This window comes from Kitasatospora sp. NPDC094015 (assembly GCF_040304075.1).
Taxonomy (GTDB): Bacteria; Actinomycetota; Actinomycetes; order Streptomycetales; family Streptomycetaceae; genus Kitasatospora.
Genome location: NZ_JBEOUL010000024.1, coordinates 1 through 55,530, shown reverse-complemented (window position 1 = coordinate 55,530; position 55,530 = coordinate 1). Strand labels below are relative to the sequence as shown.

Here is a 55,530-nt window from a genome sequence, read left to right as displayed (position 1 = left end):
AAGGCCGCCCCGCGGGGCGGCCGGAAGACCGCCACGGCCAAGCGGGCCGGGGCCGGTCGCCGCAGTACCAACTGATCCGGCCGTCCGGGCCCGGGGCGCGTCACGCTCCGGGCCCGGACGCGTGCCCGCCGCCTGCCGAACCGCCGTGGTGCCGAGCGGAGTCGGGTGTCAGCCGGCGGCGCCGTCCACGATCCTGGCCAGGTCCTGCGCGGACCCGGGCGTCAGGCGGTAGAAACCCTGGAGGCTGATCGACCGCTCCAGCCGGCCGTCCACCACGAACTTCAGCCCGCGGGTGCGTCCGCGCTGGTTGCGCCAGGTGAGCTCGGCCAGCAGCTCACCGGGGATCGGCTGGTCGAACCGGACGGGCGTGGACTCGACGTGCACCGGCGAGGCGCCGCAGCCGCCGAGCATCGACCAGTCGTGGTGTCCGGGGAACGGAGACTCGCTCCAGCGGGTCGCGGCGGGGCCGCAGCAGGCGCCGCGCTCCCGGTCGACCACTCGCATCCGGCTCACCACGTGCACCACGCAGCGGTTGACGTGCAGCGCGTACACCTCGTCCCCGGCCCGGGCGGTGGACCAGGCGGGCAGCGAGGTGTGCACGCCGCTGAACGCGACCGGCGGGCACTCGCCGGTCCGGCCCGCTCGGCGCAGGTCACGGCACACGTGTTGGGACCACAGGACTGTGAAGGCATCTGGCATACCGGTGAGCCTAGGAACGGCCACCGACACCCCACCGCGGCGGGGTCGCCGGCGGACGGACTGTCAGTGCCCCTCCGTAGTCTTGGGTCAACGTCGAGGGGGGCGCCGCACAGGCGTCGGACCCGGGGCGACGGGACACCAGCCAACCATCAGGGGGACAGCCATGCCTGCCATCAGCCACAAGGTCAACCACGTGTCGCTCGTGGTCGACAAGTCGGGTTCGATGCGCCAGCACGAGGCGCAACTCGTCCGCGTGGTGGACGAGTTCGTGAAGGGGCTCCAGGAGGAGTCGGACCGGCTCGGTCACGAGACCCGGATCAGCCTGTACGCCTTCGACCACGAGGTGCACAACCTGGTCTGGGACATGGACGTCAAGCACCTGCCGTCGCTGAAGGGCCTCTACAAGGTCGACAACGGGGCGACGGCGCTGATCGAGGCGGCCGTGAAGTCGGTCGACGACCTGAAGAACATCTGGGAGGGGTACGGCGAGCACGCCTTCCTCCAGGTCGTGGTCACCGACGGCGCGGAGAACGCCTCCGGCTGCTCGGAGACCGGCCAGATGCACGTCCGGATGGGCGGCGGCCGGGGCACCGCCGTGCTGCGCTCGTGGATGGACCGGATCAAGAGCGCGATGGACCACCTCCCCGGGCACTGGACGTCGGCGATCCTGGTCCCGAACTCGCTGGCCAAGCGAACCGCCCAGGAGTACGGCTTCCCGGCCGGCAACATCGCGATCTGGGACGCGGACTCCAGCCAGGGCGTCGAGGAGGCCATCGGCACCGTCAAGTCGGCCGCCACGAGCTTCCTGCGCGGCCGGGAGCAGGGCGTGCGCGGCACCAGGAACCTGTTCACCATGGGCCAGGACCTGAGCGCCGACGACGTGCGGGCCAACCTGGACGCGCTCGGCACCGGCAGCTACCTCCTGGTCCCGGTCGACCAGCCGCTGGCCATCCGGGAGTTCGTCACCGGCGCGGGGCACGCGTACCGGACCGGTTGCGCGTTCTACGAGCTGTCCAAGCGGGAGAAGATCCAGGGCAACAAGCAGCTCGCCGTGGCGGAGAAGGACCCGGCCACCGGCCGGATGACGGGCAAGGTGTTCACCGGCCCGGCCGCCCGCCAACTCCTCGGCCTGCCCGCCGCGGAGGCCACGGTGAAGCCGGGCGACAATCCGGCGTACACCGTGTTCGTGCAGTCGACCTCCGTCAACCGGAAGCTGGTGCCCGGCACCAAGCTGCTCGTCCTGCTGTAGGCGGGAGCAGCCGGGCGCCGGGTGGGCACGGTGGTTCAGCGGGCGCTGCCGAGGTCACGGTCGGCGGCGGTGCCTTCGAGCATGAGGGTGGTCTCCTCGATGCGGCGGAAGCGGCCGTCGGGGGCGAACTCGCCGAACAGGTAGACCTCCATGCGGACGGTTGCGCCGTCGGTCTTGGTGACGGTCATGGTGTGGCGATCGGCGTAGAGGCTGCCGGCGGTGAGCTCCTCGTGGACCTCGACGCTGCCGCCGGTGACGACGGTGCGCAGGTGCGCGATGTGCGCGAGGAACTCGGTGCGGTCGGCCCACTCGCCGTCGGTGCGCTGGCGGTAGTCGGGGGCGAAGTGCCGCTCGGCGGCCTCCTCCAGGGCCAGGCCCGGGGTGAGGAGCAGGTCGGTGAGGGCGGTGCGGACGTCGGTGCGGTTCATGGGGATGCCTCCGGTCGGATCGCTATGTTGCGTGCGTCGAGCACGGATATGACTGTAGCAGCAAAAGCGTGCGGCGCGCACGTATCGGGTATCGGAGTCCGACCGGGCAGCGTGCTTCCCGCTCCCGGCGGCGCACCTCTCGTAGGGTGGCCGGGTCCGGACCGGAGCCAGCCGGGAGTGTCGAGCGTGGTGGATGCAGGACGTTCCGGCGCAGCCGGCGGGCGGGCCGGCCGGGCGCCGCTGCTGGCGGTCTGCACCGGCTACTTCATGGTCATCCTGGACGTGACGATCATCAATGTGGCCGTGCCGGAGGTCGGCCGCGACCTCGGCGCCTCGCTCACCGGCATCCAGTGGATCACCGACGGCTACACCCTGGTCTTCGCGGGGCTGCTGCTGACCGGCGGCGCGCTCGGCGACCGGTTCGGGCACCGCCGGGTGTTCTGCGCCGGCGTGGCGGTCTTCACCGCGGCCTCGGCCGGCTGCGCACTCGCCCCCGGCACCGTCGTCCTGGTCGGCGCCCGGCTGGTGGAGGGCCTCGGCGCGGCGCTGATCGTGCCCGGGTCGCTGGCGCTGCTCCAGCAGGCCTACCCCGACCCGGATGCCCGGTCCCGGGCCTTCGGCCTCTGGGGCGCCATGGCGGGAGTGGCGGCCTCGGCCGGGCCGCTGCTGGGCGGACTGCTGGTCTCCACCCTCGGCTGGCGGTGGGTCTTCCTGATCAACCTGCCGGTCGGCGCCGCCTGCCTGGCGCTGACGCTGCGCCACGTCGCGCCCTCGCCCCGCAGCACCGCCCGCCCGCTGGACCTGCCCGCGCAGGCCGCCGTCGTGGCCGCCGTCGGGTTGGTGACCGCGACCCTCAACGAGGCCGGCCGGCGCGGCTGGACCGACCCCCTGGTGCTCACCGCGGCGGGCCTCGCGGCGGTCGCGGCCGCCGCCTTCGTGCTGCGCGAGCGCACCGCCCGCGCCCCCGCCGTCCCGCTCGGGCTGCTGGCCTCGCGCCCGACCGGCGGCGGCGCCACGATCGGCCTGCTGTTCAACTTCGGCTTCTACGGCATGGTGTTCACCGCCAGCCTGTACTTCCAGCACCAGCGCGGGTACAGCGCCCTGGGCACCGGACTGGCGCTGTTCCCGGCCGTGGCGATGACCATGTTCGCCTCGGCCCTGGCCGGACGGCTGGCCCGTCGCACCGGACACCGCCCGCTGGTGGTCACCGGCATGCTGGTGGCGTCCGCCGGGCTCGCGGGCTGGGCCGCGGCCGGGCCCGACCCCGCCTACCCGGTGCTGGTGGTCCCGATGATGGCGGCCGGGTTCGGCACCTCCTTCGCCCTCACCGGCACCACCAGCACCGTGATGACGGCGGCCCCGGCCGGGTACGCGGGCACCTCCTCCGCCGTCCTCAACACCGCCCGCCAGCTCGGCAGCGCGACCGGCGTGGCCCTCGGCGGCACCCTGCTCGCCACCGCGGCCGACTACGGCGCGGGACTGCGCACCAGCATGGCCGTCGGCGCGGCCGCCTACCTCACCGCCGCCGGCCTCGCCCGGCTGTGCGTCCCGGCCGGCCGGGGGTAGCCGTCCCGCCGTCAAGGGCAGGACGAGGCACCGGCCGTCCCGGCAGCCGGGGCACCGGCCGTCCCCGGCGGCTGTCGGTGACACGCCCTACCCTCTCCACCATGACCACGGAGTTCGAGCTCGACCTCGGCGACGGACACACCCTCCACCTGTACGACACCGGACCCGGCGCGGGCGGCCGGCTGCCCGTGCTGTGGCACCACGGCACGCCGAACGTCGGCGCCCCGCCCGAGCCGCTGTTCGCCGCCGCCGACCGGCTCGGCCTGCGCTGGGTCTCCTACGACCGGCCCGGCTACGGCGGGTCCACACCCGACCCCGACCGCGACATCGCGTCAGGGGCGCGCTGCGCCGCGGCCGTCGCCGACGCGCTCGGCCTCGACCGGTTCGCCGTGGTCGGCCACTCCGGCGGCGCCCCGCACGCGCTGGCCTGCGCCGCGCTGCTGCCCGAGCGGGTGGTCGGCACGGTCGCGGTCGCCTCGCTGGCGCCGTACGACGCGCAGGGGCTGGACTGGTACGACGGGATGACCGCGTCCGGGGGCGCCTCGCTGCGGGCGGCGGCCGCGGGGCGGGCGGCCAAGGAGCGGCACGAGGCGTCGGGGGAGGAGTACGACCCGGAGTTCACCCCGGCCGATCTGGCGGCGCTGGCCGGCCCGTGGTCCTGGTTCGGCAAGGTCGTCGGGCCGGCGCTTGCGGCCGGTCCGGGCGGTCTGATCGACGACGACCTGGCCTACGTCCGCCCGTGGGGCTTCGACCCGGCCGGGGTGAGCGCCCCGATCCTGCTGCACGGCGGCCGGGACCGGGTGGTGCCCGCCTCGCACAGCGCCTGGCTGGCCCGCCGCTGCCCGGGCGCCGAGCTGCGGCTGTCACCCGAACAGGGGCACATCTCGATCCTCGAGGAGGCCGCCGACGCGCTCGCCGAGCTGCGCGAGCGGGCGGGCTGACGCCCCCGGCGCGGGGCGGCGGCCGGGGCTGCGGTTGCCGATGCCCGCGCCCGCGTCCACCGTGAGGAGGTGAAGTCCCGCCGAGGCCGGCGGCCCGCCCGAGGCCCGGGGTGATCCCGAGGCGAGGGTGTTCCCGCGGCCCGAGCGCAAGGGAGCAGCACATGACGGACGCCCCGACCGGCACCGACCGGCACCGGTCCGACCAGCCGGCGGGGTACCCGCCGCAGCCGGTGACCGGCCACCGCGAGCACACCGCCGACCTGCGGCGGATCGGGATCGACCGGGACCACTGGTACCCGGTCGCGCTGTCCCGGAACGTGCGCCGCGAGCGCACCTTCGCCGCCGTCTTCGCCGGCGAGCGGATCGCGCTGTACCGCGGCCGCAGCGGCACGGTCCACGCCCTGGAGGACCGCTGCGCGCACCGTCAGGTGCCGCTGAGCATGGGCGTGGTGGAGGGCGACGTGCTGCGCTGCTGCTACCACGCCTGGGCGTACCGCGGGGACGGCCGGATCTCGCAGATCCCGTACCTGCCCAAGGGGTGCGAGCGGCCGCCGCGCGGGGTGCGGCCGTACCCGGTCCGCGAGGCGTACGGCCTGGTGTTCGTCTTCCCCGGTGAACCGGAGAAGGCCGAGGCGGCGCCGTTCCCGGTGCTGCCCGAGTTCGCCGCCCCCAGCCACCGGACCATGACGTTCTCGCGGACCGTGCGGTGCCACTACTCGTTCATGCACGAGAACCTGCTCGACATGAACCACCAGTTCCTGCACCGGGGCGTGCTGGGGCGGATCCGCCCCGAACTGCTGGGCTACGAGAGCGGTCCGCGGTTCGTCGAGGCGCGCTACCTGTTCGTCCCCGCCGGCGGGCGCAAGGACCGCGGTGCGGGCCTGCTCTCGGCGGAGGGGTTCGGCGGCAAGGAGCGCCCCGACGTGGTGACCATCCGCACCGAGTACCCGTACCAGACCCTGCGGGACGTGCCCGAGGGCGCGGAGCTCCCGGCGTTCTCGCTCTGGGCGGCGTACGTGCCCAAGGACGCGCAGCAGCGCACCTGCCACGCCTTCGGCCTGCTGATGATCGCGAAGCCGCCGGTGCCCGGGGTGCTGAACCTGGCCTGGCCGCTCATCCGGCGCTTCACGGAGCGGGTGTTCGCCCAGGACCGGATGGCGGTCGAGGCCGAGCAGCGGGCCTGGGACGAGCAGGGCGAGGACCGCAACCACGAGGTGTTCCCGCTGATCCTGGACGTGCGGGAGGTCCTGCGCAGCAACGGCGTCCCGATGGACCCGGTCGCCCCGCAGACCCGTCCCCGCCCCGGTCCTCGCCCCGGCCCCTGACTCAGGAGGAGACGGCGAGGACCGTACGGCCCCGGGCGCGGCCGCGCTCGACCTCGGTGAGGGCGTCCACGGCCCGCTCCAGCGGGAGCACCGTGCGGACCACGGGCCGCAGCTCGCCGGAGGCCACCAGATCGGCGATCCTGGCCAGCTGGGCGCCGTCCGGGCGCATGAAGAAGGCCTTGGCCTCGACGCCCCAACGGGCCTGCTTGGCCTCCGCGTCGGGGACGAAGACGATCGACACCAGCGTGCCGCCCGGCTTGAGCAGCGGGAAGGACCGGTCCTGGGTGTCCCCGCCGACGGTGTCGAGGACCACGTCGACCGGCGCCACCAGCTCGTCGAACTTCTCGTTGCGGTAGTCGACCACCTGGTCGGCGCCGAGCGAGCGGACCAGGTCGACGCTGTCCGTGCTGACGGTGGTGACGACCTCGGCGCCGAGGTGCTTGGCGATCTGGATGGCCGCGGCCCCCACGCCGCCCGCCCCGCCGTGGATCAGCACCCGCTGGCCGGCCTTCAGCCGGCTCTGCTCGGTCAGCGCCTGCCAGGCGGTGAGCGCGACCAGCGGCAGCGAGGCGGCCTCCTCGAAGGACATCGCGGCGGGCTTGGCGGCGACCAGGGACGCGTCGACGGCCACGAACTCGGCGAAGGCCGCACCCACCCGGGGGTCGACCCGGGCGAAGACCTCGTCGCCGACGGCGAAGGCGGTGACCTCGGCGCCGACCGCGGCCACGACCCCGGCGACCTCGTTGCCGAGCACGCGGGTGCGGTCGAGGCCCTCGGGCTGCATGAAGCCCTTGACGATCAGGTGGTCGATCGGGTTGACGCCGGCGGCCCGGGCCTCGATCAGGACGTCGCGCGGGCCCACCGCGGGGGCGGGGACGTCCGCGAGCGTCACGACGTCGGCGACGGGGCCGTAGGTGGTGATGGTCACTGCCTTCATGGTGCATTCCTTGCGGGTGGTGATCGGTGACGATCGGTGGTCATCGGTGGAGGGAAGGGTGGTGCGACGGGCCCGGTGGGCCGGTCCCGTCAGGCGTCGGCGGGCTCCGCCGCGGTGCCTGCAGCGATCTTCGTCATGACCTCCAGCAGCAGTTCGGGGCTCTGCGCCCCCTGCACCGCGTAGTGGCCGTCGAAGACGAAGGTGGGCACCGAGCCGATGCCGAGTTCGGCGGCCTCGGCGAGTTCGGCGCGCACCTCGGCGACACCGTCCTGGGAGTCCAGGAAGGCGGTGACCTCGGCCCGGTCCAGGCCCGCCGCCACGGCGATCCCGGTGAGGGCCGCGTGGTCGCCGAGGTGGCCGCCGTCGGTGAAGTAGTGCGCGAGCAGGCCCTCCTTCACCGCGCTCTGCCGGTCCTGCCCGTGGCGGGCGGCGAAGTGGATCAGGCGGTGCGCGGTGAAGGTGTTGGTGGCCACCGCGTCGTCCATCCGGAAGGTGATCCCCTCGGCGGCGGCCGCCTCGGTCAGCGGGGCGAAGATGCTCTGCGCCGGGCGTCCGAACTTCCGCTCGTAGACCTCGGCGGACGGCTCGCCGGCGGTGGAGGCCGCCGGGTTGAGCTGGAACGGGCGGTAGACCACCTCGACGTCGGCCGCGCCGGGGAAGGCCGCCAGAGCCTTCTCGAAACGGCGCTTGCCGATGTAGCACCACGGGCACACGACATCCGAGTAGATCTCTACCTTCACGACTGCTCCTGACGGATCCGGCGGGCGAGTATTGGACCTTGCGTTCCAGAACTTAGCAATTCTGGACCGATGGGTCAAATACTTGCCGGTTCCGCCCGCCGCGTTGGTAGCGTGGGTGCCATGGGACGACCGCGCACGTTCGACGAAGAGGCGATCCTGGACCGGGCGATGCTCCTGTTCTGGCGCAAGGGCTACGAGGCCACCACCATGAACGACCTGGTGGAGGAGCTCGGCCTGGGCAAGGGCTCGATCTACGCGGCGTTCGGCGACAAGCACCGGCTGTTCCTGCTCGCACTCGGCCGCTACCTCGGCCGCCAGGACGAGCTGCTGGCCTCGTCCTTCGACGACCGCAGCCCCGCCCTCCCGCAGCTGCGCCGGCTGTTCGAACGGCTGCTCCAGGCGGACTCGGTCTGCAGCGGCTCGGGATGCTTCAGCGTCAACAGCATCGCGGAGCTGCTGCCCAACGACCGGGAGGTCGCCGAGCTGGCGCAGCGCAGCCTGCGCAAGGCCGAGCAGACCTTCGCCGCCCAGCTCGACCGGGCCCGGTCCAGCGGCGAACTCTCGCCCGCGGTCGGCTCCGCCGAGGCGGCCCACCTGCTGGTCACCCTGGTCCAGGGCCTGCAGATCATGCGCAAGGCCGACCCGGACCCGGCCCGCACCGAGGCCTGCCTGGACTCCGCCTTCGCCCTGCTCACCCCCGGGCCCGGGCCGGGCCGGGCCGTGACGCCCGAGCCGGCCGCCGCCGGGAGCCTCGCCCGGTCCTGAGCGCCGCCCCCGGGAGTGCCCGGCCGCCGGGGACGGCCGGGGGCGGGCGTGCGGACGTTACCGGCGCTCTCCGGCGCCGCCGAGGCCGTCGGCCCAGCCCGCGAGGAGGGCGAAGTCGGCCGGTCGCAGGCCGATCCGGTGGTCGATCGCCAGCGTCAGCGCGGGGGCCGGGTGGTGGGCGGTGATCCAGTCCGTGTCCCGTGCGGTCAGCTCGTCGTCGACCCAGGCGAACGGCCGGCCCGCCGCCCAGGCCACCAGGTGGCGGGTCTTCCAGTGCAGGTCGTCCGGGTCGCCGTGGTGCATCGACGGCCAGTCCACCCAAGGGAGTTGCGGCAGGCCGAGGAGCGGGGCGAGGTGCTCGTTCGCCTCGTCCTTCCAGGTGGTCGCCCAGACCAGCTCGAACGGCAGGGCGAGCAGCGCGGGCCCGTGGTCCGGGTGCAGCCACAGCCGCAGCGGCTTGGCACGGTGGGGCGGACGGTCGTGCTGCCGGGCGATCCAGGAGGCGGGCCGGACCCGGTGGGTGAGGTAGCCCGCGGGGCGGCGGTGCGGTTTGGCGACGTACGGGTTGAGCGGTCCGTCGACGTCGAGCATCAGCAGCGGCCGGGCTTGCGTCCCCGGTCGTGGTGCGGGTGGCATCCGGGACCTACCCCCTTCGTGGTGTGTCCGGATTCTCCGACACGCACAGCGGGTGGCGCCAACGTATTGCCGCCGGGTGACGCGGGGCGGCCCGCCGGGTCCGCATCGGGCCGGAGGCTCTGGGAGGCCCGCGAGAACGGCAGGCCGGACCCACCGCCCACGGCCGGGCCGCGCCCCGCCACACCGTCCCGGTGGTCGGTCGCTCCCGGCGGCGCCCGAGGGGTGGCGTCGCGGTCGACGGCAAGCTACCAGCCCGGTGATCATCCCTCAATCTCCCCGACCCGAACGCACGGTGTGCCCCGGCGGTCGGGCCGGGCCAGGCGCGGACGGCACCTGCGCAGGTGGGCGGGGACCTCCGTTGACGCTCCGCGAGGGGACGGATAAGGTCACGCCCCATCGACCCCGACGGGTGATGTTCTTCGCACCGCCGGGGCCCAGCGCCACCCGGTCCGGTGCCGGCCCGTCCCCTCGATCCGGCACTCGCTGCTCGCCCCACCCGCGGACAACTGCTCAGCCCGTCGCCCCTGTTCACCACGGGTCGCCGGTTCCTCCGTGCGTCGTCGGCCGAGGTCAGGTGCGGTCCGACGGGCGCATACACCCTCCGCAAGGAATGTGCCGTTGACCAGATCCTCATCGCCCACGCCGGATCCCGCATCCTCGGATGCGATACCGCCGCAGGCCGGACACCCCGCTGCCGCCACCCCGGGGGCGAGCGCCGTCCAAGGCCCGCCGCGTCCGGCCCGGCGCGGCCCGCGCAGAGCTCCGTACCTGGGCATGGCGTGCGCCCTGCTGCTGTCGGGATGTTCACTCGTCGGTGCGGACGGGGAACCCACGACCACGCTCACCATCGGGCTGGACGCCCCGCTCACCGGCAACCTCGCCGAACTGGGGCTGGGCATCAAGTTCTCGGCCGAACTGGCCATCGCCAAGGCCAACGCCAAGCACATCGTGCCGGGTGTGCGGTTCGTCCTGGACGCCAAGGACGACCAGGGGAACGAACAGCTGGCCCGCACCAACGGCGAGGCGTTCGTGGCCGACCCCGGGGTGGTGGGTGTGGTCGGCCCGCTCACCTCCTCCGGCGCCCTGACCATGGCCCCGGTCCTGGCCCAGGCGGACCTCGCCGAGATCTCACCCTCCAACACGGCGCCCGCGCTCACCTGGGGCGCGGACTACCACACCAAGGGGAAGGTGCGGCCGTACCCGACCTACTTCCGCACCGTCACCACCGACGCCGTGCAGGGGCCGCTGCTCGCCCGGTACGCGCGCAGCCAGCTGAAGGCCGAGCGGGCCGTCGTGGTGAGCGACACCAAGGCCTACGGCAGCAACCTGGCCGCGGAGTTCGCGTCCGCCTTCGAGGAGGACGGCGGCACGGTGCAGCTGCGCACGACCATCGCGCCGGGCACCACGGACTTCTCCAAGCTGGTGCGGCAGATCGCCGCCGCGCACCCCGACATCGTCTACTACGGCGGGGAGCACCCCGAGGGCGGCCCGCTGTCGGCCCAGCTGAAGGCCGCGGGCGTGAAGGCGCCGGTGGCGGGCGGCGACGGGCTGCACACCGACGGGTACCTCAAGGCCGCCGGGCCGTCCGCCGAAGGCGACCTGGCCACCAACCCCGGCATCTCGATCGAGGGCCTCGCCTCCGCGTTCACCTTCCTGGACGAGTACCAGCAGGCCGCGCACGCCCAGGCGCCCGGCCCGTTCGGCCCCTACGCCTACGACTCCACCTGGGCGCTGATCGAGGCGGTCGGCCGGGCCCGGCAGGGCAAGGGGAGGACGGGTTCCGGCGCCGAGCTCCGCAAGGCCGTCACCGGCGCCGTGCCGGACGTCAGCTTCTTCGGCGTGACGGGCGACGTGGCCTTCGACGAGTTCGGTGACTCCCGCGACCAGGTGGCATCGATCTACCAGGTCCGGAAGGGGAGTTGGACGGCCATCGTGCCGATCGGCCGGCTCCGCGACTTCTGAATGACGGTGCATCAAGTACGTATTACTCAAAGGTAATTGGCACCGGCGGACCCGTTCCCCCGCTGCTGCGGCGGCTGCTACGCTCCGACCCGGCCAACGGGCCGGATCCTTCTCCTTCGTACCCTCGATTGGAGGTGAGGGAAAGATGTTGAGCTTCTCCAGCCAGGTCGGCAGCACCGCGACCGGTGGCGCGTTCGTCCAGGTGGCTCCGGGAGCCAGCACCACCTGTGGCGGCGGGAACTGCTGCTGCAGCTCGTGCTGCAGCTGGTAGTGCCGAGGTCGGGCGGGGTCGCCCGACCCCGCCCGATCGCGCCCCGCCCGATCGCCGCCCCGGGCACCGCCGCCGCGCCCGCCGCCCCTCCCGCACGCACCACCCCGCCCCACCCCGTCGTGCCGCGTCGCCTCGTCACGCCCGTCGCGCCACCCTCCCGTCGAGCGAAAGGCCGAGATGTCACTGAAGGACTCGCAGGAAGCCGTCTCCGACCACCTGAACCGCAACAGCCACCTGGCGACGGTGGCGGCCTTCGGCCAGCAGCACACCTCCGTGTCGATGTACAGCGCGACCACGGTGGTGCGGGCGCCGGAGTCGGTGGTGCGCGGCCGGTGGAACCCGGCCGTGAACGGCTTCGTCGGTGAGGAACTGCTGCTCAACCACCGCCGCAGCGGGCGGGACCTGGGGATGCAGCTGGGTGTGTCGCGGTTCTACGGCCACGACGCCGTCCTGTCCAGCGCCCACAACGACCTCCAGGAGCGCGAGGACGGCGCGATCGCGCTGCCGGCGCACCGGCGCCTGCGCAGCGGCCTCACCGACACGGTCGGCACCCGCCGCAGCGGCCGGGCCTTCTCGGGCAAGCCGGCCTCGCTCACCGAACTGGCCACCGTGCTGTGGCACGCCCAGGGCGTCTCCGGCAGCCTGCCCGTCCCCACCGCCCAGGACGCCGGCGCGGCGGTGGCACTGCGCAACGCGCCCTCGGGCGGCGGCCTCTACCCGGTGCGCCTCGCTGTCCTCGCCCAGCACGTGAAGGGGCTCGCGCCCGGCGCGTACGAGTACCAGCCGAACAGTCACACCCTGTTCCCGTACCGGCCCGGCCCGCAGCCGCTCGACCTGAGCCGGCAGCTGTGGACCGCCGACGTCGAGCTCGACAAGGTCGCCTTCGCCCTGGTCTACGTCTACGACCTGTACGCCAACTCGCAGAAGTACGGGGACAGCGGCCTGGTGTTCGCCCTGATCGAGGTCGGCGGGATCTCCCAGAACGTGCACCTGGCCCGGACCTCGCTCGGCATGGTCGGCTGCGACCAGGGCGGCTACGACAAGCAGACGCTGGAGAAGACGCTCGGCTGCGACGGCACGTCGCGCCACGTGGTCCACCTGACGCTCCTCGGACACGGAGAGGCCTGAGCCATGACCCTTGCACCCTCCGACCCGGGCGTGGTCCTCGCGACCTCGGTCCGCCTCCTCGCCGTCGAACCGGGCGTCGTGCGGCTGCGCTGGGGGATCTGGAACTTCTCCGAGGTCAACGTCGACCTGCGGGCCGAGTCGCCCGCCGTGCGGGCCGCGATGACCGCCCTGTTCGAGACCCTCGCGGCCGGCAAACCCGCCGACGGGACGTTCGCGGACGCCGCCGACCTGACCCCCGTCGAGCGGGCCAACCTGCACCTGGCGGTCAACGAGCTGCGCCAGGCCGGATTCCTGGCCCACGACCGCCCGTCCGCCCGCGGCGGGGAGATGGCCCGCGCCCTGCTCGGCAACCTCGACCTCTACGGCGCCGACGGCTCCACCGAGGCAACGGTCGCCTTCGCCGCCGATACGCCCAGCGCCGCGGCCTACGTCGCCGCACAGGCGCACAGCCTCGGCCTGCCGCTGGAACTGCTCCCGGCCGACTTCCTGGACGGGCTGCGCGGCGCCGATCTGACCTCCGGCATGGGCGGCGCCGCCGCCGCGGACGCGCTCAAGCGGCTGGGCGCCGCCGTCGAGCACTGCGACTCGCTGGTCGTCCAGCTCGGGCAGGGCTCGGTGCTGGCGCTGCGCAACCTCAACCGGCTCGCCTGCCACCTGGAGAAGCCGGTGGTGGTCGGCCTGGTCGACGGCCCGTTCGCCACCGTGGTCGGCGCCGACAGCCCGCGCACCGGCTGCCTGGAGTGCTTCGAGCAGCGCTCGCTCGCCCGGCTCGAGGACCACATCGGCTACCACGCCTTCGTCGGGGCCACCGCCGCCGGCGGCGCCGGCGGGGCCAACGGCGTCGAGTCGCTGCTCTGCGCCCACCTGGTCAACGAGGCGGTGCTGCTGCGCTCGCTCGGCACCTCGCGCTTCCTCGGCCGGGCCCTGAGCATCTACCTGCCGACGTACGAGATCCAGGCGCAGGACGTGCTGCGGATCGGGACCTGTCCGGCCTGCGGGCACGTCGCCCGGGACATCGTGCGGGAGATCAACTTCTCCAGCCGGACCGTCGTCGACCGGCACGTGCGGGACGCGCTCGGAGGCGGCCGATGAGCGGCATCCCGATCCTCGGCCACCCCGGGATGGCCCACGCGCTCGCCCGCTACGGCCGGATCGGCGGGAACCAGGGCGGCATCCTGCCCGGCATGCTGGTCTCGGTCGCCGCGGTCGACGGCGAGCCGTACCAGCGCTCGGCCACGGCGGCGATGCCGCAGTACCACCGGCTGGCCCTCGACGACCCGCACATGCAGATGCAGTACCACCTGGCCGGCTACGGGGCCACCAACGAGGAGGCGCTGACCCGGCTCACCGGCGAGGCGGTGGAGCGCTACGCGGCGATCATGGCGATGCCGCTGTTCGCCGACCGGATCGAGTACGCCTCCTACCGCTCGCTGTCCTCGCGCCACCGCTGCCTCCCGCCGCACCTGTTCGGCATCTTCGACGCCGAACAGCAGCAGCAGATCGCCCGGATGATGCACCGGTACTCGCCGCAGCAGCCGACCGAGGACGACGTGATCGCCTGGATCGCCTGCCCCTCGCTCACCCGGCCGGGCGAGGACGTCTACCTGCCGGCCCAGCTGGTCTTCCTCGGCTTCCGCAGCAACCAGGCCGCCGGCGACCTGATGTTCACCCCGTCCTTCTCGACCGGGACGGCCGCGCACGTCTCGCTCGACAAGGCCCTGCTCGGCGCCCTGGTGGAGGCCGTGCAGATCGACGCGTTCATCCTCAACTGGTACACCGGGGCGAAGGCACCGCTGCTCGACCTGGACGCCGACGGTCGCGAGCTGCTCGCGGCGGCCGCCCTCACCCCGGAGGGCCCGTACGAGGTCCGGGCGACCCTGCTGACCAGGCCGGAGCTGCCGCTGCCGAACATCGGCGTCACCCTGGTGCGCCGGGACGGCAAGCTGCCGTACATCGCGTTCGGGCTGCAGGCCGACCCGGACCCGCGACGGGCCCTGCTGCGCGGCGCGGCCGAGGCGACCGCGATCCTCGGCATCGGCATGTTCAGCACGGTCTTCGACCTGCCCAACGTGCATTTCGCGCAGAACGGTTCGGCCTACACCGACCTGGACACCAACGTGCTCTGGTTCGCCGCGCCCGGGGACGCCGGACGCAAGCTCGCCGCCGTCGAGAGCCGGGTGGACGGGCGCGTCCCGTTCGCCGGCCTGCCGTCCTACGCGGACGACGACACCACCGCGATCCGCCGGCTGCTGGCGGACCTCGCGGGCGTCAGCGAGTACGCCGGCTACCTGGACTTCACCCCGCCGGAGCTGGCCGACACCCCGTGGCGGGTCGTCAGGGCGGTCGTCCCCGAACTGCTGAGCATGTGCCTGCCCGGCTTCCCGCCCAAGGCCCACCCGCGGATGCGCAGCCATGGGGGCGTGACCCATGTGGTCCCACACCCGCTCCCTTGAGCTGCTGGTGCTGGTGGCCACCGTCGCCCCGGCCGAACTGGTCCGCGTCGCCACGGCGTTCGGCCCGGCGGCGCGGGCCGGCACCGACCCGGGACGGGCCGCCCGCCGGGCGCAGCTGGGCGCCCCGTCCGCGTACCTGCTGGTGACCGCGCTCGCGGTGGCCGTCGCCGCCGACGGCGGCTTCGTCCCGGACGCGCTGACCGGTCGGCCGGCCGGTGCGCCCTGGCTGCTCGCGGCGGTGGGGATCGGTGCGGCGCTGGTCGGCGCGGAGTTCGCGCTCGGCGCCGCCCCGGCGGTGCTGGCCGGCCGGGGCCTGCCCCGGCTCGCCGTGCACCCCGGCGCCGGCCCGGTGGGCAGCGGGTACGCCGCCGCGATCCTGCTCACCGCCGCCGCCGAGGAGGTGCTCTACCGGGGCCTGTGGATCGGGCTGCTGCACGAACGGCTCCGGCTGCCGGCCGCGATCGCGGTCGCCCTGGCCGCCCTGGCGTACGCGCTCGGGCACCTGTTCTTCGGCGGCCTCGCGGTGGTGCAGAAGATTCTGTCCGGAGCCGTCTTCGGTCTGCTCGCCGTGGTGTCGGGCAGCCTGCTGGTGCCGCTGGTCGCGCACCTCGCGCAGAACGGCGCCGTGTACGCGCTGGCCGTCCGTCAGCAGCGCGCGGCGCGCCCGGCCCGCGTACCGGAGGCCGCCGGATGAGCGCACCCGCCTTCGCCGCGCTCGCCACCGCCGTCGTCGCCGGCTGGCTCGCGCTGTACCGGCTGCCGTTCGACGACCCGGCCCGGCGGCGGCGCACGGCGCTGTGGCTCGCCGGCCGGACCGGGCTGCGCCCGGAGACGGCCTTCGCCGTGTTCGGCACGGCGGTGTACCTGGTGCTGGGCACCGCGGCCCTGGCGGCACTGCTGGCCGCCACCCCGCTCGCCCTGCGCCCGCTGTTCGCCGCGCCCTCGCCCGGGATGCTGCTCGCCCTGCTGCTCGCGGTGTTCGGCACCTCCAGCGCCAACATCCTCTGCGTCTCGCTGCTCTACCGCGCCGACCCGCGGGTGGACGTGCCCGGGGAGATCGCCCGCATCCAGTGGATCGCCTCGATCCTCGCGCTGCCCCGGCAGGCCCGCTGGATCGTCCCGGCGCTGGCGGCGCTGTTCGAGGAGGTGCTCTTCCGCGGCGTGGTCCTGCTCGGCCTCGGCGCGCTCGGCGCCGGCCCGCTGGCCGCCCTGCTGTTCAGCAGCTGCCTGTTCGCCGCCGGCCAGGTCGCGCTGGTATCCACCCGCGTCCAGGCGTACGTGCTGGGCACCTCCAGCCTCACCCTCGGTGTGGTCGGCGGGCTGCTCACCACCGCCACCGGCGTCCTGCTGCCCGCCCTGGTGCTGCACATGTCGTTCGCCGGCTTCTACACCAACCTCAGCGCCGCCTCCGCCCCCGGAGCGCGCACGGCCCCCGGGAGGCTCAGCCTGTGACCACCGACCAGCCCTCCGCGGACCCCGGGACGACCGGACCCCGACCGGCGTCCGGACCGCCGCACGAGGCCGTGGTGGACATCGACCGGCTGACCGTCGCCTACGGCGCCTTCACCGCCGTCCGCGAGGTCTCGTTCCGGATCCGCCCCGGCGAGGTGTTCGGGCTGGTCGGGCCGAACGGCGCCGGCAAGACCTCGATCGTCGAGGCGGTCGGCGGCCTCCGGCCGGTCCGCGGCGGCACCGTCACGGTCTGCGGGCACGACCCTCGCCGCGACCGCGCGGCGGTCACCCGCCTGGTCGGCATGCAGCTCCAGGAGTCCCAGTTCCCCAGCCGGGCCCGGGTCGGCGAGCTGTGCGACCTGTACGAGGCGATCTACCGCGCCCCCGGCGCCTCGGCCGCGCTGCTGGAGGCCTTCGGGCTCGCCGACCGCCGGCGCAGCCCGATCGCGGAGCTGTCCGGCGGCATGCGCCAGCGCCTGGCCCTGGCCCTGGCCCAGATCGGCGACGTCCGCCTGGTCGTCCTCGATGAGCTCACCACCGGCCTCGACCCGCACCAGCGCAGGGAGACCTGGCGCTCGGTGCTGGACCTCGCCGTCCGTGGCGTCGCGGTGCTGCTCACCTCGCACGCGATGGACGAGGTCGAGGCGCTGTGCGGCCGGGTCGGCGTGCTGAAGGGCGGGGAACTCGTCGCGCTCGACACCCCGGCCCGGTTGACCGGGTCGCACGCGGGCCCGGCCACCTTCACGGTCGACCTCGGCGCGGACCGGGACGGCGACCCGGAGCGGGCCGCGGGCATCGAGCGGAGGCTCGACGGCCTCGGCCTCACCCGGCTCCCCGGGGCGGGCGGGCGGCCGCAGTTCGCCGGGAGCTTCCCCGCCGACTACGACCGGATCGTGCGCCTGCTCGCGGACGACGGGCTCCCGCCGTCGGCGGTCGACCGCCGCACCCCGACCTTCGAGGACGCCTACCTGCGGCTGGTCGGCGCCACCACCGAGACGCTGGAGGCCTGAGATGGCGACGCTGTGGCCGATCGTCCGGTTCGAGTGGCGGCGGATGATGCGCAACTTCGCCCCGGTCTTCTTCGCGCTGGCCTTCCCGGTGCTGATGCTCTGCATGTTCGGCGGCATCTACGGCAACGAGCCGTCCGAGCAGTTCGACGGGCGGGGCACGGTCGACATGTCGGTACCCGCGTACCTGGTGCTGGTGGTCGCCGTGACCGGGCTGATGAGCTTCCCGCTCGGCCTCGCCGAGTACCGCGACCGCAAGGTGCTCAAGCGCTTCCGCGCGACGCCGGTCGACGCCTCCGCCTTCCTGGTGGCGCAAGGGCTGGTCAACATCGTGCTCAGCCTGCTCGGCGCCCTGCTGCTGGTCCTCGCCGGCTACCTGTTCTTCGACCTCCACCTGCCCGGCTCCGCCGCGGCCACCGCCGCCACGGTCGGGGCGCTGCTGCTCGCCGCCCTCGCGATGTACGCGATCGGGGGAGTGGTGGCCGCCCTCGCCCGGTCCGAGCGGGCGGCGGTGGCCATCGCCAACCTGGTGTACTTCCCGATGATCTTCCTCTCCGGGGCGACCGTCCCGCTGCAGATCTTCCCCTCGGCCATGAAGCACGTCAGCGACGCGCTGCCGGCGACCTACGCGGTCGAACTGCTCCAGCACGCCTGGCTGGACGGCGCCGCCGACGTCCCCCTCGACCTCGGGGTGCTCGCCGGCGTGCTCGTCCTCGGCACGGCCGTCGCCGTCCGGCTGTTCCGGTGGGAGTAGCGGTGGCCGCCGCCCGACCGCCGCTCGCGGACCAGGTCCCCGCCACCGCCTACCTCACCGCCCTCGCCCGGGCCGGTGCCAGCGCCGATCCGGACAGCGCCCTGAACGACCCGTACGCGGAACGCTTCGCCCGCCGCTGTCCGGAGCCGGTGCGCCGGATCACCCGGCACACCGCGGGCACGCCCGTCGTGGTCGCCCGCACCCTCACCGTCGACCGGCTGCTCCGCGACCGGCTGGCGGCCGAGCCGTGGGAGGTGTGCGTCAACCTCGGCGCCGGTTTCGACGCCCGCACCCACCGCCTCGACTGGCCGCCGTCCTGCCGGGTGGTCGAGGTCGACCACGCGCCCGTCCTCGACCTCAAGGACCGGCTGCTGCCCACCGCCGGCGCCCGCGTCCCGGTCGAACGGCTGCGCTGCGACCTGCGCGACCTCGCCGCCCTCAGCCGGCTGCTGCGGCCCCGCACGGCCGGCCGGAGCACCCTCCTGGTGGCGGAGGGCCTGCTCACCTACCTCGGCCCGGACGAGGTCCGTGCCCTCGCCGGCGAGCTGGCCCAGGTGGCCGGCGCGGGCGCCGCGTGGATCTGCGACGTGCTCTCCCCGGCCTCCGCCCGGACCCTCACGGCCGCCTCCCGCGCCGCCGGGACGGACCTGCCGATGCACGGGATTCCCGACCTCGGCGTCTTCGAGACCACCGGCTGGCGCTGCGAGCGTCTCGAACTCCTGCCCACGGCCCGGCCGTCCACCGGGGCCGGCGCCGCCAGCCGCCACCTGCCCGACAGCGTGCTCCTGCTCGGGCGCGCGGCCCAGCGGGCCAGGGGAGCCTAGCGAGGGATGCCGTGGGCGCGGGCCTCGGCGGTGGTCCTCAGGTCGCGCAGCCAGGCGTCCAGGCCCTGGCGGAGGATCGCGGTGGCGGTGGGGACGTCGGCGTCGACCTGGGGGCCGGTGTGGGTCTCCTCGGTGCGCACCAGGACGCCGCCCGCGACCTCGGTGAAGGTCCACACGTGGACGCCGTCGATGTGCAGCCCCTCGCCGATCGCCGGGCCGGTCCACCGGATGCAGGACTGCCGCTCCACCTGACGCACCGTCGAGGTGATCTCCAGGCTGGTGGCCGGGGCCGCCGGGTTGGGAGGCACCGGCGTGGTCCACCGGAACGCCGAACCGCGGCGCAGCGGACCGGCGTCGAGCCGCTCGGCGCTGCGGACCGGCGCCTGCCAGCTGGGCCAGCGCTCCACATCGGTCTGCACCCGCCAGACGGTGCGCAGCGGTGCGTGGACCACGATCTCGGCCCGGTGACGGACCTGGGCGTGCGGGTCGACCCCGCGCCCCTGGCAGGTCAGCGGGGTGGCCGGACGGCCGGAGTGCGCGGCGGCGGCGCCCGCGGGCGCGGCAACGGCGCCGAGCAGTCCGAGCGCGAGCGGGACGGTGAGCAGGGTGCGGCGGGTGCTGGGCATCGGGTTCCCCTGTCGAGTGAGACACTTAAGTGTTCGTTAGAAGTTGTAACCCGAAGGCAGGCGAATGGTCAAGAGCATTCGTGACAGGTTCTCACCGTCGTGTGGACCTGTAGTCAAATCCGGGTCGGTGCCCGCCCGCCCGACGGCCGGTCCGACGGCCGGTCAGGGCCGGGGCGCGGCGCGGACCAGGTCGGCGACCGGGCGCAGCCGGCTCTGCGGGGGCCAGGCGATCACGGTGGTGACGGGGGGTGCGTCCAGGACCGGTACGGCGGCGAGGTCCGGGCGCAGGTCGGCGGCGGCGGAGGCGGGGACGATCGCGGTGGCGCGGCCCAGGGCGATCAGCTGGAACAGCTGGGTGAGGTTGCGCACCTCGGGGCCCGGCCCCTGGGGGTAGTCGCCCGCGGGGCCGGGCCAGCGGGCCATCGGCAGGTCCGGCAGTGCGGTGACATCGGCGGTCAGCAGCCGCGGGCGGGCGGCGAGCGCATGCGTGGCGGGCAGGACCGCGACCTGGCCCTCGGTGTCCAGGGTTTCGGTGTCGAGCCCGTCGGCGCAGTCGAAGGGCAGGTGGAGCAGGGCGACGTCGGCCCGGCCACCGCGCAGGAGTTCCTGGTGTTGGTGCGCCTCGCAGAGCAGCAGGTCGACGCCGGCCGCGCCGGGCTGCGCGCCGTAGGCGTCGAGGAGTTCGGCCAGCAGCCGGCCGCCGGTGCCGGCCTTCACGGCGAGCACGAGCCGGTGCCGGCCGTCCTCGGCCTGCCGGGTGCGGCGCTCGGCGGCGGTCACCGCGCCGAGGATCGCGTGCGCCTCGGACAGCAGCACGGTCCCGGCCGCGGTGAGGGTGACCTTGCGGCTGGTGCGTTCCAGCAGCGTGACCCCGAGGTGCTGTTCGAGCCGGGCGATGGCGCGGGACAGCGGCGGCTGGGCCATCCCCAGACGCTCGGCGGCCCGGCCGAAGTGCAGTTCCTCGGCGACCGCCACGAAGTACCGCAGCTCGCGAATCTCCATACCCGCACGGTAGCCGCGGACGCGGGCCTGATCGATACCGCCAGGGTATCGCCGGGTCGCCGCCAGGGTGTTGGTGCGCCGCCCGTCCGCGTCCAGGATCATGGTCATGAGCGAGAAGACGATCGCGCTGGTCACCGGCGCGAACAAGGGAATCGGGTACGAGATCGCGGCCGGGCTGGGCGCGGCGGGCTGGACCGTCGGCGTCGGCGCCCGGGACGAGCGGCGCGGGGCCGAGGCGGTGGCGCGACTGCGGGCCGGTGGCGTCGACGCCTTCGCAGTGCCCCTGGACGTGACGGACGACGGGAGCGTGCGCGCCGCCGCCCGGCTGGTCGAGGAGCGGGCGGGCCGCCTCGACGCGCTGGTCAACAACGCCGGCATCGCGGACCCCGGGCCGCAGGAGCCCTCCGCCCTCGAACCCGCCACCGTGCGCCGGCTGCTGGAGACCAACGTCATCGGCGTTATCCGGGTCACCAACGCGATGCTGCCGCTGCTGCGCCGTTCCGCGCACCCGCGGATCGTCAACCAGTCCAGCCATGTCGGCTCGCTGGCCCTGCAGACCGCACCCGGCGTCGACCTCGGCGGGATCAGCGGGGCGTACGCACCGACCAAGACCTACCTCAACGCCGTCACCGTCCAGTACGCCAAGGAGCTCGCCGGGACCGGCATCCTGATCAACAACGCCTGCCCCGGCTACATCGCCACCGACCTCAACGGGTTCACCGGCACCGGGACCCCCGCGCAGGGCGCGGCGACCGCGATCCGGCTGGCGACCCTCCCCGACGACGGCCCGACCGGCCAGCTGTTCGACGACGGGGGAGTGGTGCCCTGGTGACGCCCCGGGCAGCGCGCCACCAGAGCCCGGGAGGTCACCCGGGCAGGCCCTGACGGCCCGTCGCGGAGGTGAACCCCAGCCAGGTGTGCCGGTTGCCCGCCCAGCACCAGCCGACCTTCGGGGCGTTGCGGCGCTCCCGGCCGTCCCGCCCGGTGCCGTTGCTGATCCAGATCGCGGGCGTACGGGCGTCGAGGGTCCCGTCGGGCCTGCGCAGCCGGGAGCCGATCGTCATGAAGCAGCGGTTGCGTTCCAGCACGTCGGGCTGCTGGAGCAGCCAGTGGATGCCCTCGGTGAGCAACAACGGGGTACGGGCCTCGGCCACCAGGGCCGGCAGCGCCTCGTTCGGGCTCCAGCCGGCCATCCGATCGCCGCGGTCGGGACCGGTGAGGAGCTGGAGCGGGGAGCCGGGCAGCGCGAGCGGGTCGAGCGGGGCGAACAGGTCGACGTCCGCCATGTCGGCGACGACGAAGCCCGGCCGCCCGTCGCGGCGCAGCAGCGGCGCGAGCGCGGAGGCGGGGACGCGCCCCGGATGGACGGTCAGCAGCGCGCCGGCCCCGCCCCCGGCGGCCTCGGCGCGGGCCCGGACCGTGGCGGCCTCGGCGAAGGAGCGGACCTCGGCGGCCGACAGCCCGGCGAGCCCGTGCACCCCCAGCTCGATCAGCCGCTTGGCCTGAACGCTCGGCGCCGGAAGGACGGGAAGCGGGACGGAGGTGGGTTCGGGCACGATGCTCCCAGGGACGGCGACGTGAACGGAACACCTCGCAACGGGCGCAGCCGCCAGGGCATTCCCGCCCGCGGCCTGCGGCGGCACCCTGATGGTCCTTCGGCCCGACCTGACGGCCGGCGGCGAGCAGCTGTGGAGCGCCACCCTGCGGCAGCCGACGGGACCGTGGTCGGCGTGAGCGCCGGGAACGTCCCTGGCCTGCCGGAAGGCGCTACGCTGCACGGCTGTGAGAACACCCAAGCCGCTCGTGGTCCCGCTGGTGCTCGGCTGCGCCGTGGCCTGCTTCGCCTGGATCTGGGTGGTGACGGGCGCCATGACAGGCTGCTCGCTGCGCGACGCCTACCTCGCCGACGAGCTGGCCGACGACCCGGTGCTGGACGTCGCCCGGCCGGGGTCGGTGCGGGTCGACGAGGCCTTTCACGGGTGCGACGAGGACGACGGCTTCGCCTACGCCGGCCGGACCTACGACCATCCGGGTGGCCGCGAGGACCTCGTCGCCTTCTTCCGGACCGCCGTCACCGAGGCCGGCTGGCAGTCCGAACCGAGCGAGAGGCCGGGCGGACCCAGCTGTTTCACCAGTCGCCGGGGCGACCTCACCGTCCACCTGGCCCTGTCCTTCCCGGACCTGTACAACGTCCCGGGCGAGCAGGAGTCGCCGCCCAGTCGGTACACCGTCGAGCTGAGGGCGAGCCACGACGGCTCCGCCTGGTGCTGACCGGTGGACGCCGCGCGGGCCCCCGCCGGTGATCCGGCGGGGGCCCGCGGCACGGGTGGGTCCGTGGAGCGTTCTCAGCTGGTCGGCACCACGTTCTCGGCCTGGGGGCCCTTGGGGCCCTGGGTGACGTCGTACTCCACGGTCTGGCCCTCGACCAGTTCCTTGAAGCCGTTGGTCTGGATGGCGGAGAAGTGGACGAATACGTCCGGGCCGCCGTCGTCCTGCTGGACGAAGCCGAACCCCTTCTCCGAGTTGAACCACTTCACAATGCCGGTTGCCATGGCAGTCGATCCTTCACGAGCGTTCCACGTGGGCTGCATCCGCAGCCCTCTCGATGATGCCCGCCCGCGGCACCTATCGCCCTTCGGCGCGCCCGGCGCGCCGAAGGGCCGCGGCCTTCCGCGTCAGAGCGGGGTGAGGACGTCCTGGTGCGCCCCGTCGAGGACGAGGCCGTTGTCCAGCCGGACCCGGACCGTCACCACGCTGCCCCGCTCCCGGTGGGCGGCCCACTGCGGCTCCAGCGCGGCGAGCTGCTCCTCCAGGCGGGTGCGGCTGGCCTCCGGCATGGTGTGCCCGTAGTCGTCGAAGAGCGTCTTGAGGCGCTGGTACTCGCGGACCTCCTCGCTCTCCGGGAGTTCCCCGTCCACCCGCTCGACGACGCCCTCGAGCCCGGCGCCCAGCGAGAGGAACCCGACGACGGCCCCCTCGTCGCCGGCGAGCGCCTCGCCGAGCCCGAGGTCCTCGGCCAGCCTGACACGCCGCCCTTCCTCCAGGGTCATCCGCGCTCCGCCTCTCCGTCGGTGGGAGCCGCCCGGCGCGGCCGTCCCGTTGCCCGGCCATTATCCGCCGGGCCACCGGCGGCGCTGCGGGACCACTGCCCACCCCCGGCGGCGGATGCTGTCCCACCAGGTCCAACGTCCTTGCCCGGACGGTTGGTTCCCCACGGAGATGTGACATTTCGCCCAGCCGGCCGCCCTGTCGCCACCGCCCCCGAACGGCCCATACTCCAGGACCTGACGAGCCGACGGACGAAGGAGCACGATGGGCGCAGCGGCAGCAGCAGCGGGGACCTGGCGACTCGGGGACCTGGAGGTCAACCGCATCGGCTACGGCGCGATGCGGCTGACCGGCAACGGCATGCGGGGGAACTCCGACGGCCCGCCGATCGACCGCAGCGCGGCCGTCGCCCTGCTGCTCAGCGCATTCGAGCAGGGGGTCGACCACATCGACACGGCCGCCTTCTACTTCTCGCCGCTGCGGTCCGCGAACGAGCTGATCAACCGCGCCCTGTCCTCCTGGCGCGGTGGCCGGGTGACGGTGGCGACCAAGGTCGGCCCGGGCCGGGACGCCTCCGGGGAGTGGCTCGGCATGGCCCGCCCGGAGGAGCTGCGCGGCCAGGTCGAGGAGAACCTGCGCCAGCTCGGCCGGGACCACCTCGACGTGGTCAACCTGCGTCTCGTCAACCTCGGCACGGCCTCGCCGGCCGAGCACTTCGGCGCCCTCGCCGAACTCCGCCGGGCGGGCCTGATCCGGCACCTCGGGCTGTCGAACATCCGGCCGGAGCACCTGACCGAGGCCCTGGCGATCGCGCCCGTGGTCTGCGTGCAGAACTCCTACGGACTGGACCGGCGCCACGCCGACGACACCGGGCTGATCGACCTCTGCGGACGCCACGGGATCGCCTTCGTCCCGTACTTCGCCGTGTCCGGGCTGCGGAGCGAGGCGGCCGCCGGGCCGGAACGCGACCGGCGGGTCCACGCGGTGGCGCGTGCGCACGGTGCGACCCCGGCCCAGGTCCGGCTGGCGTGGACGCTCCACCGCGGCCCGCACGTGCTGGCCATCCCCGGCACCACGGACCCCGCCCACCTCGCGGAAAACATCGCCGCCGGGGCCCTGCGCCTGACCTCCGAGGAGCTCGCCCTCCTCGAACCGCCGGCCGAGGAGGCCCGATGACGAGCGGGTCCACCCCCACCGGCCCGGCGTCGGGCCACCGCGCCGTCGAGAACCTGATCGCCACCTACGCCGAACTCGTGGACGACGGCGACTTCGCCGGGCTCGGCCGGCTGCTCGCCCGCGCCACCTTCACCGGCAGCGGTGAACCGGTGAGCGGCCGGGAGGCGATCGAGCAGCGGTTCTGCGACACCGTGATCCGCTACGAGGACGGGACACCGCGGACCCAGCACGTCACCACCAACCTGGCCGTCGAGGTCGACGAGGACGCGGGCACGGCGGTGTCGCGCTCCTACGTCACCGTGCTCCAGGCTCTCCCCGGGTTCCCGCTGCAAACCATCGCCGCCAGCCGCTACCGGGACCGCTTCGAACGCCACGACGGGCAGTGGTCCTTCGCGGAGCGTCAGGTCCGGATCGCCCTCGTCGGAGATGTGAGCCGCCACCTGCACCGCCCCGCGCCGTAGCGGCCGCTCGGGCGGTGCCACCGACCACCGCGACGACGGGCGGCCGTACCGCTGACGGTCACCCGGTCGCCGGTCCGCGGGGGTCAGGGGCGGCCCAGCAGGGAGACGCCCGCGGTGGAGTCGTTCCGGGCGGTGAAGAAGTCGGTGAAGGCGGTGACGAACTCCTCCTCGCTGATCCGGCCGTCACCGTCGGCGTCCAACTGCCGGAAGCCGTCGTTGAGTTCGGCCGGATGGACCCGGGACCCACCGAACAGCACCCGGTACTCGTCCTCGCAGAGGTACCCGCTGCCGTCGGCGTCGGCGGTCCGGAACAGGGCGCGCATCGCCGGGGCCAGGGCCTGGTCCAGGTAGGCCGGGTCGCGGTCGATGCCGGCCAGCATCGCGGACACGAACTCGCCGCTGTCCACGGCGCCGTCGCCATCGGTGTCCATCGCCGCGCGCAGCTGCTCCCACCAGCTCTCGAACGCGGCGTACAGCACGTCCTCCCGCTCGGCGGGGACCTCCAGCTGCCAGCAGATGGTGTGGACCATGGCCTGGAGGTCGGCCGCGTCGACCCGGCCGTCGCCGGTCTGGTCCAGGACCTGGTGGAAGAAGGTCTCCAGGCGGGCCCGGCGGGAGTCCGCGATGCGCGGCCGGGGGACCGGGCGGCCCGGTGCGCGCCGAGGAGCCGGGCGCCCGCCGTCGGTGGCGGAGGAGCGGCGGCGGTAGCGCAGGTCGTCCGGGAGACGGGTCATCACCTGCCGCATCCCCCGGTGCAGCGTCCAGGACAGCGCGGCGCCGGAGACCGACGGGCGGGTGCCGAACCTCTCGTGCCAGGCCGGCGGCAGGTCGGCCAGGGTGAGGCTGCCCAGCAGGCGGGCCACCACCACGCGCAGCACCGGCCACGCCGGCGCCAGCCGTCCGAGCCTGCGCGGGGCGGGCGCCTCGCGCAGCATCTCGAACAGCAGGTGGCGGACCATCGTGCCGTACTCGAGGACCTCGCGGACATTGCGCTCCACGTAGGCCGGCACCTCGGCGGCGGTCGGCGGCAGCACCTCGCCGGGGATGCCGAGTTCCTCGCAGACCTCCCTGAACTCGGCGTACAGCGCGTCGAGTTCGGCCGGCCGAAGCCGGCGGCCGGAGAGTTCGTGCATGGCCGTGATGGCCTCGTACAGCGTGACCATCACCCAGGCGCGGACCTCGGGGTCCTCGGCGGTGTACGGGCGGCCGGCGTCGTCGGTGCCGTGGATCCGGCGGTGGGTCCTGGCGAGCCGGGCGACCTCCAGGGCGCGTTCCTGCGGGCCGGCGGAGAACAGCCTTGCTCCGCTGTCCATGGTGTGCTCGATCCGGCGCCACGGGTGCGCCCGGTAGGTCGAGTACCGGCCCATGCCGGCCGCGACCGCGGGGTGCGCCGCCTGCATGACCAGCAGTCGCCAGGCCACCAGTCCGATCCGCCACTCGCCGAGGCTGCGGCGCAGCGGATTGCGGTCGTCCGGTAAGGGCGTGGACGTCATGGGGACTCCAGGGGTGAGCGGGCGGTCCGACACCGGGTACAACGGCGCGCCGGGCCGGACGGCACCGTGGATCACTCCTGCGTGCACACCCTCGAACCTCCGCTCGTACCCGAACCCGTCGGGCCGGGTCAGCGTGCGGACGACCGCCGGGTGCGGCTGCTCACCGGTGGGCCAGCACGTTGACGACACGGCCGTTCGGGTCGCGGACGAAGAAGCGGCGCACTCCCCACTCCTCGTCCTGCAAGGGGTGGACGATCTCCGCGCCGCCGGCGAGGACCGCCGCGTAGGCGGCGTCCACGTCGTCCACCTCGATGCTCAGATCGGGCACCACGGGCGCCGTCAGGTCGCTCTCCATCAGGCTGATCTGCGCGCCCGGGGCGGTGGGGGAGGCCAGCGTGACGATCCAGCCGTGGTTCATGACCTCCTCGAAGCCCAGCAGGCCGTAGAAGTCCCGGCTCTCGCGCACGGCCTGCGACCGGACGTTCGGCACCACACGGTGAACGGTCATCAACGCCTCCTGTCGGCCCTCGGTGACTCCAGCGATCCTGCCACGGGCCCGCCGTCCGCTCCCGGAACCCGGCCGACTATGACAATCACCAGTACTTGACACCGCCTAGTACTAGCGACAGTCTTGGTGCTGTGACCTCCAGCCATGACCCGCAACTCCTCAAAGGCGTCCTGTCGCTCCTGCTGCTGCACCTGCTGGCCGAGCAGGAGTCGTACGGGTACGAGGTCGCCCAGCGCCTCCAGGCCGCCGGTTTCGCCGACGTCCTGGAAGGCACCGTGTATCCCGCGCTGGCACGCCTCGAACGCGAGGGGCGGCTGGCCACCCGGCTGGTCGCCTCCTCCAGCGGTCCCGCACGCAAGTACTACCGACTCACCGACGCCGGGCAGCAGGCGCTGACCGCCGGCACCACCGGCTGGGCCCGGCACGTCGCCGGCGTCGACGCCGTCCTCGCCCGCCCCCTGCCCGACGCACCGCAGAAGGGTTCCTGACATGCCGCACACCACCACCTGGCTCGACCGGGTGCGCATCGAGCGCGTCGTCTGGTCGCTCGACCAGCGCCTGTACGGCCTCATCCCGTCCCGCACCCGGATCGCCCGCCGCCGCGAGGTCCGCGCCAACCTGCTGGCCGCCGCCGCCGAGGTGGGCACCACCAAGGCGCTGCGCCAGCTGGGCGGCAGCCGGGAGCTGGCGCACGAGTACCTGAACGCGGAACTCGGCGAAGGGCCGCGGCACTCCTGGCTGGCCGCCACCCTCTTCCTGTTCACCACCCCGCTGCTGCTCAACTTCTTCCTGGGCGAGGTGACCAACGCCTACCAGCGGGCGGTCGCCGACCTCGCCCCGGGCGGCGACGGCACCTTCACCGGGAGCGGCGTCCAGTGGCTGCAGAGCTCCGTCACCGTCGTCGTCCACCACGGCGAGGCCAGCCGCTCCGGCGGCGCCTGGACGCCGCTGGCGTACGCGCTCGTCCTCGTCGGGACGATCGCCTGCGGCCGTCTCTGGCGCGCCCTGCCGCGCCGGGGCCAGGACGCGCCCTCCGCCGGGGAGACCCTGGCGGGCTGAGCCCCGTGCCACGTCCGACCTGTACGGAGGGGGCCGCGCTCAGAGCCGGCGCGGCCCGACACCCTCCTCGGCGAGCGTGTCGCCCGGATTCAGCAGGGCGCAGGCCTTCATCGAGAGGCATCCGCAGCCGATGCACCCGGTGAGCTCGGCCTCCAGCCGCTCGATGGTCAGCCGGCGCTCCTCCAGGCGGCGCTTCCAGCCGCGCGAGGCGCGCTGCCACTCCTGGTGGCTCGGCGGACGGTCGAGCGGGACGTCGGCGAAGGCCTCCCGGAGGTCCTGCAACGGGATGCCGATCCGCTTCGCCACCGACACCAGCGCCACCCGCCGGAGCATGTGCCGCGGGTAACGGCGCTGGTTGCGGTCGTCACGCTCGGACGCGATCAGGCCGAGCTCCTCGTAGAACCGCAGGGCCGAGACGGCCGCCCCGGTCCGCGCGCTCACCTCACCGATGCTCAGCCAGTCGTCGGCGCTGGCCCGGACGTCCTCGGAACGCTCGCTGCTCATGGAAGTCCTCCCCTTGACCTCAAGATTACTTGAGGTCCTAGCGTCGCCTGCGTCACCACGACGAGCAGCAACGACCCGGAGAGGAGGGCAGCTCGATGACCTTCGTGATCGCCTTGCCCTGTGTGGACGTCAAGGACAAGGCATGCATCGACGCGTGCCCCGTCGACTGCATCTACGAAGGGGACCGGATGCTCTACATCCACCCCGACGAATGCGTCGACTGCGGTGCCTGCGAGCCCGTCTGCCCCGTCGAGGCCATCCTCTTCGAGGACGACACCCCCGAGGAATGGGAGCACTTCACCGCCGTGAACGCCGAATTCTTCGCGGACCTCGGCACCCCGGGCAGCAGCGTCCGGCTCGGCCCGGTCGGACGGGACCATCCGACCGTGGCCGCGCTGCCGGCCCAGGCCCCGCCGCCCGGCCCGGACGGTGCGGGCGACTGACGGCCATGCTCCGGCGGCCGGCGCCGGCTCACCGGCGGGTGGCCCGCAGCAACTCGATCCGCCAGCGGGCCGCGCCCGCCTCGGGCCGCTCCTTGACCCGGGCGGTCAGGCCCCGGCCGAACCGCCGCACGGTCCGCGGCTCGACGGCCGCCGGGCCCGCGAACAGCGACGGTCCGAACGCCGCCAGGAACGACGCCGCGACCTCGCCGGCGTACGCGTCGAGGTCACCGTCGACGCCGTACCGGCTCCACATCGGGTCCTCCAGCACCGCGAACTCCGCCTCCTCCAGCCGGAACCACTGCGCCGCCGGCCCGCCGCGCAACGGGTCGAGGTACTCGGCGGTGGTCCTGTTCCAGGTCGGAACGGTCATCGCGGCCAGCTGGTCGGCCGTCAACTCACCCTGCCGCAGCAGCTCCTGCAACTCGGCGAGGGCCAGGTCGAAGAGCCCCTCGGCGCCGCTCAGGCCGTCGTCGGTGGCAGCCCCGCCCACCACCACCAGCTGCCCGCCCGGCACCAGCTCGGCCGCCCGGTGCCGCAGGAAGTCCGTCCAGTCCGCGGCCGACTGCCGCCGCAGCGCCTCCCGGACCGGGCCGGCCGCCCGCGAACTGTAGACGTGCCCGTCGACCGGCAGCGGGAGCCGGGACAGCCAGTGCACCGCGATCGAGCACCAGGCGAGCTGCAACTCGCCCGGCGGGAACAGCGGTTCGTAGAAGGAACGGGCCTGCGCGCAACCGAAGACACCGGGCCCGCCCAGATAGGAGGTCGGACCGCACAGCGTGGCGAACAGCGCCCCGAAGTCGTTGCCCGGGATGTCGGTGTGGGTGACCTGCACCGACATCCCGGGCCGCCGGGCCCGCACCGCCGCCACCGTCCGCGCCATCGGTTCCATCGCGTTGGTCCCCGCGGCGCAACCCAGGTCGGCGACCCGGAACGCCCGTCCCTCCGCAGGAAGCGGGACGGCCCGCAGCGCCCGGTCGAGCATCCCTTGCGCCGCCGCCAGCCCCGCGTGCTGCGCCGCGGAGTGGCTGCCGTACCCACTGCCCATCACCCCGGAACCGCTTCCGGTCATCGCGTCGACCTCCTCGGTGCGGCGGGTCTGCCACGCTAGCCGCGGCCGGCCCGCGCCCCCGTGACCCGCGGCCCGGCATCCGGGTGACGGCCACGGCCACGCCCGACCGCCCAGGGCGAGCGGCGAAAACCCGTGGCACCCGGCGCGCCGGGCCGGTCACAATGACGCCTCTCGACGCTGGGAGGGCGCGACTTGACGGTGTTCGGGTGCAAGGGGTGCGGCACGGTCCTGACGGCGCCGGTCTCCGAGGTGGCGCTGCCGATCCACCTGAACGGCACCCACTGGGAGACCCTCCACCCACCCCTCCTGGCGCCCGGAACCTTGGCCCTCTCTTCCGGATCTTGCCGGGCGCACGACGCTCCCCCAGCCTCCGGCCGGGAGGTACCCCCAGGCATCCAGCCTCGCCTGACGCACCGGCGAAACGCCCAAGTGCACCCAGCACGAGGACGTTCCGCCGGCACGCCCAGCCGGGCGCGAAATGGGGGCACCTCCCAGCCGGAGGCTGGGGGAGCCGCGCGCTGATCCGACAAGATCCGAAAGAGAGGGCCTACGCCGTCGACCCGGAGCCGTACGGGCCACCCTGGCGTCCCTGGGCGGAGATCGGTGAGCGGGAGGCCGCGGAGCGTGGATACTTCGTCCCCCGCCACGCGCTCTCCTACGGGCCGTCCGGCACCGTCCTGGTCGCCCCCGGCGACACCCGCGCCACCATGCTCCTCCCGGACCGGCTCGACGGCTACTGCCTGGGCATCGACGGGCGCGACGGGCCCAACCTCGGCTGCGCCGGGTGCGGGCTCGAGGTCGGCTTCCGGATCGACGACCGCGGGGCCTGGCAACTGGTCCGGCTGCACCCGCAGGCGCTGGTCCGGCTGCCGGCACCGGCGGAGCGCCCGGTGCTCGGCTGGGCCCGGGCGCTGCGCGACGGCGGCCCCGGGCGCGACCTGAGCGAGTACCGCGACATCCCCGCCGGCGTCGCGCTCGCCCACCTGGTGGCGGCCACCGGAGGCCGGCCGGTGGAGCCGGCCCCCGGGCCCGTCGCCGAGCTGTTCGGCCCGGCGCTCGCCGCACTGCTCCCGCCGCCGAGCCGGGGCGCACCCCGGGTCGACGTGGCCGGCCCGGGGGTCGGTGGGCCGCTCCCGGATCTCGAGCTGGTCCCGGTCCACCCGCAGACCGGCGAGGTCCGGCGGCCGGGTGGCCCAGCGGTCGCCGTTCCGGTGGAGGCCGAGCTGTGGTCCTGGCTGGCGTTCCCGAGCGGGCCGCCCCGCTCTCCCGTCATCGGCGGCCTGCCGACCGGCTGGACGCCGCAGGACCTGCTGCCGCTGCGGTCGGCGGATCCCGTCGAGCCGTCGTGGCAGAGTTGCGCGAACACGCTGGAACGGCTGGCCGCGGTCCGGGAGCCGTGGCCGCGGGCGCTCCACCGTCGGTGGTGACGCGGCGTCGGGTCGAAGGGAAGGGCAGGTGCGGGCAGGTGGAACGCTGGACGCGGTCGGGGGTCCGGTTGCGCCGGATCGCGGCGACCGAGGGGCGGTGGAACTGGCTGTTCGTCCCCGGCGGCCCAGGGCTGGGCTCGGAGTCCGTGCAGGGGCTGGCCCGCGCGGCCGGGGTGCCGGGCACGGTGTGGCTGGTCGACCTGCCGGGGGACGGCTCCAACCGCGCCGTACCGCAAGCCGGCGGGAGCCCGTACGACCGGTGGCCGCAGGTGCTCGCCGAGACGGTGGACGCACTCGACGACGTGGTCATGGTCGGCCACTCCACCGGCGGGATGTTCGCACTGGCCACCCCCGCGCTGGAAGGGCGGCTGGCCGGCCTGGCCCTGGTCAGCAGCGCACCGCACGCGGGCTGGCGCGAGACCTTCATCCGGTGGGCCCTGGCCCATCCGCTCCCTGGGCTGGACGAAGCCGGCGCCGCCTACGCGGACGACCCGAACGACCGGACGCTGCGCGCGCTCACCCTGGCCGCCGCGGCCTGGAACTTCACCCCCGCCGGGCTGGCCGCCGGCCGCACGCTGCTGGACGGCCTGCCGTTCTGCAACGACGCGGTGGCCTGGGCCGACGCCCACTTCGACGACACCTACCGGGCGCGCTGGACACCGGCGGCCGGCGGACCTCCGACACTGATCGTGAGCGGCGCCGAGGACCATGTGGTCGACCAGGGTCTCTGGCGGCAGGACGCCTCCTTCGACCGGCCCCACGTGCTGCACCGGACCATCGAGGGTGCGGGCCACTTCCCCTGGCTGGAGAATCCGGCCGCGCTCCGCGGGGCCTTCGCCGAACTGACCGCTCTGCTGGACCGCGGCGCCGGCCGCCCGGAGACCTGACCCCGGTGCCCGGCGGACGCGGGGTCAGCCGCCGCTGTCGGTGATCCGCCGCAGCACCGGGTGGTCGAGGTCGTCGTTGCCGACCACGATCGTCGCGTGCGCGGCCGGGTCGACCTCCGCCAGGTACCGCCGGCAGGCGGCGTGGTAGCGGTGGTCGAAGGCGTGCTCGGCCTCGGCGAGGCCGCCGAACAGCTCCGCGTCGCGGCGGGTCCCGCGCCGGCGGGCGACCGGGAAGCTGGTGTCGGTGAACACCACCTCGTCCCAGAGTCCGGCCAGTTCGCGGCGCTGGAGGAAGCTCCCGTCCACGACCAGCACCGCGTCCGCGGGGAGGGCGGTGGGCGGTTCGTCGGTCGCGCGGTCGGCGGCCAGGTCGATGATGCGGCTGCGGTGGTGCAGATCGCCGCCCGGGCCCAGGGGGACCAGCACGTGCCGGGCGAACGCGGGGAGGTCGTAGGCGTCCTGGTAGTAGCCGACCGCGCTGTCCCGGCCCTGGCGGTGGCGGTGGGCGCGCGGATGGTGGAAACCGTCCATGGAAAGGTGCACGGCCGGCCGGCCGCGGTCGGCCACCGCCGCCGTGAGCGCACGGGCGAGCGTGGTCTTCCCGGCGGCCGTGATGCCGTCCACCGCGACCCGCAGGGGATGCCCCGGCCGCCGGGCGGCGAGGTGGTCGGCGATGCGGCCGATCACCTGCGCACGGTCGAGCCCGTCGAACGGGTGGCCGGACCGCGGCGGATCGTTCTTGATCAGTTCGGTCATCCGCCGCATCCTAGCGCCGCCCGGGCCCTGCACCGCGTGTACCGACCAGCGCGCCGTCCGGTCGAACAGCGGCCCGAATCCGTTGGACAGCGCCGGGATACTTCCGTCATGGCCGTCACCCGGTCGGGACCCGAGCAAGTGCCCGACGACCGCGGTGGCGGAGCAGGACGGTGTGCCGATGGACGGGATGACGATGCCGGGGATGTCGCTGGACGCGCTGGACGCGGTGGTGTGGGACGGGCTCGCGACGAGCCACCCGCTGGTGGCGGTCCAGGAGGTGGAACAGGCGCTGCGCCGGCTCGCGCTCGCCGGTGCCGGGGCGACGGAGGAGGACTGCGACCCGCTGTACGCGCTCGGCACGCGGGACGGGGGCGAGACGCCGTCGGCGGCGGCCGTCGTACTGCCGTTCCTCGTCGCGCTCGCTGCCGACCCCGCCGTGGGCCCCCTGCGGACCACGCTGGTCGAGGTGCTGGCGGGCGTGCAGGCACCGGCTCTGGCAGGCGAGGACTGGTCGGGAGCGTGGGCTCTGCTCGGCGACCCGGATCCGGCGGTGCGTCGCACGGCGCTGCCCCTCGCGCGCGGCGTCGCCCACCTGGTGGAGCGGTGGCGGGAGGAGCAGGATCGGTCGGTCCGGCCTGCCGTGCTGCTGGCCCTGGGGGACGCAGCGGCCGACCCGGGGACCGAGCCGGACGCCGCCGACCTCGCGCGGGCGGTGCTGGTACAGGCGCAGGCCGGGGACGACCCGGTGCTGTACGTCGCCGCCGTCTACGCCGCCGCCGGCCCGGACCCGCGGCAGGCGGTCCGTCAGCTGGACCGGCTGGTCGAGGTGTTCTCCGATCCCGCGGCGCGGCCGCGCTTCGAGGACGTCTGGTTCGCACCGGGGTGCGACGATGCCTGCAGCCGGGAAGACCTGCTGTGGTGGATCGACCGCCGGCTGGAGTGCGACCCGCAGGCGCAGCTGTCGTTCGCCACCCGGTTGATCGAGGCCGCGAGCCGGACGGGTGACCGCCTGCTGGGTCGCGAGGCGATGGACCTCGCGTGGCGGCACCTCGTCGAACGGCGCTCCGCGGCAGAGGTGTTGCTGCCGCTGGCCGGCGGGCTGCTGGCCGATCCGGACGGGGCGGTCCGGCTCCGCGCGGTGAACGTCCTCGCGGCACTGGGGCCTGCCTCGGCGCCTTACGCCGACCGGCTGGCCGGGATGCTCGGCGACGACGGGGCCGACGAGTACCTGGACGGCACGGTCGGCGAGCTGGCCCGATGGGCGCTGGCCCGGATCGGTGACCCGCGCGCGCTGCCGGGCCTGGTCGGGCGGCTCCGGGCGCAGGCGGGGGAGGGCCGTGGCTACTGCACCGCGGACCCGAGGCGGCCGAGCCTCGAGGATGTGCTGATCCCGCTCCGGGCGCACGCCGATGTCCTGGTGCCGGAGATCCGGGAGGCGATCCGGCAGGACGGGGCCCGGGGCGGCGCGATCTGTGGTCTCCTCACGGTGCTGGCGGCCTGGGGCGAGGCGGCGGCTCCGGCGCTGCCGGAGGTGGTGCCGCTGCTGGCGGACACGTGGTCCTCGATCGACGCCCTCGGCGTGTTGCGGACGATGGGCCCGGCCGCCGCCGACGCGGTACCCGCTCTGCGGAGCTGCGAGGTGCTGGACTCCCCGGCGAGCCACTGGTTCGTGGCCTGGACGGCCGCGCTCCTGCGCGGGGACCGGGCGGCGGCCCTGCAGCTCGTCGGCGACGCGGTACTGGCCGCGCAGGAACCCGACCTCGGGCCGTTCGGCGCGCTGGCCGAGCTGGGCCGCGACGCCGAGCCGTTCGCCGGGCGGGTCCGCCGCATCATGGACAGCGGCGCCCGCTGGACCCGGCTCACCGCGGCGAGCACGCTCTGGTCGATCACCGGCCGGGCCCACCCGAGCGTCGAGGTCCTGGCCGAGTCCGTCCTGCCGGTCGCCGCCGGTGACCACGACGGGTTCAGGTACTTCGGCGACGCGCTCCGTGTCCTGATCCGGATCGGCGCGATCAGCCCGGCGATCCGCACCGCGCTGCTGACCACAAGGGAGTGGGACCGACGTCTGTCGCAGTCCGAGGGCTACGAGCGGATCCTCCAGGACGAGGAGATCCGCAGGCTGATCGAGCAGGCGCTGAGCTGCCCCGACCTTCCGGACGCCGGCCCGGTGCAGGGCTGACCCGGCTCGGGCCCGGATCCGTCGGTGCCCGCCCCGTGGCCGTCGAGGCCCCGGGGCGGGCGCCGGTGTCACTTGCGCCAGAAGAGGTGGTGGACCACGCCGCTCGGGCTGGGCACCACGTCGAGGTGGAACCGGTCGAGCAGTTCGTCGGGCGAGGTCCACAGCCGCAGCCCCGACCCGAGCTCCAGCGGTGAGACCGCCAGGTGCAGGGTGTCGACGAGGTCGGCGTCGAGGAACTGGCGGATCGTCGACACCCCGCCGCCGAGCCGGACGTCCTTGCCCTGCGCCGCCTCGCGGGCCCGCTCGAGGACGGTGGCCGGGGCGGCGTCGACGAAGTGGAACGTGGTGTCCGAGAGCGTGTACGAGGGACGCTCGTGGTGGGTCATCACGAACACCGGTGTGTGGAACGGCGGCTCGTCGCCCCACCAGCCGCGCCACTCGTGGTCGAGCCAGGGGCCGCGCTGCGGGCCGAACTTGTTGCGGCCCATGATCTCGGCCCCGATGTTGTGCGAGAAGTCCCGCGTGAAGTAGTCGTCCAGGCCCCGGCTCCCACCGGGATCGGTGCGCATGGGCCAGCTCGCGGTGGCGCCCGCCCAGGAGAACAGCCGCTGGGGTGCGGGAAGACCGAACGGCACCTCCAGGCTCTGGTGCTCGCCGGCACCGATGCCGTCGCTCGAGATGTTGAAGTTCTGCACCCTCAGCAGTTGGGCCACGTGTTCCTCCTGTGGTGTGGTGCCCGGTCGGACGAACCGGTCGGCCGGGGAAGCGCGTTGTGCGGCACCTCCCGATGATGTCCCACCGCACCGACAACGGGCGCCAGGCACCGCGCCACGGCCGCGTCGTCGGCGCCCGCCCGGCTACCCGGCCCGGCCGCGGGTGAGGTCCGGCCGCGGGTGAGGTCCGACCGGGAGGCGACCTGGAGTTCGGCCATGGCCCGGGCGACGTGGTGCTCGACGGTGCGCCGGGACAGGTGCAGTTCCGTGGTGATCTGCCGGTTCGTCAGGCCGGTCGCCCTTCGTACGGCGAGCTTGCTCTCCCGGGGGAGAGTTGCTCGCCGTACGAAGGGCGCAGCAGGGCGCGGACCCGGGCAGCGTCCCAGGAGGCGCCGAGCCCGTCGAACTCCTCCTGCGCGACGGTGAGTTCGGCGATGGCCGCGCAGGAGTCGGGGTCCGCGGCGAGGGCCGCCCGGGCGGCCTGCTCGGCGATCAGGGCGGCTTCGTGGGGGCGGGGCAGGGCGAGGTAGGCCGCCCGGGCCTGCCGGTAGTGGGTGGCCGCGGTGACCGGGGCGCCGTCGGACTCGGCGAGCAGGCCGCGGCACCACGCGAGGGCCGCGTGGGCGAGCGGCAGGTCGCGGCCCTCGATCCCGGCCGCGAGCTCGGCCACCATGGTGTGGGCCCGGGGCGGGTGGCCGGCCCGGATCGTCGCCTCCACCGCCCACGGCGCGGCCTGGGCGGCCCAGGCCCAGACGCCCTTGGCGCGCAGCGCGGCCCAGATCTCGTCGGCCTCGTCGGCCGCCTCGGTCACCTCGGCGCGGGCCAGCGCGAACCGGATCCGCGCACCCGCGGACACCGTGCGGTGCGGGATCTCCCGGTCCGCCGGCTCGTCCCGGGTGAACGACGCGCCGAACTGCTCCCGGTCGCCCTTGGCGAGGGCGAGGGAGCCCAGCACCAGCTGGGCCTCGTCGACGATGCACGGCATCCGCTCGGCGTCCGCCACCAGCGCCCGGACCCGGTCGGGCAGTCCGGACCAGCGGCCGGTGACCCAGTCCAGCGCCACCGAGCCCAGTCGTACGACCTTCTCGACGTGGGGGGCGTCGCAGCGCGCGGCCAGCTCCCGGGCTTCGGCGAGCAGGTCGGCGACGCGGTCGTAGCGGCCCTGCCAGAACGCGCCGTCGGCCGCGTTGCACAAGGCGCGGGCGCACTCGTAGACGGCCTGCGGGTCGTCGCTGGTGCGGGGGAGGTCCGCCAGCAGCTGCCACACGCCGGGGTCGCCCGCGCACATCAGCAGCGGGATCCGGCTCGCCAGTACGGCGGTCCGGGCGGCGGGGCCGCCGGACCGGACGACGGCGGCCTCGGCCCGGTCCAGCCAGGCGCGGTTCTCCTCGGCGGACCGGCCGGGCAGGTGGGGTGAGGCGAGCGCGGCGACGGCGCGGGCCGCCAGCGCCGGGTGGTCCGCCAACTCGTCGACCGCCAGGGCGAGTTCTGCGCCGGCCTCGGTGCTCCGGTCGAGCTGGTCGAGCAGCAGCAGGCCCAGGCTGAGGCGGATCTCGCCGCGGACGGCCCGGGGCAGCGCGCTGTCGGCGACCACTTCGCGCAGCACGGCGGCGGTCTGTTCCGAACTGAGTCCGGGCACCGCGCTGCGGGCCAGGATCGCGCCGAACCGGGCCCGGTCCGCCCCGGGTACGCCCGGTTCGGCGAGGACCTCCTCGACCAGGGTGATGGCGATCTGGTGCGCACCGGTCCCGGCGGCCTCCTCCGCGGCCCTGGCCGGACTGTCCGGCCGGTCGGCCGGCTGCCCGGCCGCGCGGTGATGGCCGGCGAGGCGGACCCATGGCACCGGCTCCCGGCGGGCCAGCAGTTCGGCGGCCCGGTGGTGCAGATCCTGGCGGGCCGGCACGGGTACGGCGGCGCGGACGGCGGTGGCGGCCAGCGGCACCCGGAAGCCGTACCGGTCGGGGCCGAACCGGTGCAGCGCGGCGGTGCGCAGGGCCGCGAGCAGCGCGGCCCGGCCGAGGGCGTGGGGAAGTCCGGCGAGCTGGGCGAGTTCGGCCGCGCAGGTGGGCTCCTCGAGGACGGACGCGGCCCAGACGATGCGGCGCTGGGCGATCGGCAGGGCCGCGGTGCGGCCGAGCACCAGTTCGGCGAGGCGGACCGGGGGAGCGGGGGCGGTGGTGGTGCCGGGCCGCTGAGCGAGGTCGGCGACCAGGTCGGCCGCGACCTGGGCGACCCCGCCGGACCAGTGGTGCAGGCGGGCAGCGAGGTCCGGCGGGCAGTCGCCGCCGAGGGCCCGTTCGGCGAGGTGGCGGATCCCGCGCTCGTCCAGCGGGTCGAGCCGGACCCGGACGACGGTCAGGTCGGCCGGGTAGTCCACGGTGGCGCCCAGGGCCAGTCCGGGTTCGGGGAGTTCCTCCGGCCGGTAGGTGAGGACGGTGCACAGGCCGGCCGGCGGGTGCTCCAGCAGCCGGCGCAGGACCTGGCGGTGGGGTGCGTCCGCGCGGTGGACGTCCTCGACGACCAGCAGCCCGGTGGGGTGGTCGGCGAGGAGCGCGCCGAAGCCGTCGGCCGTGATGAGTGCGGGCCGGTCGGCCCCGGGTACCGGCGCGGCCCGCCCGGGTCTGCGTTCGAGCACGGCGCCGCCGCCGGAGAGCCGCAGCACCAGGGCGGCGGTGGCCGCGGTTTTCGGCGGTTCGAGCAGCCGGCGCACGAAGGTGGTCCGGCCGGTGCCGGCCTCGCCCTCGACCAGCACCAGCCCGCGGCCACCCGTGGCGACCGACCCCAGCACGTTCCGCAGCCGTCGCTCGTTCACGCCGTCGCGCATCCGCACGTCCTTTCGCCAGTCCTCGGTGTGCGGAGCGGGCGGCGGCACCGCGTCCGAGACCGCCCGCATCCCCCCGGCGCGACCGGCGACGAGGATGAGTACGAACCTACGGCCGTCCTCGGCCGTGGGCCCGCGAATTCAGGTGCCGCTAAGGTGCCGCACACCCTGCGCTGTGGTTCCGCCGAGGTCCGGCGCTGCGGGCCCGGCGGTCGGCGGCGTGGGGCACCGGACCACTCCCGGACTGCGACGATGCCCTCGGGGTATCGCCACCGCCGAAAGGGTCTTGGACACCGCGGTCGCCCCGGCGGTGCACTCGTGAGCATGACCGAAGAAGCAGAGACCCACGGACCGCACCCCGACCCCGCCGTCTCGGTGGTGGGCCCCGACGAGGGCGAGCGGATCGTCCTGGGCACCACGCGCATGCGCATCCTGGAGGACGGCAGCCACACCGGCCACCGCCTCGCGATCGCCGAGTCGATCCTCGCCCCGCACACCCAGGGGCCGCCGCAGCACCGGCACGCCCAGCACGACGAGGGCTTCTACATCCTCGCCGGCACCGTCCGGTTCACGGTCGGGGAGGAGGAGCACGACGCCGCCGCGGGCACGCTCGTGATGGTCGCGCCCGGTGTCCCGCACACCTTCGCCAACCTGACCGACCGGCCGGCCGTCATGCTCAGCACCTTCACCCCCGACCTGTACGTGCAGTACTTCCGCGACCTCCAGGAGGTGCTGGCCGGTGGCCGGCCGCTGACACCGGAGGCCAACGTCGAGGCGATGAGCCGCTACGCGACCGAGCCGGCCGCCGGCCGGGCGTGACGCCGCCGCGCGCCCCTGTCCCGGCTGCCCGGTCCGGCCGTCAGCGCCGGGTCAGCATCGCGTCACCGTCGGGTCAGGGGCGTGCGGCACTCTGAGTGTGCGTCAAGGGGGCCGGATCGTAAGGTCCCCGGTCGGGAGAGGTGCCCGGAGCGGTTCATCGGGTGCCTGGCCAGCAATGGCCGAGCAGGGTCCTTCGGGGCCCGCGCAGGTTCGAATCCTGCCCTCTCCGCCGAGCCCGCTCGCACCCTGCGGTCCGCGTCAGTCCGCTGTCCCGTCGTCACGGAGGCGGCAGAGCAGGGTGAACTCGGCGCCCTGCGGCGCGATGCCTGCGGCGACCGCCTCGTCCAGCAGGCTGCCGTCCACGGCGACGTACTCCTCGGCCTCGCCCGGCTCGTACTCCGCGAGGAGGACCAGCGGCGTCGCGTCGGGAATCCCGGCGAGCGCCTGCCGGAGCCGGCCGACGGTCCAGGCCTCTCCTTCGAAGGAGGGAACTCCGCCTGAGTGCATGTCCGGTCCTTGTCGATCGTGGGGCGAGGTCGTCGGGAAACTGTAGGCGACCCGCCCCCGGCGTGGGCCACGCACTGCCCCCGCCGCCCCGACCGACCACGGGCTTGATCGGCGAACGGTCTCCTGCTGGTCATGTCGTGGTCATGTTGCCGGGCTAGCGTCCCTCGTTGGATACACGCCAAGCACACGGTAGGGGAAGCGGTGAACGTCCGGCTGCTACGCGCGGACCCGGCGAACGGTGCGGACGGGGACCTACGGCTCGGGCCGAAGCCGCCTCAGGTCCGGTCGACAGCACCGCCGTTGCGCCGGGAGGGCGCCGCCGGACCGCCGGTGTTGCGCAGCCGACGGCGGGTCAGGCCAGGTCCACCGCCGGTCGACGGCCGCGCCGCCGCCATGCGGTGCCCGGCTCCCGGCAACGTCCCCCCGGCCGCCGTGCCGGCCGTGCCGCGGACCGATCCGTACCCGCCGGCGAACTCGCACTGACGAAGGAACACCATGAGCAACGACGAGCCGGTGCTGTCCCGGACCGAGGCCGTCGGCCGGGTCGAACCCGCCCGCCCGGTCCGGCTCGCCACGGACGGGGTGATGCCCGCGCAGCCGGTCGAACGGCTGCTCCCGGCCGAGGAGATCACTCCCGCGCTCCGGGTCGGCACGGTCGCCACCGACGGCGTGCCCGCCGAGCCGCTGCAGCAGGCGCGGAGCATGGAGCGGCAGGCCGAGCCGCTGCAGCAGGCCCGGCTGTTCGACCCGGTGCCCGCGGAGCCGGTGCTGTCGCGGACCGAGGGCGTGCCCGCGGAGCCGATGCTGTCCCGGACCGAGGGCGTGCCCGCCGAGCGGATGCGGGACGGGATCGCGGCGCGGTCCGCCGAGGACGGCGTCCCCCTGGAGCCGCTGCGCCGGATGTCGGCCACGACGCCGGCCCAGCAGGCACAGCCCCTCACCGCGACCGACGCGGTCAAGCGCACCGGCACGTCCGCCGGTGGCGGGGGCAGCGCGGGGCAGGGGTTCCAGGTCCACCCGGAGCAGTACCAGGCCGCGGTGTCGCCGATGCTCGCCGCGTCCGAGCAGGTCCGGTCGATCTACACCTCGCTGAGCGCGTTCCTGCCCTCGTTGGAGGCACAGAACCCGTGGGGCAACGACGATTCCGGCAAGAAGTTCGCCGAGGGTGACAAGGGCTACCTGAAGTACAGCAAGGACACGCTGGACGTCATCAAGGGCCTGCCCGACGCCCTGAAGGGCATCGCCGACGGCATGAAGGCGATGGCCGAGGGCTACGAGGGCGCGGACGAGGCGATCGCCGACGCGTTCAACGGCATGGACACCGGCGCGAACCCGATCCCCGAGGCGCCGTCGCTGCCCAGCGCGCCGGTGAACAACCCCGTACACATCCCGGTGACCCCGCGGATCGTCCAGAGCGGAAGGCACTGACCCGATGGCTGTCGAACTCCCCGAGCCCCTCCAGTGGGTGCTGCTGCTGCTCGCGGGTTGCCGCTGGCCGGAGGCGGACGAGGACCAGCTCCGCGACATGGCCGACCACTGCCGCAAGGCGGCCGAGGGCCTCAAGGACGCCGCACAGAGCTCCGACGCCGCGGTCAAGCGGGCACTCGACGGACAACAGGGCGTCGCGGCCGAGGCGTTGAACACGTACTGGGCCAAGTTCGCCACCGGTAAGGGCACCCAGGAGGACCCCGGCTACCTGCCGGGTGCGGTCAATGCGCTCGACGGCATGGGCGACATGCTGGAGCAGATGGCCAACTCCGCCGAGACCGCGAAGATCCAGATCATCGCGCAGCTCGGCATCCTCGCGTTCGAGATAGCCACCGCCGAGGCCGAGGCCCCGTTCACCGCGGGCGCCTCGCTGCTCCAGGTGCCGGTGGCGATCGGGGTCAGCCGGACGGTGGTCTCCACCCTCCTGAAGACCCTGCTCAAGGAAATGATCACGATGGCGGCCAAGCAGGCCGCCCAGATGGCCGCGATCAACCTGCTCGCCCAGGGCATCGAACTCGCCGAGGGCCACCGCAAGAGCATCGACATGAAGGAGGTCGGTCAGAACGCGCTCGGCGGCGCGGTCGGCGGGGCCTCCGCCCACCTGATCGGCAAGGGCATCGGCGCCGCGGGCAAGAAGCTCGGCGCCGAGACCGCTCTGAACTCCACGGCCGGGAAGATGGCCACCGGCGCGGCCGTCGGGGTCGGCGCGGACGTCTCCACCCAGCTCATCACCACCGGCAAGGTCGACAGCGAGTCCCTGCTCGGCTCTGGCCTCTCCGGCGGCGCGGGAGCCGGGCTGCACGCCGGCGCGTCCGCGATCAAGGGCCGCGCCAACGCCCCCAAGGCCGCCGACCTGCCGCACCTGGACGGCGCGGGCGCCGGATCGCGCGGCCTCGGCGAGGACGGCCCGCCGACCTTCTCGAGGTCCGGCACCTCCTCGGGCAGCGCGGCCTACCAGGGCCCGACCGGCGGCTCCGGTGGCGATTCCGCCGCCCGCTCCGGCACCGGCTCCGGCGCGGAGGGCGGCGGGACCTCCGGCGGGGCGGGCACGGGATCGTCCCGGAGCCTGGGCGCGCCCACCGGGACGGACACCGCGGCGGGTTCGCCGTCGAACGCGGCCACCACGTCGGGCTCGGACGGGTCGCGGGTGAACGGGTTGACGCCGTTCGGCTCGGAACGAGCCGGCGAGGCGCCGCCCTCGGCGGGTACGACGGGCGGCAGCAGCCACCCTGCGCCGGCCACCACCCACGAGGCGACGGGCGGCAGTTCGGGCGCCACCGCGCGCTCGTTCGACCCGCCGACGCAGCACCCGGCCGGCAACGAGACCACGGCCGCGCCCAGCCAGGCAACGCGGCAGGAGACCGCGGCCCCGGCCCACAACACGGCGGCGACCCGCCCGGACGCGGCTGCTCCGGTGGTGTCGCACGAGCCCGCGTCCCGTACCGCACCGAGCGCCCAGGAGCCGGTGGCGCAGCAGGTCGGGCCGGAGGCCTCGCCCCGGCAGGAGCAGGCCGTGCACGAGGCGGTGACCCCGCAGGTCCGGCAGGAGCAGGCCGTGCACGAGCCGGTCACCGAGCGGGGTGCGCAGGAGCCGGTGGCGACCCGCCCGGACGCCGCCCCGGTGGCGCAGCAGGTCGGGCAGGAGGCGGCTTCGCAGGTTCGGCAGGAGCACCCCGCGCACGAGGCGGTGGCCCCGCAGGTCCGGCAGGAGCAGGCCGTGCACGAGCCCGTCACCGAGCGGGGTGCGGGCGAGCCGGTAGTACGTCCGGAGCCCCCCACCCAGCAGCAGGTCCGGCAGGACCAGCCGCTCGCGCAGGAACCGGGGGCGACCCGCTCGGACACCGCGGCGGTGGCGTCGCACGAACCGGCCCCCCGGCAGGAGCCGGGCGCGCACCAGCCGACCGAGCCGGTGGCGCAGCAGCACAGCGGACAGGACACGGCCTCCGGCCACGACCGGCCCGCGCCCGAGCCCACCGTCCGGCAGGAGCCGGCCACGCCGCAGCCGACCCCGGCGAGCGGCCACCACGAGAGCGCACCACGGGAGGCCCAGCCCGTCGAGGCCGCCGGGTCCCGGCCGGTGACCCCCGTTCACGAGCAGCCCGCGGCAGCCGGCTCCACCGCCGGGCACGCTGCTCCCACGCCGCACGAGTCCACCGCCGAGTCCACGGTTACGCCCCGGCAGGGTGGCACCGGCGCGGTGCCGAACCTGTCCGGGGTGCTCGGCAGCGCTTCCCACCTGGCCGGGGCCGGGGGCAGTACCAATCTCGACGGCGGTACCCGGATCTCCGGTGGCCAGCCGCACAGTCGGAGCGACGCCGAGCAGGTGCCGCCCGTCCAGGTCACGCCCGAGGCGTCCCCCGCGGCCGCCACCCAGAACCCGGCCGCCACCCTGCCGATGGGCAACGGGTTCGTGCCCGGCCCGGTCGCGGGCAGTGGCACCGGCGGCCACCAGGGCGGCGGCAGCCGGCCCACCTCCACCTCATCGTCCACACCGACCGCGCCCGAGCCGCCACGCACCCGGCCCGGCACGTCCGCCGGCCCCGGCGGCACCATCCGCCCGGGCGCCGGACGCGCCGGCGACACCCACCGGCCGCCGACCACCCCGCCGCCCCCACCGGTCGGCCGGGAGCACGGCGGGCAGACCGGCCCCGTCCGGCGCGCGACGGACCCTTCGCAGGTGCCCCCGCCACCGCCGGCTCCCGGCGACAGCAAGGCCCCGGCCGGGGACGGCACCACGCACCGGAACGACGGCAGCACCGACACGGGTCCGCGCCCCACCCCTCAGGTGGAGAACCGGACCGGGCGGTCGACCACCCCCGAGCAGCACGAGAGCCTCCCGTCGCCGGCCCGTCGGGCCGAGACCGAGGTCGACTTCCCGCCGCCCGGCAAGCGGGTCGCGGTGGCGGAGGACGGCCTGTGCCTGCTCCGCTCGCTGGAGACGAGCGCGCCCGACCTGCTGGGGCCGGGAACGTCGCGGCCCGGCGGGGGAGTCCGGCAGCTGCAGACCGCGGTCGAGGCCCACTTCCGCGACCTGCCCCCGGAGCGCTGGCCGACCGAGATCGTGTCCAACTACCGCGGCCACCTGCTCGCCCGGACCGACCAGAGCACGCGCGAACTGCTCGACCACCTCCCGGCCGACGTCCGGGACGGGTACGCGGGCCTGCCGCGCGCCCAGCTGCGGGAGATCGTCGGCGAGCACCTCACCCAGAACGCCCCGCCGCCCTCCGCCCGCGAACGGGAGGCGCTGCTCCGGACCGTCCGCGACTGGGAGAACCGCTGGCCGACCAACGAGGGCGAGATGCTGCCGGCAGCGGCCGCCCACGCGCTGGGCCTGCGGCTGCGGGTGGTCGGCCACGACCAGACCCCGCTGGCCGTGTTCGGGCCGCCGGACGGGCGCCCGGTGACGGTGTACCACCAGCGCAACCACTACGACGGCAGCGAGCCGGTGGCGTCCCCGGCGGCGGAGATGCACCCTCCGGCCGCCACTCAGGAGGGCACCAGGCCTCCCGTCCCGCCGAAGGCGGAGGAGAAGCCTGCGGCGGTCAAGGACCCTGCCTCGAACGACCCGAGGCCTCCCGTCCCGCCGAAGGACTCTGCCTCGAACGACTCGAAGCCCCCCGTGCCGCCGAAGGACCCTGCGCCGAACGACTCGAAGCCGCCCGTCCCGCCGAAGGACGACGAGAAGCCCGAGCCCGAGCCGTCGCACCCGCCGGCCGACGCGGAATCGCACACCCCCGCCGAGACCAAGCCGGAAACCCCTGCCGAGGCCGAGCCGCAGCCGCACCCGCCCGTGGACCCCGAGCCTCGACCCGAACCCCGACCCGAGTCGTCGCACCACGACGCCGGCCCCCGGCCGATCGCGGGCAGTGACCTGGTCGTCGGGCTGACCAGCAACGAGGCGGCCGTCCGGGACAAGGTCGTCGCCGTCCTCGAACGGGCCGTGCCGGGGGACCGGGCCGCAGCCCGCGCCTTCGCCGAGGCGTACTTCGGCCCGGCGACACTGCGCCCGATGCTCAGCGCGCTCTCCCGAGGCGAGGTCTGGACCGCGCCCTTCGAGGGCAACGGCTGGAGCGGCGCCGTCAAGCTGCGCGGCGAGGTCACGGAGTCGACGCACCTGCGCACCGAGAAGATCGAGTTCGAGAACGGCGCCGACCGGACGGTGGCGCTGGGGACCAGCCGCGACTCCCAGTGGCAGTACAACATCGGCGTCCAGGCCCGGCAGGGGCGCGGCATCGCGGAGCCGGCGGAGCTCGCCGGCTACTTCCACGACCGCGGCCAGGGCGAGGTCAACCTCGACCTCGGCGGCATGGTGGCCCGGTCGAAGACCGCCGAGCCCGCCGACGTGTTCGGCTCCACGATGCGGCTGGAGCTCGACTTCGACGGCCTGCGCCACGACGGCGTCCCGGTGCGCACCGGCGCCGGTGGGCACACCGAGGCGGTGGACCTCGGCCTGACCGTCGCGGTCCCGTCGCGACCCGCTGACGGGTCGGTCGGCGAGCTGCGGACGCCCCCGCAGCGCCTGCTGGACGGCCGGGTGGGCGGCCAGGAGATCGTGCTCGACCTGTCGCCGCACGGCGGGACCGAGGGCAACCGGCCGGTGGAGGCGCTGCTCGACCAGGTGGACCGGGCGGCCCGGCAGGAGTTCGGCAAGGACTGGCCCGCGCTGCGCGACAAGGTCCTCGCCGAGGTCGACTTCGCCCGGCTCCAGCGGGACCTGAAGAGCATGACGGCCGGCGAACCGGTCACGGTCGCGCTCACCGATCGGCGCGGACGGACGCTCGGCACGGTCGAGATCAGCGCGCGGGTCGGCGACCTCCACCAGACCGGGACCACCAAGGAGACCGAGTTCAACATCGGCACCACCGTCCAGCAGGTGCGCAGCACCGCGACCACCCGCGGGAACGCCGGGCAGTTCGGGCTGGCGACCGCCCTGAAGCCGGGATCCGCACTTCTGGGTGTCGGCGGCGCCGGACGGCTCGGCCGGGACCGGATCGAGATTGCGGGCGACAGCCGGGTCGCCCAGTTGACCAGCAAGTCCAAGGTGCCCGGCGTCCGGTACGAGGGGCCCGTGCACTTCGAGATGTCGTTCAACGGGAAGGCCGACACGCACGAGGCCGGCACCGCGGACGTCCGTCTGCTGGTCGACCGCGCGGACACCACGACCCCCGAGCCGGCCAAGCCGGAGCCCACCGAGCACGACGCCACCGCGCCCGAGGCCCAGAAGTCCCACGCCCCCGAGACCGGCAAGGTCGACGAAACCGGCAAGACGCCCGAGACCGGCAGGACCGACGAGACCGGCAGGACCGACGACAAGAGCGCCGTGCCGCCGACCCACGAGGTCACCAGCCCGCCCGACTCGGTCTGGCACGGCGGCGACGACCGCGGCGGCCTCGGCGAGACCGTCGTGGTGCGCGACCTGGAGAGCACCGCCGCGCTGCGGGCGGCCGTGGACGCCAAGGGTCGCGAGCGCTTCGGCAACGACTGGGACGGCATCCGGGACCAGGTCCTGCGCGGGTTCAGCCAGCCGAACCTGGCGGCCAAGCTGACCGGGATGACCCGCGGCGAGGCGCTCGAGGTGAAGATCCCCGGCAAGGAGAGCCTGGTGGTCACCGCGACCGCCCGGGTCGAGTCGATGACCTACCGCCGCGAGGACGGCAAGGCCGAGCTCAACACGGTCAACGAGACGAGCGCGTTCAGCGTGGACCGCCAACTGCTCGCCCGCACCGTCGCCGGCAACGGTCAGCTCGGCGGCTCCGTCGCCAAGGGCGCGCCCGGCGCCGACCTGCTCGCCACCGGGTCCGGCCAGCAGCGCGAGCGCGCCGGTGGCCAGGGCCGTCAGGCCGACCGGGTGTACGCCAACGGCAAGTACAGCGCACCGCAGGTCATCTACGGCGCCGAGCTGGCCGTGGACGTGCACTTCGGCCGGCCCGGGGAGAAGCCCGCCGCCGGCTCCGAGGTGGCGGCGCCGCTGCGCATCGAGGTGGGCATGGACGCCCGGGACACCGTCAAGGTCGAGGTGCCCCGCGGCGAGGACGGCGCGATCGCCTTCAAGCGGCCGACCGAGCCCGCCGAGGGCGGCAGGCCCGCCGACGGCACCGAGCCCGCCCGCGACGAGCGGCCCGCCGGGGAGGGCCGCGACGCCGTGGAGCTCGACCGGTTCGGTCCTCCCGGCCGCGACGCGGTCGAGCTTCCCCGCCCGGAGGCGACCCACACCGCGCCGCGCCGGATGCGCGAGCAGCACGAGCTGAACGCCTCGTACGTGGTGCACAGCCTGGGCGGCGCCGACAAGGTGCGCTCCGTGGTGGAGGACGCGGTCCGGTCCAAGTACGGCGAGCCGTCGGAGGAGGTGAAGCAGCGGATCGGCGCCACCTTCGACCGGGTCGCGCTCAAGACGCAGCTGTCCCAGCTCACCCGGGGCGGGAAGATCACCGAGACCGTCTCCGGCACGACCTGGAAGGCCGAGGTCACCGTCACGGCCAGGCTCGAGGAGGCCACCTACCACTCCACCGCGGACAAGTACGAGTTCGAGTCCGGCACCCGCACCTCGCGCGGCCAGGGCAACGTGCGCGACGTCCGCAACCGGCTGGACGGCGGCGGCCAGCTCAGGATGAAGGCGCCGTTCGTGGACGTCGCGGGCGGCTACACCTACCGCGCGGACCGCACCTACGGGCAGGGCGCGGAGACCGTCGGCTCGACCTCCAACCGGGGCAAGCACGTCGAGCCGGCCGTGTTCTTCGACGTCAACGCGGCCTACGACGTCAAGGTCACCTTCAAGCGGCTGAACGTGGCGGACGGCTCGCACACCCAGCAGGTCGACACCGTGGCGCGGGTGGCCGTCCCGATGCGCGACGCCGACCCGATGTCCGGGCCGGTCGAGCGGACCACGGAGAAGCAGCCGAAGGGCTTCGTGGAGGGGCGGCGGCTGGACTCCTCGGCGATCGTCACCGACGTCCATGCGCTGCCGGGCACGGCCCACGGAGCGGCGCCCGGCACGGCGCCCGGAACGGCACACGGGAGCGCGCACGGCGCGGCCGGCCCGGCGGCGGGCCCCCGGCGGACCCTGGGCGAGTCGATCCTCTCCCAGGTTGAGTCCGGTTGGAAGCCCGGCAGCCGGCGCCCCGGCACCGGAACACCGGACGGGCGGCCCCCGCTGGAGCGCAATCCGTTCGGCAGCGACTGGGAGGGCATCCGCAGCAAGCTGGACGAGGAGCTCACCCCCGACCGGCTCCAGTCCAGGCTGAAGGGCATGACGGCCCGGGACGAGATCGTGGTGCGGCACGGGCGCACCACCGTCCGGGTCGGCGCGGTGCTGCGGGACCGGATGGAGCACCTGGGCGACTCCGGCACCACCGAGTTCAATACCGGCACCGACGTCCAGCGCTCGTTCGCGGACGCCTCCGGCACCGGCCACGGCCACCAGGGCATCCTCGGCGCGACCGCCGCCGTCCCGGTGCCGGGCGCGCCCGTCTCGGTGACCGCGGGTGTGACCGGGACCGGGGGCGGGGGCAAGGACCACGCCGACGTGCGGAACAGCAGCACCGCGGCCGGCTCGGCGACCAAGGCCAAGCTGCCCGGCAGTGCCTACCGCGGCGAGGCGGAACTCCAGTTCACGATCACCCGCCGGCCGTGGGTGGGCGCCTCCGTCCACCAGCGGCGCACCGCGGCGATCGGGTTCGAGACCATCGTGGAATCGGGCGAGACCCTGCCGGTCCCCCCGAAGCCCTCCGAGGGCGCGCCGGCCGCCGAACGGCCGCCGCGGACGCTCCCGGTCGGGGCGCCCGAGCAGGTCGGCGTCCGGATCCCCCCGGAGCGGGTCTGGGAGACCGGGCTGCGCGACACCGACGTGCTGCGCTGGCTCGGCGACGTCGGCGGTGTCCAGGACCTGGTGCGGCTGCGCGGTCCGGAGTTCTTCGGCCGGTCGAGCTGGCAGGACATGGAGCCCGTGGTCGGGACCGTCACCTCGCACAGCCACCTCTCGGCGCTGTTCGGCACCGCGAGCCAGGGCGCCGGGGTGGCGGCGACCGTCCCCACCAAGCGGATCACGCTCGGCGGCGGCAAGGGCGTGGAGGTGGGGGTCAAGATCGTCTCGCTCGAGCACCGGGACACCGACACCGCCGTCGAACTGAGCCCGGCCAACGCCACCTCCTCCGGCACCGCCCGGTCCGACCTGTCGGCGAAGAACGCCGGCGCGCAGGGCCAGGTCGGCGCCAAGATCACCGGGGACGTCACCAACAGCCCGGCGATCACCGGCGGGGCGCAGCGGCTGTGGCGCGAGGGCGGCACCCACAGCGACTCCGGGCAGACCGTCTCCAACGGCAAGTTCGCCGCCCCGATGGCCCGTTACGCCGGTGCCGCCGAGGTGGAGGTGACGTTCTTCGACGGGAACCGCAATCCGGTCAAGGAGAAGGGCGTCGTGCCCTTCACGGTCGACATCCCGCTGTCGGAGACCACCGCGACGGACCTGCCGGGCGACCACTACCTCGCCTTCACCGAGGACCACCACGGCGGCGAGCTCCGGTCCGGCGAGGGGGTCCGGCTCCTCGACGACGTGCACCGGGCGACGGGCGGGGGCGACCGGCCGTTCGACCACGCCACCGCCACGCCCGCCGAACGCGAGCAGCTGATGGGCACCGCCCGCGTCGGGCGGGCGGCCTTCGGCGGGGAGTTCACCGCCGGCACCGAGGCCGGCGCCGCCCACATCCGGGCGACCCACCGGCTGGTCGAGCTCGCCGGCGGATCCTCGGCCGCCACCTCCGCCCTGCTGGGCGACCTGCTCGGCAGGCCGGACGGCACGGCGCTCAAGGGCGAGGAGGTGCGCAAGGTGATCGACTACGTGGAGCGGAAATCCGCCGACGGCCCGGTCGTCCTCGACGACCTCGCCGCCGGGGCGAAGGACGACTGGCCCGCGTACGAGCCGTACGACGTCCACCGCGAGCAGTGGACCGACCACGGCCCGGCCAACGAGCTCGTCACCGCCGCGATGGCGTCGGCCGCGGCCGCGGCGCGCCCGCTGCTCCAGCAGGGGCTGCCGGAGGTCGGGACGCTCCACCTCACCGTCTCGGGGGAGGGCGCGGACCTGCCGCTGCGCCGGGAGTTCGAGGTGAAGGGCGACCCTGAGGAGCAGATCCGGACGATCGAGCAGGCCACCTACCTCAAGCCGGGGACCCGGCCGAGCGAGGTGAGCGTCCGGCTGGCCGGTGCACCCGAGAGCGGTCACGACTGGGACTTCCGGGTCACCGCCCGCCCCGAGGGCAGCCGCGAACTGACGGTCCGGCACCGACGGCCGACGGAGGAGCAGCAGCCGGACGAGCAGGTCCGGACGGCCGCCGCGGCGAGCGTCGCGGCGGCGAGCGCGTTCGCCGCGGGGCGGGCCCCGGCGCCTGCGGAGCCCGCCGCGCCCGCGGTACCGGCGTGAGCCCCCTCGCGGGGGAGGCCCCGGTCCCGTCGGCCGGGGGCCGGTGACCTTCGCCGGGTGGTTCCGGGCGCCCGGTGGGCGTCCGCGGACCACCCGGCAAACATCTGTGCTTACGATGGGGGGTGACTTCGAAGCAACCGACCGAGCGAATCCGCAAGAGCCCCGAGCAGGTCCGTGCGGCCGTCCACCAGGCGGTCCTCGACCTGCTGGCCGCCCCCGACGGCGCGGAGCCCACCATCCCCGCGATCGCGCAGCGCGCCGGGGTCAACCACACCAGCATCTACCGGCGTTGGGGCAGCCGGGAGGCGCTCCTCGCGGACGTGGTCACCACCCGCCTGGAGCGGAGTTCGCCGCTGGTGGACACCGGCAGCCTGCGCGGCGACCTCACCGCCTGGGCCCAGGCCAGCGTGGACAGCATCCGCACGTCCGAGGGCCGCGTCCTGATCCGGGCCGTGGCGCTGTCCATGCCGAGCACCGCCGACACGCAGGCCGAGCGCGCCGAGCACTTCATGCGCCGGATGCGCTCGATCGAGAGCATCCGCGAACGCGCCGTCGCCCGCGGGGAGGACCCGCCGTCCCTGGAGGACATCCTCGACCAGCTGATCGCGCCGTTCTACGTCCGGGTGATCTTCGGCATCGACCCGCCGGCCGCCGGCTACCCGGAACTCCTCGTCTCCCGGCTGCTCGGTGCGCCGACCGCCCTGGACGCCGGGACCACCCCGGGCGCCGCCTGATCGTCGTACCCCGCAGGGCCGCCGCGAGGACTCAGTGGCCCGCGGCGGTGAGCGATCGGACCTCGTCGGCATAGAGCTCGGCGGGGTCGAACGCCATGCCGGTGAAGTGCCCGGCCAGTTCGAGCGAGAGCACGCCGTGCAGGCGGGTCCAGAACGCCAGGGCCAGGCGGAGCTCCGGTGACGGTGGCCGGGTCGGATCCTCCCCGGCCCGGTCGCCGTGCCAGGCCGGGCCGTCCCCTGCGCCGTCACCGTGCCAGCCGACCGGACCGCGCGGCCCGGCGGCGGCGCACGCCTCCAGCAGGTGGCCCAGGATCTCGGTGGTGATCCGCGTGGTGTCGTCGGGCGCCTCGTAGCCGGGCACGGGGGTGCCGTAGACGAGGAAGTACCGCTGGGGGTCGTCCAGGGCCCACCGGCGGAGCGCCTGTGCCAGGCCGTCGAGGTCGGTGCCGGCGGCGGTGCGGGCGGCGAAGGTGTCCGCCAGGCTGCGGTAGGCGTCCTTGACGAGCTCGGTGATCAGCTCGTCGCGGTTGGTGAAGTACCGGTAGAGGGCGGGCCCGCTCATGCCCATCTGCTTGGCGATGGCGTTGAGCGAGAGCGCGGAGGCCCCGGCCGTGGCGATCTGCCCCCAGGCGTGCTGCTTGATCTCCTCCTGCACCTGCGCCCGGTAGCGCTCGCGCGGTGTCCTCGTACCCGGCTCGCCCATGGTCCGTCTCCCTCTCCACCGTCCACCCGAAGCTTCGGTTAGAGGCTATCACTGTCGCTCTTGACACTCACGATCCGAGGGAGTTATAACTTCTAACGAACGCGAAAACATCTACGGAGGGAGAGGTGGCCATGACCACCGAACGTCGCATCGAGGTCGTCCTGCCGGGCATCGTGGCGCCGGAGGGCCTGGAGATCCGCGAGAGCGCCGTGCCGCAGCCGGCCCGCGGGCAGATCGTGGTCGCCATGGAGGCGACCGGCGTCTCGTTCGCCGAGCAGCAGATGCGCCGCGGCCGGTACTACGACCAGCCGCCGTTCCCGTTCGTGCCGGGCTACGACCTGGTGGGCCGGGTGCTGGCCACCGGCGAGGGCGTCGACCCGGGCCTGGTCGGCGTCCGGGTGGCGGCGCTGGTCAAGACCGGCGGCTGGGCCAGCCACGTGCTGCTCGACGCCGCCGACGCAGTCCCGGTTCCGGACGGCCTCACGGCGGCGGAGGCCGAGACCGTCGTGGTCAACGGCATCACCGCCTGGCAGATGCTGCACCGCACGGCCCGGGTGCGCGCCGGGCAGACCGTCCTGGTGCACGGGGCCGGCGGCGGCGTCGGCTCGGTGCTGGTCCAGCTCGCCCGCCTGGCGGGCGTGCAGGTGATCGGTACGGCCTCGGCCCGGCACCACGACGCGCTGCGGGCCCTGGGCGTCCGGCCGGTCGACTACCGCGCCGGCGACGTGCCCGCCCAGGTCCGCGAGCTGGCCCCCGGCGGGGTGGACGCCGTCTTCGACCACGTCGGCGGCCGGAGCGTCGTCGACTCCTGGCGGTTGCTCGCCCCCGGCGGCACGCTCGTCTCCTACGGCAGCGCCTCCACCCGCGACGACTCCGGCTCCAAGCAGTGGCCCGTCCTGAAGATCCTCGCCCGTACCTGGCTCTGGACCGCCCTGCCCAACGGGCGCCGCGCCCACTTCTACAACATCTGGGCGGGCCGGTCGCTGAGCAGCGACCGGTTCCGGGCCCGCCTGCGCGCCGACCTGACCGAGGTCTTCGGCGCCGTCCGCCGCGGCGAGGTCACCGCCCGCATCGCGGTCCAACTGCCGCTCACCGAAGCCGCCGAGGCACTGCGCCTGGCCGAGTCGGGCACCGTCTCCGGCAAGGTCGTCCTGACCGCCTGACGGGTCCGCCCCGTCCTCCCGCCGGCCCCCACCGCCCGTCCGAAACCCGCACCCGAAGGAGCCCCACCATGAACTCCGCCACGAACCCCACCGCGCGCCGCGCCACGCGCCGCACCCTGACCGCCGCACTGCTCGGCGCCACGGCGCTGTGCGCCGTCCTCGGCACCACCGCGGCGGCCGCGCAGCCCGCCGAGCGGCCTGCCGGCCCGTGCCTGCCGAAGGTCGTCACCGCGTGGGCGGGCGCCTGGAACGGTACCGACCCCCAGGCGCTCGGCGCCCTGTTCACCGCGGACAGCACCTACACCGACCAGGGGCTGGGCGTCACCTTCCACGGCCGGCAGGAGATCGCGGGTTGGAAGGCCCGCACCGACAGCCTGATCGAGAACGTCCACGTCACCGTGGAGGCCGTCCACCAGGACGGCTCCCACCTCACCGTCGAAGCGCTCTACGCCGGCCATCTCAAGGGCGCGCCGGAGCCGTTCGCCGTGCCGATGGCCACCCTCCTCGACCTAGGCGAGCACCACCTGATCGCCGCCGACCAGGACTACTACAGCCTCACCTCCGTCCTCGCCCAGTCCGGCCTGCCCGCCGACTGGACGCCGCCCACCCACTGACGGTGTGGCGGCGTGCAAGCTGTCGCCGTCAGCCGGCCTCCGGGGTGTCGGGGGTGCCGAGCAGTCGCGACACGAGGAGCTCCGGGTAGCCGGTGTCCGGAGGTTCGATGCCGAAGGCCGCCCGTACGTGGAACGGCGCGACGATCTGGTCGAGGATGTCCTCCAGCGACGGTGGGTGCTCACCGCGGGCGGTGGCGCGTTCGCGGATGCTCTCGATCGAGCGCATCCGGCGCCCGAAGTGCCGAGCACGCTCGGTCCAGGTGTCGGCGCCGCTCGGCATGGACAGTGCCACGGCCCGGACCAGGACGCGGCCCTCGGGTCTACGGATGCCGTCGACCCCGGCCCGCGCCCAGGCGGTGAGGTCGCCGCGCAGGCTGCCGGTGTCGCTCAGGGGTGCGGTTCGCTCCAGGTGGGTGGTGACCACGTCGGCGAGGAGCGCCTCCCGGCTGCCCCAACGCCGGTAGATGCTGGTGTGGTTGACGCCTGCTCTCTGGGCGATCGCGGGGATGGTGGGTTCCGCGCCGTCGGGGGCGGCCATCAGGTCGAGGACCGCCTGATGGACGGCCGTGCGGACCTGCTCGGGGCTCTTGCGGACACGTTCGGTCCGTGGGGTCGGGTTCATTCCACCATCGTAAGCACAGATGTTTGCTTATTGGGGTTCGGTGGGTCTACAGTCTTCCTCGCAAGCACAGATCAGTGCTTACCGTGTCTGAGGAGAGTACCGCGATGAAGCCGCTGCTGTTCCCGAACAACATCCAGTTCTGGTACGAGACCCTGC

General features: G+C 74.6%; 52 protein-coding genes and 1 pseudogene (1 of these 53 only partly in view). 32 read left to right on the top strand and 21 right to left on the bottom strand.

From position 1 onward, the window contains the following. Positions 1-75, top strand: partial view of an HU family DNA-binding protein gene (locus tag ABT014_RS25145; protein WP_350641395.1) — the end only. Its footprint begins 486 nt before the window's first position; the window shows 75 of its 561 coding nt (coding positions 487-561); its start codon lies beyond the left edge, outside the window; its stop codon occupies positions 73-75. Between the two features lie 93 nt (positions 76-168). Here the strand turns inward: ABT014_RS25145 and ABT014_RS25140 are convergent, their stop codons facing one another. Beyond that, positions 169-699, bottom strand: coding sequence for a hypothetical protein (locus ABT014_RS25140; protein ID WP_350641394.1), 531 nt, complete (start codon positions 697-699; stop codon positions 169-171). A 163-nt stretch (positions 700-862) separates the two neighbouring features. On the opposite strand from ABT014_RS25140, the gene ABT014_RS25135 reads away from it, so the two are divergent. Further along, entirely contained in the window at positions 863-1,948 is a 1,086-nt protein-coding gene (locus tag ABT014_RS25135; protein ID WP_350641393.1) for a vWA domain-containing protein, read from the top strand. 35 nt (positions 1,949-1,983) lie between these two features. On the opposite strand, the gene ABT014_RS25130 is transcribed toward ABT014_RS25135, so the two are convergent. Next, a complete protein-coding gene (locus ABT014_RS25130) occupies positions 1,984-2,376 on the bottom strand; it encodes a nuclear transport factor 2 family protein (RefSeq protein ID WP_350641392.1) in 393 nt (130 codons plus the stop codon). A gap of 186 nt (positions 2,377-2,562) precedes the next feature. Here ABT014_RS25130 and ABT014_RS25125 point away from each other — a divergent pair, with 186 nt between their 5' ends. The 3 genes from ABT014_RS25125 (at position 2,563) to ABT014_RS25115 (ending at position 6,208) form a co-directional block, all read left to right on the top strand. Beyond that, entirely contained in the window at positions 2,563-3,942 is a 1,380-nt protein-coding gene (locus tag ABT014_RS25125; RefSeq protein ID WP_350641391.1) for an MFS transporter, read from the top strand. Positions 3,943-4,043: 101 nt separating this feature from the next. Then, positions 4,044-4,883, top strand: a complete 840-nt coding sequence (locus ABT014_RS25120) for an alpha/beta fold hydrolase (protein ID WP_350641390.1) — start codon at positions 4,044-4,046, stop codon at positions 4,881-4,883. Positions 4,884-5,044: 161 nt separating this feature from the next. Continuing rightward, on the top strand, positions 5,045-6,208 hold the full coding sequence (locus ABT014_RS25115) for a Rieske 2Fe-2S domain-containing protein (RefSeq protein ID WP_350641389.1): 1,164 nt from the start codon (positions 5,045-5,047) through the stop codon (positions 6,206-6,208). 1 nt (position 6,209) lies between these two features. Here ABT014_RS25115 and ABT014_RS25110 read toward each other — a convergent pair whose 3' ends face one another. Both ABT014_RS25110 and ABT014_RS25105 read right to left on the bottom strand, forming a co-directional pair. Then, positions 6,210-7,145 (bottom strand): NADP-dependent oxidoreductase, encoded by a 936-nt coding sequence (locus ABT014_RS25110; RefSeq protein ID WP_350641388.1) that lies wholly within the window; start codon positions 7,143-7,145, stop codon positions 6,210-6,212. Between the two features lie 89 nt (positions 7,146-7,234). Next, positions 7,235-7,885 (bottom strand): DsbA family oxidoreductase, encoded by a 651-nt coding sequence (locus ABT014_RS25105; protein ID WP_350641387.1) that lies wholly within the window; start codon positions 7,883-7,885, stop codon positions 7,235-7,237. Between the two features lie 120 nt (positions 7,886-8,005). Here ABT014_RS25105 and ABT014_RS25100 point away from each other — a divergent pair, with 120 nt between their 5' ends. Beyond that, positions 8,006-8,650 (top strand): TetR/AcrR family transcriptional regulator, encoded by a 645-nt coding sequence (locus ABT014_RS25100; RefSeq protein WP_350641386.1) that lies wholly within the window; start codon positions 8,006-8,008, stop codon positions 8,648-8,650. A 57-nt stretch (positions 8,651-8,707) separates the two neighbouring features. Here ABT014_RS25100 and ABT014_RS25095 read toward each other — a convergent pair whose 3' ends face one another. Further along, the gene (locus tag ABT014_RS25095) at positions 8,708-9,286 is read right to left on the bottom strand and encodes a hypothetical protein (RefSeq protein WP_350641385.1); all 579 of its coding nucleotides are present in this window, start codon (positions 9,284-9,286) and stop codon (positions 8,708-8,710) included. Between the two features lie 774 nt (positions 9,287-10,060). On the opposite strand from ABT014_RS25095, the gene ABT014_RS25090 reads away from it, so the two are divergent. From ABT014_RS25090 to ABT014_RS25050, 9 genes are all read left to right on the top strand, one after another. Beyond that, positions 10,061-11,248 carry a branched-chain amino acid ABC transporter substrate-binding protein gene (locus tag ABT014_RS25090; protein WP_350641384.1) on the top strand — a complete coding sequence of 396 codons (1,188 nt, stop codon included), beginning with the start codon at positions 10,061-10,063 and terminating at the stop codon, positions 11,246-11,248. Positions 11,249-11,696: 448 nt separating this feature from the next. Next, positions 11,697-12,647 carry a SagB/ThcOx family dehydrogenase gene (locus tag ABT014_RS25085; RefSeq protein WP_350641383.1) on the top strand — a complete coding sequence of 317 codons (951 nt, stop codon included), beginning with the start codon at positions 11,697-11,699 and terminating at the stop codon, positions 12,645-12,647. A 3-nt stretch (positions 12,648-12,650) separates the two neighbouring features. Beyond that, positions 12,651-13,739 carry a hypothetical protein gene (locus tag ABT014_RS25080; RefSeq protein WP_350641382.1) on the top strand — a complete coding sequence of 363 codons (1,089 nt, stop codon included), beginning with the start codon at positions 12,651-12,653 and terminating at the stop codon, positions 13,737-13,739. Beyond that, on the top strand, positions 13,736-15,100 hold the full coding sequence (locus ABT014_RS25075; RefSeq protein ID WP_350641381.1) for a YcaO-like family protein: 1,365 nt from the start codon (positions 13,736-13,738) through the stop codon (positions 15,098-15,100). The genes ABT014_RS25080 and ABT014_RS25075 overlap by 4 nt, the downstream gene beginning before the upstream one ends. Further along, entirely contained in the window at positions 15,075-15,794 is a 720-nt protein-coding gene (locus ABT014_RS25070; RefSeq protein ID WP_350641379.1) for a CPBP family glutamic-type intramembrane protease, read from the top strand. The genes ABT014_RS25075 and ABT014_RS25070 overlap by 26 nt, the downstream gene beginning before the upstream one ends. Further along, entirely contained in the window at positions 15,791-16,552 is a 762-nt protein-coding gene (locus tag ABT014_RS25065) for a CPBP family glutamic-type intramembrane protease (RefSeq protein ID WP_350641378.1), read from the top strand. The genes ABT014_RS25070 and ABT014_RS25065 overlap by 4 nt, the downstream gene beginning before the upstream one ends. Beyond that, positions 16,549-17,562 (top strand): ABC transporter ATP-binding protein, encoded by a 1,014-nt coding sequence (locus ABT014_RS25060; protein ID WP_350641376.1) that lies wholly within the window; start codon positions 16,549-16,551, stop codon positions 17,560-17,562. Before ABT014_RS25065 ends, ABT014_RS25060 begins: the two co-directional genes overlap by 4 nt. Position 17,563: 1 nt before the next feature. After that, positions 17,564-18,313 (top strand): ABC transporter permease, encoded by a 750-nt coding sequence (locus tag ABT014_RS25055; protein ID WP_350641375.1) that lies wholly within the window; start codon positions 17,564-17,566, stop codon positions 18,311-18,313. 2 nt (positions 18,314-18,315) lie between these two features. Beyond that, positions 18,316-19,137 (top strand): class I SAM-dependent methyltransferase, encoded by an 822-nt coding sequence (locus ABT014_RS25050; protein WP_350641373.1) that lies wholly within the window; start codon positions 18,316-18,318, stop codon positions 19,135-19,137. Here ABT014_RS25050 and ABT014_RS25045 read toward each other — a convergent pair. Together ABT014_RS25045 and ABT014_RS25040 are read right to left on the bottom strand one after the other, a co-directional pair. Then, positions 19,134-19,763 (bottom strand): SRPBCC family protein, encoded by a 630-nt coding sequence (locus ABT014_RS25045; protein WP_350641371.1) that lies wholly within the window; start codon positions 19,761-19,763, stop codon positions 19,134-19,136. The two genes, ABT014_RS25050 and ABT014_RS25045, sit on opposite strands and share 4 nt — an antisense overlap. A 162-nt stretch (positions 19,764-19,925) precedes the next feature. Continuing rightward, on the bottom strand, positions 19,926-20,765 hold the full coding sequence (locus ABT014_RS25040) for a LysR family transcriptional regulator (RefSeq protein ID WP_350641369.1): 840 nt from the start codon (positions 20,763-20,765) through the stop codon (positions 19,926-19,928). 106 nt (positions 20,766-20,871) lie between these two features. Between ABT014_RS25040 and ABT014_RS25035 the strand changes: the two genes are divergently transcribed. Beyond that, the gene (locus ABT014_RS25035; RefSeq protein ID WP_350641368.1) at positions 20,872-21,597 is read left to right on the top strand and encodes an SDR family oxidoreductase; all 726 of its coding nucleotides are present in this window, start codon (positions 20,872-20,874) and stop codon (positions 21,595-21,597) included. Positions 21,598-21,631: 34 nt separating this feature from the next. On the opposite strand, the gene ABT014_RS25030 is transcribed toward ABT014_RS25035, so the two are convergent. Beyond that, complete coding sequence (locus tag ABT014_RS25030) at positions 21,632-22,321, bottom strand: DUF5701 family protein (protein ID WP_350641367.1); 690 nt, start codon at positions 22,319-22,321, stop codon at positions 21,632-21,634. Between the two features lie 226 nt (positions 22,322-22,547). Between ABT014_RS25030 and ABT014_RS25025 the strand changes: the two genes are divergently transcribed. Next, complete coding sequence (locus ABT014_RS25025) at positions 22,548-23,036, top strand: hypothetical protein (protein ID WP_350641366.1); 489 nt, start codon at positions 22,548-22,550, stop codon at positions 23,034-23,036. Positions 23,037-23,110: 74 nt separating this feature from the next. Here the strand turns inward: ABT014_RS25025 and ABT014_RS25020 are convergent, their stop codons facing one another. Both ABT014_RS25020 and ABT014_RS25015 read right to left on the bottom strand, forming a co-directional pair. After that, positions 23,111-23,317, bottom strand: coding sequence for a cold-shock protein (locus ABT014_RS25020; RefSeq protein WP_350641364.1), 207 nt, complete (start codon positions 23,315-23,317; stop codon positions 23,111-23,113). Positions 23,318-23,440: 123 nt separating this feature from the next. Further along, entirely contained in the window at positions 23,441-23,815 is a 375-nt protein-coding gene (locus ABT014_RS25015; RefSeq protein ID WP_350641362.1) for a hypothetical protein, read from the bottom strand. 262 nt (positions 23,816-24,077) lie between these two features. On the opposite strand from ABT014_RS25015, the gene ABT014_RS25010 reads away from it, so the two are divergent. Together ABT014_RS25010 and ABT014_RS25005 are read left to right on the top strand one after the other, a co-directional pair. Continuing rightward, entirely contained in the window at positions 24,078-24,989 is a 912-nt protein-coding gene (locus ABT014_RS25010) for an aldo/keto reductase (protein WP_350641361.1), read from the top strand. Beyond that, positions 24,986-25,450 (top strand): nuclear transport factor 2 family protein, encoded by a 465-nt coding sequence (locus ABT014_RS25005; RefSeq protein ID WP_350641359.1) that lies wholly within the window; start codon positions 24,986-24,988, stop codon positions 25,448-25,450. The genes ABT014_RS25010 and ABT014_RS25005 overlap by 4 nt, the downstream gene beginning before the upstream one ends. An 83-nt stretch (positions 25,451-25,533) precedes the next feature. Here ABT014_RS25005 and ABT014_RS25000 read toward each other — a convergent pair whose 3' ends face one another. Both ABT014_RS25000 and ABT014_RS24995 read right to left on the bottom strand, forming a co-directional pair. Beyond that, positions 25,534-26,943, bottom strand: coding sequence for an oxygenase MpaB family protein (locus tag ABT014_RS25000; protein ID WP_350641358.1), 1,410 nt, complete (start codon positions 26,941-26,943; stop codon positions 25,534-25,536). A 160-nt stretch (positions 26,944-27,103) separates the two neighbouring features. Next, complete coding sequence (locus ABT014_RS24995) at positions 27,104-27,451, bottom strand: VOC family protein (RefSeq protein WP_350641356.1); 348 nt, start codon at positions 27,449-27,451, stop codon at positions 27,104-27,106. 131 nt (positions 27,452-27,582) lie between these two features. On the opposite strand from ABT014_RS24995, the gene ABT014_RS24990 reads away from it, so the two are divergent. Then, positions 27,583-27,939: a PadR family transcriptional regulator gene (locus ABT014_RS24990; protein WP_350641355.1), complete on the top strand. Its 357-nt coding sequence runs from the start codon at positions 27,583-27,585 to the stop codon at positions 27,937-27,939. Position 27,940: 1 nt separating this feature from the next. Continuing rightward, positions 27,941-28,510: a hypothetical protein gene (locus ABT014_RS24985; protein WP_350641354.1), complete on the top strand. Its 570-nt coding sequence runs from the start codon at positions 27,941-27,943 to the stop codon at positions 28,508-28,510. A gap of 39 nt (positions 28,511-28,549) precedes the next feature. On the opposite strand, the gene soxR is transcribed toward ABT014_RS24985, so the two are convergent. Continuing rightward, positions 28,550-29,014: a redox-sensitive transcriptional activator SoxR gene (soxR, locus tag ABT014_RS24980; protein ID WP_350641352.1), complete on the bottom strand. Its 465-nt coding sequence runs from the start codon at positions 29,012-29,014 to the stop codon at positions 28,550-28,552. Between the two features lie 95 nt (positions 29,015-29,109). Between soxR and fdxA the strand changes: the two genes are divergently transcribed. Next, on the top strand, positions 29,110-29,457 hold the full coding sequence (fdxA, locus tag ABT014_RS24975; RefSeq protein ID WP_350641351.1) for a ferredoxin: 348 nt from the start codon (positions 29,110-29,112) through the stop codon (positions 29,455-29,457). 28 nt (positions 29,458-29,485) lie between these two features. On the opposite strand, the gene ABT014_RS24970 is transcribed toward fdxA, so the two are convergent. Further along, positions 29,486-30,526: a class I SAM-dependent methyltransferase gene (locus ABT014_RS24970; protein WP_350641349.1), complete on the bottom strand. Its 1,041-nt coding sequence runs from the start codon at positions 30,524-30,526 to the stop codon at positions 29,486-29,488. A gap of 707 nt (positions 30,527-31,233) precedes the next feature. On the opposite strand from ABT014_RS24970, the gene ABT014_RS24965 reads away from it, so the two are divergent. Both ABT014_RS24965 and ABT014_RS24960 read left to right on the top strand, forming a co-directional pair. Further along, a complete protein-coding gene (locus ABT014_RS24965; protein ID WP_350641348.1) occupies positions 31,234-31,953 on the top strand; it encodes a hypothetical protein in 720 nt (239 codons plus the stop codon). A 38-nt stretch (positions 31,954-31,991) separates the two neighbouring features. Next, positions 31,992-32,840: an alpha/beta fold hydrolase gene (locus ABT014_RS24960; protein WP_350641347.1), complete on the top strand. Its 849-nt coding sequence runs from the start codon at positions 31,992-31,994 to the stop codon at positions 32,838-32,840. 24 nt (positions 32,841-32,864) lie between these two features. On the opposite strand, the gene ABT014_RS24955 is transcribed toward ABT014_RS24960, so the two are convergent. Beyond that, positions 32,865-33,596 carry a nucleoside/nucleotide kinase family protein gene (locus ABT014_RS24955; RefSeq protein ID WP_350641346.1) on the bottom strand — a complete coding sequence of 244 codons (732 nt, stop codon included), beginning with the start codon at positions 33,594-33,596 and terminating at the stop codon, positions 32,865-32,867. Between the two features lie 178 nt (positions 33,597-33,774). On the opposite strand from ABT014_RS24955, the gene ABT014_RS24950 reads away from it, so the two are divergent. After that, on the top strand, positions 33,775-35,775 hold the full coding sequence (locus ABT014_RS24950; RefSeq protein ID WP_350641345.1) for a HEAT repeat domain-containing protein: 2,001 nt from the start codon (positions 33,775-33,777) through the stop codon (positions 35,773-35,775). 68 nt (positions 35,776-35,843) lie between these two features. On the opposite strand, the gene ABT014_RS24945 is transcribed toward ABT014_RS24950, so the two are convergent. Genes ABT014_RS24945 through ABT014_RS24935 form a run of 3 tightly spaced genes read right to left on the bottom strand, consistent with a single transcriptional unit; the run spans position 35,844 to position 39,312 of the window. Further along, a complete protein-coding gene (locus ABT014_RS24945) occupies positions 35,844-36,488 on the bottom strand; it encodes a dihydrofolate reductase family protein (RefSeq protein WP_350641344.1) in 645 nt (214 codons plus the stop codon). After that, on the bottom strand, positions 36,473-36,763 hold the full coding sequence (locus tag ABT014_RS24940; protein WP_350641471.1) for a LuxR C-terminal-related transcriptional regulator: 291 nt from the start codon (positions 36,761-36,763) through the stop codon (positions 36,473-36,475). Before ABT014_RS24940 ends, ABT014_RS24945 begins: the two co-directional genes overlap by 16 nt. Positions 36,764-36,774: 11 nt before the next feature. Next, complete coding sequence (locus ABT014_RS24935; RefSeq protein WP_350641342.1) at positions 36,775-39,312, bottom strand: helix-turn-helix transcriptional regulator; 2,538 nt, start codon at positions 39,310-39,312, stop codon at positions 36,775-36,777. A gap of 321 nt (positions 39,313-39,633) precedes the next feature. Between ABT014_RS24935 and ABT014_RS24930 the strand changes: the two genes are divergently transcribed. Continuing rightward, positions 39,634-40,128 (top strand): cupin domain-containing protein, encoded by a 495-nt coding sequence (locus ABT014_RS24930; protein WP_350641341.1) that lies wholly within the window; start codon positions 39,634-39,636, stop codon positions 40,126-40,128. A 134-nt stretch (positions 40,129-40,262) separates the two neighbouring features. Then, positions 40,263-40,357 (top strand): annotated as a pseudogene (locus tag ABT014_RS24925). 29 nt (positions 40,358-40,386) lie between these two features. On the opposite strand, the gene ABT014_RS24920 reads toward ABT014_RS24925, so the two are convergent. Next, positions 40,387-40,635, bottom strand: coding sequence for a DUF6225 family protein (locus ABT014_RS24920; RefSeq protein ID WP_350641340.1), 249 nt, complete (start codon positions 40,633-40,635; stop codon positions 40,387-40,389). Positions 40,636-41,130: 495 nt separating this feature from the next. Between ABT014_RS24920 and ABT014_RS24915 the strand changes: the two genes are divergently transcribed. From ABT014_RS24915 to ABT014_RS24905, 3 genes are all read left to right on the top strand, one after another. Next, a complete protein-coding gene (locus ABT014_RS24915; protein ID WP_350641339.1) occupies positions 41,131-42,063 on the top strand; it encodes a WXG100 family type VII secretion target in 933 nt (310 codons plus the stop codon). Positions 42,064-42,067: 4 nt separating this feature from the next. After that, positions 42,068-51,538 carry a WXG100-like domain-containing protein gene (locus tag ABT014_RS24910; protein WP_350641338.1) on the top strand — a complete coding sequence of 3,157 codons (9,471 nt, stop codon included), beginning with the start codon at positions 42,068-42,070 and terminating at the stop codon, positions 51,536-51,538. A 122-nt stretch (positions 51,539-51,660) separates the two neighbouring features. Then, positions 51,661-52,272: a TetR/AcrR family transcriptional regulator gene (locus tag ABT014_RS24905; RefSeq protein ID WP_350641337.1), complete on the top strand. Its 612-nt coding sequence runs from the start codon at positions 51,661-51,663 to the stop codon at positions 52,270-52,272. Positions 52,273-52,303: 31 nt separating this feature from the next. On the opposite strand, the gene ABT014_RS24900 is transcribed toward ABT014_RS24905, so the two are convergent. Beyond that, entirely contained in the window at positions 52,304-52,975 is a 672-nt protein-coding gene (locus ABT014_RS24900) for a TetR/AcrR family transcriptional regulator (RefSeq protein ID WP_350641336.1), read from the bottom strand. Between the two features lie 131 nt (positions 52,976-53,106). Between ABT014_RS24900 and ABT014_RS24895 the strand changes: the two genes are divergently transcribed. Next, positions 53,107-54,138, top strand: a complete 1,032-nt coding sequence (locus ABT014_RS24895) for a medium chain dehydrogenase/reductase family protein (protein WP_350641335.1) — start codon at positions 53,107-53,109, stop codon at positions 54,136-54,138. A gap of 68 nt (positions 54,139-54,206) precedes the next feature. Then, positions 54,207-54,752: a nuclear transport factor 2 family protein gene (locus ABT014_RS24890; protein WP_350641334.1), complete on the top strand. Its 546-nt coding sequence runs from the start codon at positions 54,207-54,209 to the stop codon at positions 54,750-54,752. 28 nt (positions 54,753-54,780) lie between these two features. On the opposite strand, the gene ABT014_RS24885 is transcribed toward ABT014_RS24890, so the two are convergent. Then, entirely contained in the window at positions 54,781-55,374 is a 594-nt protein-coding gene (locus tag ABT014_RS24885) for a TetR/AcrR family transcriptional regulator (RefSeq protein WP_350641333.1), read from the bottom strand. Positions 55,375-55,530 lie beyond the last annotated feature (156 nt).

Excerpts from the sequence above, each read along its gene's own strand:
- ABT014_RS25140 (WP_350641394.1), bottom strand. The coding sequence starts at position 699 with ATGCCAGATGCCTTCACAGTCCTGTGGTCCCAACACGTGTGCCGTGAC.
- ABT014_RS25135 (WP_350641393.1), top strand. The coding sequence starts at position 863 with ATGCCTGCCATCAGCCACAAGGTCAACCACGTGTCGCTCGTGGTCGAC.
- ABT014_RS25130 (WP_350641392.1), bottom strand. The coding sequence starts at position 2,376 with ATGAACCGCACCGACGTCCGCACCGCCCTCACCGACCTGCTCCTCACC.
- ABT014_RS25120 (WP_350641390.1), top strand. The coding sequence starts at position 4,044 with ATGACCACGGAGTTCGAGCTCGACCTCGGCGACGGACACACCCTCCAC.
- ABT014_RS25115 (WP_350641389.1), top strand. The coding sequence starts at position 5,045 with ATGACGGACGCCCCGACCGGCACCGACCGGCACCGGTCCGACCAGCCG.
- ABT014_RS25110 (WP_350641388.1), bottom strand. The coding sequence starts at position 7,145 with ATGAAGGCAGTGACCATCACCACCTACGGCCCCGTCGCCGACGTCGTG.
- ABT014_RS25100 (WP_350641386.1), top strand. The coding sequence starts at position 8,006 with ATGGGACGACCGCGCACGTTCGACGAAGAGGCGATCCTGGACCGGGCG.
- ABT014_RS25095 (WP_350641385.1), bottom strand. The coding sequence starts at position 9,286 with ATGCCACCCGCACCACGACCGGGGACGCAAGCCCGGCCGCTGCTGATG.
- ABT014_RS25090 (WP_350641384.1), top strand. The coding sequence starts at position 10,061 with ATGGCGTGCGCCCTGCTGCTGTCGGGATGTTCACTCGTCGGTGCGGAC.
- ABT014_RS25085 (WP_350641383.1), top strand. The coding sequence starts at position 11,697 with ATGTCACTGAAGGACTCGCAGGAAGCCGTCTCCGACCACCTGAACCGC.
- ABT014_RS25080 (WP_350641382.1), top strand. The coding sequence starts at position 12,651 with ATGACCCTTGCACCCTCCGACCCGGGCGTGGTCCTCGCGACCTCGGTC.
- ABT014_RS25075 (WP_350641381.1), top strand. The coding sequence starts at position 13,736 with ATGAGCGGCATCCCGATCCTCGGCCACCCCGGGATGGCCCACGCGCTC.
- ABT014_RS25070 (WP_350641379.1), top strand. The coding sequence starts at position 15,075 with ATGTGGTCCCACACCCGCTCCCTTGAGCTGCTGGTGCTGGTGGCCACC.
- ABT014_RS25065 (WP_350641378.1), top strand. The coding sequence starts at position 15,791 with ATGAGCGCACCCGCCTTCGCCGCGCTCGCCACCGCCGTCGTCGCCGGC.
- ABT014_RS25055 (WP_350641375.1), top strand. The coding sequence starts at position 17,564 with ATGGCGACGCTGTGGCCGATCGTCCGGTTCGAGTGGCGGCGGATGATG.
- ABT014_RS25045 (WP_350641371.1), bottom strand. The coding sequence starts at position 19,763 with ATGCCCAGCACCCGCCGCACCCTGCTCACCGTCCCGCTCGCGCTCGGA.
- ABT014_RS25040 (WP_350641369.1), bottom strand. The coding sequence starts at position 20,765 with ATGGAGATTCGCGAGCTGCGGTACTTCGTGGCGGTCGCCGAGGAACTG.
- ABT014_RS25035 (WP_350641368.1), top strand. The coding sequence starts at position 20,872 with ATGAGCGAGAAGACGATCGCGCTGGTCACCGGCGCGAACAAGGGAATC.
- ABT014_RS25020 (WP_350641364.1), bottom strand. The coding sequence starts at position 23,317 with ATGGCAACCGGCATTGTGAAGTGGTTCAACTCGGAGAAGGGGTTCGGC.
- ABT014_RS25015 (WP_350641362.1), bottom strand. The coding sequence starts at position 23,815 with ATGACCCTGGAGGAAGGGCGGCGTGTCAGGCTGGCCGAGGACCTCGGG.
- ABT014_RS25010 (WP_350641361.1), top strand. The coding sequence starts at position 24,078 with ATGGGCGCAGCGGCAGCAGCAGCGGGGACCTGGCGACTCGGGGACCTG.
- ABT014_RS25005 (WP_350641359.1), top strand. The coding sequence starts at position 24,986 with ATGACGAGCGGGTCCACCCCCACCGGCCCGGCGTCGGGCCACCGCGCC.
- ABT014_RS25000 (WP_350641358.1), bottom strand. The coding sequence starts at position 26,943 with ATGACGTCCACGCCCTTACCGGACGACCGCAATCCGCTGCGCCGCAGC.
- ABT014_RS24995 (WP_350641356.1), bottom strand. The coding sequence starts at position 27,451 with ATGACCGTTCACCGTGTGGTGCCGAACGTCCGGTCGCAGGCCGTGCGC.
- ABT014_RS24985 (WP_350641354.1), top strand. The coding sequence starts at position 27,941 with ATGCCGCACACCACCACCTGGCTCGACCGGGTGCGCATCGAGCGCGTC.
- soxR (WP_350641352.1), bottom strand. The coding sequence starts at position 29,014 with ATGAGCAGCGAGCGTTCCGAGGACGTCCGGGCCAGCGCCGACGACTGG.
- fdxA (WP_350641351.1), top strand. The coding sequence starts at position 29,110 with ATGACCTTCGTGATCGCCTTGCCCTGTGTGGACGTCAAGGACAAGGCA.
- ABT014_RS24970 (WP_350641349.1), bottom strand. The coding sequence starts at position 30,526 with ATGACCGGAAGCGGTTCCGGGGTGATGGGCAGTGGGTACGGCAGCCAC.
- ABT014_RS24965 (WP_350641348.1), top strand. The coding sequence starts at position 31,234 with ATGCTCCTCCCGGACCGGCTCGACGGCTACTGCCTGGGCATCGACGGG.
- ABT014_RS24955 (WP_350641346.1), bottom strand. The coding sequence starts at position 33,596 with ATGACCGAACTGATCAAGAACGATCCGCCGCGGTCCGGCCACCCGTTC.
- ABT014_RS24950 (WP_350641345.1), top strand. The coding sequence starts at position 33,775 with ATGGACGGGATGACGATGCCGGGGATGTCGCTGGACGCGCTGGACGCG.
- ABT014_RS24935 (WP_350641342.1), bottom strand. The coding sequence starts at position 39,312 with ATGCGCGACGGCGTGAACGAGCGACGGCTGCGGAACGTGCTGGGGTCG.
- ABT014_RS24930 (WP_350641341.1), top strand. The coding sequence starts at position 39,634 with ATGACCGAAGAAGCAGAGACCCACGGACCGCACCCCGACCCCGCCGTC.
- ABT014_RS24920 (WP_350641340.1), bottom strand. The coding sequence starts at position 40,635 with ATGCACTCAGGCGGAGTTCCCTCCTTCGAAGGAGAGGCCTGGACCGTC.
- ABT014_RS24915 (WP_350641339.1), top strand. The coding sequence starts at position 41,131 with ATGAGCAACGACGAGCCGGTGCTGTCCCGGACCGAGGCCGTCGGCCGG.
- ABT014_RS24910 (WP_350641338.1), top strand. The coding sequence starts at position 42,068 with ATGGCTGTCGAACTCCCCGAGCCCCTCCAGTGGGTGCTGCTGCTGCTC.
- ABT014_RS24900 (WP_350641336.1), bottom strand. The coding sequence starts at position 52,975 with ATGGGCGAGCCGGGTACGAGGACACCGCGCGAGCGCTACCGGGCGCAG.
- ABT014_RS24895 (WP_350641335.1), top strand. The coding sequence starts at position 53,107 with ATGACCACCGAACGTCGCATCGAGGTCGTCCTGCCGGGCATCGTGGCG.
- ABT014_RS24890 (WP_350641334.1), top strand. The coding sequence starts at position 54,207 with ATGAACTCCGCCACGAACCCCACCGCGCGCCGCGCCACGCGCCGCACC.
- ABT014_RS24885 (WP_350641333.1), bottom strand. The coding sequence starts at position 55,374 with ATGAACCCGACCCCACGGACCGAACGTGTCCGCAAGAGCCCCGAGCAG.